At 40.1% G+C, this 56,185-nt stretch carries 71 protein-coding genes and 1 riboswitch (1 of these 72 cut by a window edge); of the genes, 7 read left to right on the top strand and 64 right to left on the bottom strand.

Annotated elements, in window-relative coordinates:
- From DWZ33_RS15625 to DWZ33_RS15365, 55 genes are all read right to left on the bottom strand, one after another.
- Positions 1–448, bottom strand: the start of a protein-coding gene (locus tag DWZ33_RS15625; RefSeq protein ID WP_220452458.1) for a thiolase C-terminal domain-containing protein. The gene continues 1,343 nt to the left of window position 1, outside the view; 448 of the gene's 1,791 nt are visible here — the first part of the coding sequence; it begins with the start codon at positions 446–448; its stop codon lies off the left edge, out of view.
- Between the two features lie 154 nt (positions 449–602).
- On the bottom strand, positions 603–2,147 hold the full coding sequence (locus tag DWZ33_RS15620) for a PucR family transcriptional regulator (RefSeq protein ID WP_118455756.1): 1,545 nt from the start codon (positions 2,145–2,147) through the stop codon (positions 603–605).
- Positions 2,148–2,474: 327 nt separating this feature from the next.
- Positions 2,475–2,639, bottom strand: coding sequence for a hypothetical protein (locus DWZ33_RS18040; RefSeq protein WP_182425766.1), 165 nt, complete (start codon positions 2,637–2,639; stop codon positions 2,475–2,477).
- A 244-nt stretch (positions 2,640–2,883) separates the two neighbouring features.
- The gene (locus DWZ33_RS18175; RefSeq protein WP_244925887.1) at positions 2,884–3,312 is read right to left on the bottom strand and encodes a PDDEXK nuclease domain-containing protein; all 429 of its coding nucleotides are present in this window, start codon (positions 3,310–3,312) and stop codon (positions 2,884–2,886) included.
- Positions 3,270–3,638, bottom strand: a complete 369-nt coding sequence (locus tag DWZ33_RS18170) for a DUF1016 N-terminal domain-containing protein (protein ID WP_220452457.1) — start codon at positions 3,636–3,638, stop codon at positions 3,270–3,272. Before DWZ33_RS18170 ends, DWZ33_RS18175 begins: the two co-directional genes overlap by 43 nt.
- Before the next feature lie 15 nt (positions 3,639–3,653).
- Positions 3,654–3,965: a hypothetical protein gene (locus tag DWZ33_RS15610; RefSeq protein ID WP_118455754.1), complete on the bottom strand. Its 312-nt coding sequence runs from the start codon at positions 3,963–3,965 to the stop codon at positions 3,654–3,656.
- Between the two features lie 282 nt (positions 3,966–4,247).
- Positions 4,248–4,649, bottom strand: coding sequence for a 30S ribosomal protein S9 (rpsI, locus tag DWZ33_RS15605; RefSeq protein WP_022936377.1), 402 nt, complete (start codon positions 4,647–4,649; stop codon positions 4,248–4,250).
- An 11-nt stretch (positions 4,650–4,660) separates the two neighbouring features.
- Positions 4,661–5,098, bottom strand: a complete 438-nt coding sequence (gene rplM / locus DWZ33_RS15600; protein WP_022936376.1) for a 50S ribosomal protein L13 — start codon at positions 5,096–5,098, stop codon at positions 4,661–4,663.
- 116 nt (positions 5,099–5,214) lie between these two features.
- On the bottom strand, positions 5,215–6,000 hold the full coding sequence (locus tag DWZ33_RS15595; RefSeq protein WP_118455752.1) for a histidinol-phosphatase: 786 nt from the start codon (positions 5,998–6,000) through the stop codon (positions 5,215–5,217).
- A gap of 2 nt (positions 6,001–6,002) precedes the next feature.
- Positions 6,003–6,743, bottom strand: coding sequence for a tRNA pseudouridine(38-40) synthase TruA (truA, locus tag DWZ33_RS15590; RefSeq protein WP_118455750.1), 741 nt, complete (start codon positions 6,741–6,743; stop codon positions 6,003–6,005).
- On the bottom strand, positions 6,740–7,537 hold the full coding sequence (locus DWZ33_RS15585) for an energy-coupling factor transporter transmembrane component T family protein (protein ID WP_118455748.1): 798 nt from the start codon (positions 7,535–7,537) through the stop codon (positions 6,740–6,742). The genes truA and DWZ33_RS15585 overlap by 4 nt, the downstream gene beginning before the upstream one ends.
- The gene (locus DWZ33_RS15580; protein ID WP_118455746.1) at positions 7,534–8,388 is read right to left on the bottom strand and encodes an energy-coupling factor transporter ATPase; all 855 of its coding nucleotides are present in this window, start codon (positions 8,386–8,388) and stop codon (positions 7,534–7,536) included. Before DWZ33_RS15580 ends, DWZ33_RS15585 begins: the two co-directional genes overlap by 4 nt.
- A complete protein-coding gene (locus DWZ33_RS15575) occupies positions 8,364–9,191 on the bottom strand; it encodes an energy-coupling factor transporter ATPase (protein ID WP_022936371.1) in 828 nt (275 codons plus the stop codon). Before DWZ33_RS15575 ends, DWZ33_RS15580 begins: the two co-directional genes overlap by 25 nt.
- 192 nt (positions 9,192–9,383) lie before the next feature.
- Positions 9,384–10,865, bottom strand: a complete 1,482-nt coding sequence (locus tag DWZ33_RS15570) for a glycoside hydrolase family 1 protein (RefSeq protein ID WP_022936370.1) — start codon at positions 10,863–10,865, stop codon at positions 9,384–9,386.
- On the bottom strand, positions 10,862–11,353 hold the full coding sequence (locus DWZ33_RS15565) for a PTS sugar transporter subunit IIA (protein ID WP_022936369.1): 492 nt from the start codon (positions 11,351–11,353) through the stop codon (positions 10,862–10,864). Before DWZ33_RS15565 ends, DWZ33_RS15570 begins: the two co-directional genes overlap by 4 nt.
- Before the next feature lie 5 nt (positions 11,354–11,358).
- The gene (locus DWZ33_RS15560) at positions 11,359–12,753 is read right to left on the bottom strand and encodes a PTS transporter subunit EIIC (protein WP_118455744.1); all 1,395 of its coding nucleotides are present in this window, start codon (positions 12,751–12,753) and stop codon (positions 11,359–11,361) included.
- Between the two features lie 17 nt (positions 12,754–12,770).
- Positions 12,771–13,637 carry a PRD domain-containing protein gene (locus DWZ33_RS15555; RefSeq protein ID WP_022936367.1) on the bottom strand — a complete coding sequence of 289 codons (867 nt, stop codon included), beginning with the start codon at positions 13,635–13,637 and terminating at the stop codon, positions 12,771–12,773.
- A gap of 185 nt (positions 13,638–13,822) precedes the next feature.
- On the bottom strand, positions 13,823–15,157 hold the full coding sequence (locus DWZ33_RS15550) for an HdeD family acid-resistance protein (RefSeq protein ID WP_118455742.1): 1,335 nt from the start codon (positions 15,155–15,157) through the stop codon (positions 13,823–13,825).
- Between the two features lie 52 nt (positions 15,158–15,209).
- Positions 15,210–15,887: a ribonuclease E inhibitor RraB gene (locus DWZ33_RS15545; protein ID WP_118455740.1), complete on the bottom strand. Its 678-nt coding sequence runs from the start codon at positions 15,885–15,887 to the stop codon at positions 15,210–15,212.
- Positions 15,888–15,949: 62 nt separating this feature from the next.
- A complete protein-coding gene (locus DWZ33_RS15540) occupies positions 15,950–16,531 on the bottom strand; it encodes an O-methyltransferase (protein WP_118455738.1) in 582 nt (193 codons plus the stop codon).
- A gap of 2 nt (positions 16,532–16,533) precedes the next feature.
- Positions 16,534–17,718: a CapA family protein gene (locus tag DWZ33_RS15535; protein ID WP_118455736.1), complete on the bottom strand. Its 1,185-nt coding sequence runs from the start codon at positions 17,716–17,718 to the stop codon at positions 16,534–16,536.
- A complete protein-coding gene (locus DWZ33_RS15530; RefSeq protein WP_182425764.1) occupies positions 17,715–18,746 on the bottom strand; it encodes a M15 family metallopeptidase in 1,032 nt (343 codons plus the stop codon). The genes DWZ33_RS15535 and DWZ33_RS15530 overlap by 4 nt, the downstream gene beginning before the upstream one ends.
- A gap of 163 nt (positions 18,747–18,909) precedes the next feature.
- Positions 18,910–19,740, bottom strand: a complete 831-nt coding sequence (locus DWZ33_RS15525) for a hypothetical protein (protein WP_118455733.1) — start codon at positions 19,738–19,740, stop codon at positions 18,910–18,912.
- A 147-nt stretch (positions 19,741–19,887) separates the two neighbouring features.
- Entirely contained in the window at positions 19,888–20,250 is a 363-nt protein-coding gene (gene rplQ / locus DWZ33_RS15520) for a 50S ribosomal protein L17 (RefSeq protein WP_022936360.1), read from the bottom strand.
- A gap of 21 nt (positions 20,251–20,271) precedes the next feature.
- Positions 20,272–21,231: a DNA-directed RNA polymerase subunit alpha gene (locus tag DWZ33_RS15515; RefSeq protein ID WP_022936359.1), complete on the bottom strand. Its 960-nt coding sequence runs from the start codon at positions 21,229–21,231 to the stop codon at positions 20,272–20,274.
- A 27-nt stretch (positions 21,232–21,258) separates the two neighbouring features.
- A complete protein-coding gene (gene rpsK / locus DWZ33_RS15510) occupies positions 21,259–21,660 on the bottom strand; it encodes a 30S ribosomal protein S11 (RefSeq protein ID WP_022936358.1) in 402 nt (133 codons plus the stop codon).
- A gap of 19 nt (positions 21,661–21,679) precedes the next feature.
- On the bottom strand, positions 21,680–22,045 hold the full coding sequence (rpsM, locus tag DWZ33_RS15505; RefSeq protein ID WP_022936357.1) for a 30S ribosomal protein S13: 366 nt from the start codon (positions 22,043–22,045) through the stop codon (positions 21,680–21,682).
- A 19-nt stretch (positions 22,046–22,064) separates the two neighbouring features.
- Entirely contained in the window at positions 22,065–22,178 is a 114-nt protein-coding gene (gene rpmJ, locus DWZ33_RS15500; RefSeq protein ID WP_022936356.1) for a 50S ribosomal protein L36, read from the bottom strand.
- Between the two features lie 22 nt (positions 22,179–22,200).
- Positions 22,201–22,419 carry a translation initiation factor IF-1 gene (gene infA, locus DWZ33_RS15495; protein ID WP_004798231.1) on the bottom strand — a complete coding sequence of 73 codons (219 nt, stop codon included), beginning with the start codon at positions 22,417–22,419 and terminating at the stop codon, positions 22,201–22,203.
- Positions 22,412–23,185, bottom strand: a complete 774-nt coding sequence (gene map / locus DWZ33_RS15490) for a type I methionyl aminopeptidase (RefSeq protein WP_022936355.1) — start codon at positions 23,183–23,185, stop codon at positions 22,412–22,414. The genes infA and map overlap by 8 nt, the downstream gene beginning before the upstream one ends.
- Positions 23,186–23,830, bottom strand: a complete 645-nt coding sequence (locus DWZ33_RS15485) for an adenylate kinase (RefSeq protein ID WP_022936354.1) — start codon at positions 23,828–23,830, stop codon at positions 23,186–23,188.
- Positions 23,831–23,843: 13 nt separating this feature from the next.
- Positions 23,844–25,136 (bottom strand): preprotein translocase subunit SecY, encoded by a 1,293-nt coding sequence (secY, locus tag DWZ33_RS15480; RefSeq protein ID WP_117536556.1) that lies wholly within the window; start codon positions 25,134–25,136, stop codon positions 23,844–23,846.
- A 1-nt stretch (position 25,137) separates the two neighbouring features.
- Entirely contained in the window at positions 25,138–25,578 is a 441-nt protein-coding gene (gene rplO, locus DWZ33_RS15475; protein ID WP_022936352.1) for a 50S ribosomal protein L15, read from the bottom strand.
- 14 nt (positions 25,579–25,592) lie between these two features.
- Positions 25,593–26,105: a 30S ribosomal protein S5 gene (rpsE, locus tag DWZ33_RS15470; protein ID WP_022936351.1), complete on the bottom strand. Its 513-nt coding sequence runs from the start codon at positions 26,103–26,105 to the stop codon at positions 25,593–25,595.
- 16 nt (positions 26,106–26,121) lie between these two features.
- Positions 26,122–26,478 carry a 50S ribosomal protein L18 gene (rplR, locus tag DWZ33_RS15465; RefSeq protein ID WP_022936350.1) on the bottom strand — a complete coding sequence of 119 codons (357 nt, stop codon included), beginning with the start codon at positions 26,476–26,478 and terminating at the stop codon, positions 26,122–26,124.
- Positions 26,479–26,499: 21 nt separating this feature from the next.
- Positions 26,500–27,045 carry a 50S ribosomal protein L6 gene (gene rplF, locus DWZ33_RS15460; protein WP_022936349.1) on the bottom strand — a complete coding sequence of 182 codons (546 nt, stop codon included), beginning with the start codon at positions 27,043–27,045 and terminating at the stop codon, positions 26,500–26,502.
- A 15-nt stretch (positions 27,046–27,060) separates the two neighbouring features.
- Complete coding sequence (rpsH, locus tag DWZ33_RS15455; protein ID WP_022936348.1) at positions 27,061–27,456, bottom strand: 30S ribosomal protein S8; 396 nt, start codon at positions 27,454–27,456, stop codon at positions 27,061–27,063.
- 20 nt (positions 27,457–27,476) lie between these two features.
- Complete coding sequence (locus DWZ33_RS15450) at positions 27,477–27,662, bottom strand: type Z 30S ribosomal protein S14 (protein ID WP_034456294.1); 186 nt, start codon at positions 27,660–27,662, stop codon at positions 27,477–27,479.
- A gap of 15 nt (positions 27,663–27,677) precedes the next feature.
- Positions 27,678–28,217 (bottom strand): 50S ribosomal protein L5, encoded by a 540-nt coding sequence (rplE, locus tag DWZ33_RS15445; protein ID WP_029472609.1) that lies wholly within the window; start codon positions 28,215–28,217, stop codon positions 27,678–27,680.
- A gap of 14 nt (positions 28,218–28,231) precedes the next feature.
- Positions 28,232–28,540 carry a 50S ribosomal protein L24 gene (gene rplX, locus DWZ33_RS15440; protein WP_022936346.1) on the bottom strand — a complete coding sequence of 103 codons (309 nt, stop codon included), beginning with the start codon at positions 28,538–28,540 and terminating at the stop codon, positions 28,232–28,234.
- 11 nt (positions 28,541–28,551) lie between these two features.
- A complete protein-coding gene (gene rplN / locus DWZ33_RS15435; protein WP_022936345.1) occupies positions 28,552–28,920 on the bottom strand; it encodes a 50S ribosomal protein L14 in 369 nt (122 codons plus the stop codon).
- Positions 28,921–28,939: 19 nt separating this feature from the next.
- Positions 28,940–29,203, bottom strand: coding sequence for a 30S ribosomal protein S17 (gene rpsQ / locus DWZ33_RS15430; RefSeq protein WP_022936344.1), 264 nt, complete (start codon positions 29,201–29,203; stop codon positions 28,940–28,942).
- A gap of 14 nt (positions 29,204–29,217) precedes the next feature.
- On the bottom strand, positions 29,218–29,418 hold the full coding sequence (gene rpmC, locus DWZ33_RS15425) for a 50S ribosomal protein L29 (protein WP_022936343.1): 201 nt from the start codon (positions 29,416–29,418) through the stop codon (positions 29,218–29,220).
- Positions 29,419–29,421: 3 nt separating this feature from the next.
- On the bottom strand, positions 29,422–29,838 hold the full coding sequence (gene rplP / locus DWZ33_RS15420; RefSeq protein ID WP_022936342.1) for a 50S ribosomal protein L16: 417 nt from the start codon (positions 29,836–29,838) through the stop codon (positions 29,422–29,424).
- Positions 29,839–29,841: 3 nt separating this feature from the next.
- The gene (rpsC, locus tag DWZ33_RS15415) at positions 29,842–30,642 is read right to left on the bottom strand and encodes a 30S ribosomal protein S3 (RefSeq protein ID WP_022936341.1); all 801 of its coding nucleotides are present in this window, start codon (positions 30,640–30,642) and stop codon (positions 29,842–29,844) included.
- An 11-nt stretch (positions 30,643–30,653) separates the two neighbouring features.
- Positions 30,654–30,989, bottom strand: coding sequence for a 50S ribosomal protein L22 (gene rplV / locus DWZ33_RS15410; protein WP_118455878.1), 336 nt, complete (start codon positions 30,987–30,989; stop codon positions 30,654–30,656).
- 13 nt (positions 30,990–31,002) lie between these two features.
- The gene (gene rpsS, locus DWZ33_RS15405; RefSeq protein ID WP_022936339.1) at positions 31,003–31,281 is read right to left on the bottom strand and encodes a 30S ribosomal protein S19; all 279 of its coding nucleotides are present in this window, start codon (positions 31,279–31,281) and stop codon (positions 31,003–31,005) included.
- A gap of 21 nt (positions 31,282–31,302) precedes the next feature.
- Positions 31,303–32,136: a 50S ribosomal protein L2 gene (rplB, locus tag DWZ33_RS15400; protein WP_022936338.1), complete on the bottom strand. Its 834-nt coding sequence runs from the start codon at positions 32,134–32,136 to the stop codon at positions 31,303–31,305.
- A 59-nt stretch (positions 32,137–32,195) separates the two neighbouring features.
- Entirely contained in the window at positions 32,196–32,483 is a 288-nt protein-coding gene (gene rplW / locus DWZ33_RS15395; protein ID WP_029472606.1) for a 50S ribosomal protein L23, read from the bottom strand.
- On the bottom strand, positions 32,483–33,112 hold the full coding sequence (gene rplD / locus DWZ33_RS15390) for a 50S ribosomal protein L4 (protein ID WP_022936336.1): 630 nt from the start codon (positions 33,110–33,112) through the stop codon (positions 32,483–32,485). Before rplD ends, rplW begins: the two co-directional genes overlap by 1 nt.
- Positions 33,113–33,115: 3 nt before the next feature.
- Positions 33,116–33,799, bottom strand: coding sequence for a 50S ribosomal protein L3 (rplC, locus tag DWZ33_RS15385; RefSeq protein ID WP_022936335.1), 684 nt, complete (start codon positions 33,797–33,799; stop codon positions 33,116–33,118).
- Positions 33,800–33,816: 17 nt separating this feature from the next.
- Positions 33,817–34,128 (bottom strand): 30S ribosomal protein S10, encoded by a 312-nt coding sequence (gene rpsJ / locus DWZ33_RS15380; protein WP_002607415.1) that lies wholly within the window; start codon positions 34,126–34,128, stop codon positions 33,817–33,819.
- Positions 34,129–34,500: 372 nt separating this feature from the next.
- Complete coding sequence (locus DWZ33_RS15375; protein ID WP_022936333.1) at positions 34,501–35,088, bottom strand: energy-coupled thiamine transporter ThiT; 588 nt, start codon at positions 35,086–35,088, stop codon at positions 34,501–34,503.
- Positions 35,089–35,118: 30 nt separating this feature from the next.
- Positions 35,119–35,206: riboswitch (TPP riboswitch) on the bottom strand.
- Between the two features lie 191 nt (positions 35,207–35,397).
- Positions 35,398–36,342: a calcium/sodium antiporter gene (locus tag DWZ33_RS15370; protein ID WP_022936332.1), complete on the bottom strand. Its 945-nt coding sequence runs from the start codon at positions 36,340–36,342 to the stop codon at positions 35,398–35,400.
- 390 nt (positions 36,343–36,732) lie between these two features.
- Positions 36,733–38,790 (bottom strand): flavocytochrome c, encoded by a 2,058-nt coding sequence (locus DWZ33_RS15365; protein WP_118455731.1) that lies wholly within the window; start codon positions 38,788–38,790, stop codon positions 36,733–36,735.
- 118 nt (positions 38,791–38,908) lie between these two features.
- Here DWZ33_RS15365 and DWZ33_RS15360 point away from each other — a divergent pair, with 118 nt between their 5' ends.
- Genes DWZ33_RS15360 through DWZ33_RS15350 form a run of 3 tightly spaced genes read left to right on the top strand, consistent with a single transcriptional unit; the run spans position 38,909 to position 43,090 of the window.
- Positions 38,909–40,630, top strand: a complete 1,722-nt coding sequence (locus DWZ33_RS15360; RefSeq protein WP_118455729.1) for a sensor histidine kinase — start codon at positions 38,909–38,911, stop codon at positions 40,628–40,630.
- Positions 40,608–41,342, top strand: coding sequence for a response regulator transcription factor (locus tag DWZ33_RS15355; RefSeq protein WP_022936329.1), 735 nt, complete (start codon positions 40,608–40,610; stop codon positions 41,340–41,342). Before DWZ33_RS15360 ends, DWZ33_RS15355 begins: the two co-directional genes overlap by 23 nt.
- Positions 41,339–43,090, top strand: coding sequence for a flavocytochrome c (locus DWZ33_RS15350; RefSeq protein ID WP_118455727.1), 1,752 nt, complete (start codon positions 41,339–41,341; stop codon positions 43,088–43,090). The genes DWZ33_RS15355 and DWZ33_RS15350 overlap by 4 nt, the downstream gene beginning before the upstream one ends.
- Positions 43,091–43,180: 90 nt before the next feature.
- On the opposite strand, the gene DWZ33_RS15345 is transcribed toward DWZ33_RS15350, so the two are convergent.
- Together DWZ33_RS15345 and DWZ33_RS15340 are read right to left on the bottom strand one after the other, a co-directional pair.
- Positions 43,181–43,849, bottom strand: coding sequence for a hypothetical protein (locus DWZ33_RS15345; protein ID WP_110370571.1), 669 nt, complete (start codon positions 43,847–43,849; stop codon positions 43,181–43,183).
- Positions 43,850–43,985: 136 nt separating this feature from the next.
- Positions 43,986–44,972: a WYL domain-containing protein gene (locus tag DWZ33_RS15340; protein ID WP_118455725.1), complete on the bottom strand. Its 987-nt coding sequence runs from the start codon at positions 44,970–44,972 to the stop codon at positions 43,986–43,988.
- Positions 44,973–45,065: 93 nt separating this feature from the next.
- On the opposite strand from DWZ33_RS15340, the gene DWZ33_RS15335 reads away from it, so the two are divergent.
- Complete coding sequence (locus tag DWZ33_RS15335) at positions 45,066–45,428, top strand: HIRAN domain-containing protein (protein ID WP_181416051.1); 363 nt, start codon at positions 45,066–45,068, stop codon at positions 45,426–45,428.
- Positions 45,429–45,590: 162 nt separating this feature from the next.
- On the top strand, positions 45,591–46,445 hold the full coding sequence (locus DWZ33_RS15330; RefSeq protein WP_118455723.1) for a hypothetical protein: 855 nt from the start codon (positions 45,591–45,593) through the stop codon (positions 46,443–46,445).
- Positions 46,446–46,537: 92 nt separating this feature from the next.
- On the opposite strand, the gene tuf is transcribed toward DWZ33_RS15330, so the two are convergent.
- The 5 genes from tuf to DWZ33_RS15305 form a co-directional block, all read right to left on the bottom strand.
- Positions 46,538–47,722 carry an elongation factor Tu gene (tuf, locus tag DWZ33_RS15325; RefSeq protein WP_022936323.1) on the bottom strand — a complete coding sequence of 395 codons (1,185 nt, stop codon included), beginning with the start codon at positions 47,720–47,722 and terminating at the stop codon, positions 46,538–46,540.
- A gap of 73 nt (positions 47,723–47,795) precedes the next feature.
- Complete coding sequence (gene fusA / locus DWZ33_RS15320; RefSeq protein ID WP_022936322.1) at positions 47,796–49,886, bottom strand: elongation factor G; 2,091 nt, start codon at positions 49,884–49,886, stop codon at positions 47,796–47,798.
- A 15-nt stretch (positions 49,887–49,901) separates the two neighbouring features.
- On the bottom strand, positions 49,902–50,372 hold the full coding sequence (rpsG, locus tag DWZ33_RS15315) for a 30S ribosomal protein S7 (protein WP_022936321.1): 471 nt from the start codon (positions 50,370–50,372) through the stop codon (positions 49,902–49,904).
- Positions 50,373–50,399: 27 nt separating this feature from the next.
- Positions 50,400–50,822: a 30S ribosomal protein S12 gene (gene rpsL / locus DWZ33_RS15310; protein ID WP_022936320.1), complete on the bottom strand. Its 423-nt coding sequence runs from the start codon at positions 50,820–50,822 to the stop codon at positions 50,400–50,402.
- 256 nt (positions 50,823–51,078) lie between these two features.
- Entirely contained in the window at positions 51,079–53,043 is a 1,965-nt protein-coding gene (locus DWZ33_RS15305) for an FAD-binding protein (RefSeq protein WP_220452456.1), read from the bottom strand.
- A 134-nt stretch (positions 53,044–53,177) separates the two neighbouring features.
- Between DWZ33_RS15305 and DWZ33_RS15300 the strand changes: the two genes are divergently transcribed.
- Positions 53,178–54,071, top strand: coding sequence for a helix-turn-helix domain-containing protein (locus DWZ33_RS15300; RefSeq protein ID WP_118455719.1), 894 nt, complete (start codon positions 53,178–53,180; stop codon positions 54,069–54,071).
- Positions 54,072–54,085: 14 nt separating this feature from the next.
- Here DWZ33_RS15300 and DWZ33_RS15295 read toward each other — a convergent pair whose 3' ends face one another.
- Together DWZ33_RS15295 and DWZ33_RS15290 are read right to left on the bottom strand one after the other, a co-directional pair.
- Positions 54,086–54,526, bottom strand: a complete 441-nt coding sequence (locus DWZ33_RS15295) for a pyridoxamine 5'-phosphate oxidase family protein (RefSeq protein ID WP_022936317.1) — start codon at positions 54,524–54,526, stop codon at positions 54,086–54,088.
- A 32-nt stretch (positions 54,527–54,558) separates the two neighbouring features.
- Positions 54,559–55,143 (bottom strand): TetR/AcrR family transcriptional regulator, encoded by a 585-nt coding sequence (locus DWZ33_RS15290; RefSeq protein WP_118455717.1) that lies wholly within the window; start codon positions 55,141–55,143, stop codon positions 54,559–54,561.
- Positions 55,144–55,288: 145 nt separating this feature from the next.
- Between DWZ33_RS15290 and DWZ33_RS15285 the strand changes: the two genes are divergently transcribed.
- The gene (locus DWZ33_RS15285) at positions 55,289–56,074 is read left to right on the top strand and encodes a nuclear transport factor 2 family protein (protein ID WP_118455715.1); all 786 of its coding nucleotides are present in this window, start codon (positions 55,289–55,291) and stop codon (positions 56,072–56,074) included.
- The last annotated feature ends 111 nt before the right edge of the window (positions 56,075–56,185 follow it).

The following is a 56,185-nucleotide window of genomic DNA, read 5'->3' as shown; positions in this document are numbered from 1 at the left end:
CATGCACATAGGCAGGCATTCCCTTTACCGCGATACCATCCGCAAATTCAACACAGCCGGATAATACACAATTATACTTGCCGCTGGCAACTGCATTAACCGCTTGTTCCAAAGCTAAATATCCTGTGCAGCATGCTTCTGAATGGTGAATTGAGCCCTTGCCCTTCATACCAAACCAATTAGCTACCTGCATATTCGGTGTAATATAATCAGAGCCGTTCAGCGGACTGGCCTGGCCATGGAAATAAAAATCAACTTCTTTTGGACTTACACCTGCATCCTCCATCGCTTTTAATGCCGCGTAGCCGAATAATTCACCTTCGGTCAAACCATTTGTCTCTGGATTATCCATTGTGTACATAAAAGGTGTACAGCCTACGCCAATAATTGATACACTGCGGCTATACGGATTAATCGTTGTGCTGTTTGCTACTTTTCCAGGTTTCATGTTTTTTTCCTCGCTTTCAACCAAAAAATTCGCTTGTAAATAGTGGAACTATTTCTAATTTAATTCTATTTATTTTCCAGCATCGCTGCAATGTGACAGGATAGAAACATAAACCAATATAGGCAAACAAAAAGTGTGCGCCAGCACACCTTGTTTATTTACCAAGCATTTCTAAAGTTAATTCGATTTTCATGATCTCTGTACCATTGCGATAATCACAGTTCATGATTGAATCAATGCGATCCAGCCGTTTATATAAAGTATTCTTATGAATACAAAGAGCATCGCAGATCAATGCAATTTCCTTTGGATATTTCAAATATTCTTTTAACGTCTCCACAAGCTCCGTTCCATGTCTTTCATCATAGGCGATTAAATCTAACACTGGCTTATATAGAAATAAACTGATATCTTCCTGCTTTAAATATGAAATCATCGACTTAGTTTGATATTCTTCAAATGTATATAGATTTTTTTGATTATCTGTCTGCAGAACAGCATCCAATACCATTCTTACCTCTTTCATATGTTTGTGAATATCAGCAAAATCCGTGAATGGTCCAGTCATTGCGCCAATCAGATTTTGACTTTCTAAACTCATATTCCAGCCTTCCATTTCATCAAAGGTAAGAAGCTCATCTTTATGTCTGCTGATTAAGAAAAACACCCGATCCTCTTTAAATACATAAAAGCTATTGCGGAAGGTATTGCGAATCGATTCAGCAATTTTATCCTTATGCAGACTTTTAATCTCTTCTATATTGGAATCAACTTCAAGCAGATATAAATTATATCTTAAGTCATAGCCATAGATATTCAGCCGCATTCGCACATCCTCAACATCAACCTTTGCATCCGATAAGATTAAAGAGAATATGTAGTTGTAGTAGGTACCCTTATTGAATAAATAAAAGTTTCTTTTAGCAAGCTCAATGCTGATCATTTGTGAGAAGAGCGGCAGAAATTCTAAATAGTAATCTTTTCGATCATATTCCGGCTGATTGGAATAGATAATTAAATAAGCAACCTTGATCTTATTTACTATAACAGGCATATAGTACGCAATCTCTTCTTCTTTTACCTTGAAATGGAAGGGCGCGTTGGCATGAAGCATGGCTTCTAATAAACCATTCTTTTTAAAATATTCGAGCATGCTTTTGTTGTAGCCTTCACCATAATGAGCATCATCAGAAAAGATTGATTTACCGGAGATCGGTTTATAGGTTTCAGAACGGGCAATGAAACGAAAGGTTGTATCCAGCAATGCAATCGGTTCTTTAAAAAAATCAGAGATCATTTCAATCATCAATTGGATACCGCCATCTGAGGCAACAACGTCCAATAGCTTCTGCATGATGTAGCCAATCTTGAATTGATTATGAAATTCAGCCTCAAGATTAAGAAATCCTTTGGAAAGTTCTTTCTGTTCATTCAGCAATATAGCATTCCCCTTCATTGAGGGCTGCTCAGAATCAGGTTGTCCTTCAGTGTCATTGATCACAATGACAGCTATGTTTTCAGCAAAGGATACATAAGGGACATCACTTAATCGAATCACATACAATACAGTATCATCATCGGCTCTCAGTCCTCTGTAAAGTGTTCGCAAATACCAATATTCTTGATAAAGATTGCTTGTGTTAAGCAAATGATAATCAGCTTCTTCAAAACACTGCAAGACCTTTTTCCATGAAATCATAACTTTCTCCTTGCACTTAGCTTTATATCCTTCATTATAAACTAAATAAAATCAAATAGTTCAATGATTTGATGTATAAACTGATGAATTAATTGCTGGCAGAATCACTGTACAAAATGATAACCTTAAATAATTTCCATTTACATTACTTAAACAAGTTTGATGAATCATAGATATAAAATTATTTCTGTATCTGATCGTAATCATACTCAAATGTATCTTCAGCTATGTGGCATCAAATCGATATTTAATAAATTTATCATTGGCTTAAATAAAAACTATCTCTTGGCTTGTACCATCTCATCACTCATGTATACTTATCAACACTCACACGCATAACAAAAAACATGAGTTTAGAAAGTATATGCTTTCTATCGCTGTGAGAACTTGATTTAACCAAACTGTTTTACCTTTAGAAGAAATTTTAACATCTAATATAAAATCCCCATCCTTAAATTGTACTACTTCATTACTTTCTACTATATCGTTCATAATGTCACCTTCTTCATTTAGAAGTTTATTGATTAAATTATTATATCCAAAAAATTGGTACTTTGATGCTTGAGAATGCAATTTCTTATATTACAAAAAAGAAGCATTTAAACTTCTCTCAAAATCCAAATACTTCTTTAATCTTCTCATTAAAATGATTAACGTTTGAGAACTGTGGCATGCAATAAGTATTTTGATTCTTACTTGTTACATTGCCATAACTACTCACAAAGCTTATATTCACTTATTCTGTTTTATCATTAGACGACAATACAGCTTCAACCTGAGCAATTAATTGTTCTTTGTCAGGCATATATGTGACATATTTTGAAGCAAAAATATTATTACTTAAACCTCCTAATGCATACTGCATATCAACATTTCCTTTATCAGTACATAAAATTAAACCTATCGGCGGATTATCGTTTTCATCATTAATTTCTGCTGCATAATAATTCAAATACATATTAAGCTGCCCAACTGCTTCAGGCATCAATTTAATTGTCTTTAATTCAATTAATATATAAGATCTTAAAATCTTATTATAGAAAACCATATCAACATAATAATGAGTATTTCCAAATGTTACCCTTTGCTGAGTTCCCACAAACATAAATCCTTTTCCTAATTCTAAAAGAAACTTTTCAATTTGTCTGACAAGAGCTTCGACCAACTCAATTTGCTAGACAGTGTCTGGCAATTTGGATATTTCAAATAAAGCAACCTCATATTTTGAAGATTTGCTCGAGAAAATCCTTTCCCAAATCTATTTGTAAGAGTCTTTGATAGTGTAATTAATTGTTTTTTTCCATATTCGCCACGCTCGGATTTTAACTCATCCTCAACTATGATACGCCCTATATTCCAATATGCATTAATTAATTCATTATTAATATTTTTAATAACATTATTTCTAGCATTTGTGATAATACTAGTGATTTCATTTACCAATGCCTCATTTTCTAACAAATATTTTCCACAAACAAATCCCCCTTTCAATATTAGCTATCCTTATTATACCCTTATTTCGATCCGTATTGTACATTCTTTCTTCAATCGCTGATTGATTTCAATATTACTTTTAAGCAAGGCTCTGGCTTCATGTATTGCAGATAAAGGAAAGGAATCATTCGTACCATATCTTGCTTTTAACTGTTTTTCTAAAGAGACAGTTTCTTTGAAACCATGAAAACAAGTTAAATAGAGTTTCTTATAAGCCATATAAAGCATTGAGTTATACAGGATCAAATCCTTCTTAATACAATTCGCATCCTCTTCTGATAACTCTTTATAATAGAAGCGATTTGAATACGATGGACACTTCATTGATATTCCCCTCCCCTTGAACAAAAAAGCATCCACTGAGATTCGATTGATACAAAGGAAACTAGGTGATGCTTAGGTTGAATTTAATGATTAAATAATATTGTTTTTTGTTACTCATAATATACCATATTCACACGATGATTTCATCTGATTATATCATTTTTTAGATAGCTTTTCATAATGTGATATTGGCGATTTGATGCTTGAAAATGAAATTTCCTATAATACGAAAAAAAGACCATCCATAACAGATGATCTTGATTGTCCCTTGACGATAAATAATTAACGTTTTGAGAACTGAGGTGCTCTACGAGCTGCTTTAAGTCCGTATTTCTTACGTTCTTTAGCACGTGGATCACGAGTAACAAAGCCAGCAGCTTTTAAAGCTGGACGATAATCAGCACTAGCTTCCATTAAAGCTCTTGTGATACCGTGACGCATAGCGCCAGCCTGTCCAGTGTAACCACCACCCTGAACATTGATTAATACATCAAATTGTCCTAAAGTTTCAGTCAATTCTAACGGTGAACGAACAACCATACGTAAAGTTTCTAATGGAAGGTATTCTTCTAATGTTTTACCATTAACAGAAATGTTACCTTTTCCTGGAGTCATGAAGACACGAGCAACAGAAGTTTTACGACGTCCTGTACCGATGTAAGTTACGTTATTTTTCTTAGCCATATCCTATCCTCCTAGCCTTTAATCTCCAGCACAACTGGTTTTTGTGCTGCATGTGGGTGTTCTGCACCTTTATAGACAAATAAATGTCCGCGTTGTACATCACCTAAACGAGTGTGTGGAAGCATACCATGAATAGCTCTTTCAACCCATTCAATTGTATACTGATCCTTCATAACGCGAGCGCTGCGTGTACGTAAGCCGCCTCTCCATTGAGAGTGGTTATAGTACATTTTGTCTTCCATTTTGTTTCCACTTAAAACGATCTGATCAGCATTGATTACGATAACATAGTCACCGCAGTCAACGTTTGGTGTAAATGACGGTTTGTGTTTACCATGTAACACAGCAGCTACTTCAGTAGCTAAACGTCCTAAATTCTTTCCTGCTCCATCGACTACGTACCACTGACGTGTTACTTCTGCAGGTTTTGTAAATGTTGTTTGGCGCATATTGTTGCTTCCTTTCCTAAGTAGTTTCCGGGGCTACAAAGGCATAAACGTGCCTTTTAATATTATAAATGCTAAACCCCTTAAAGTCAAGATAATTATGTATTTATTTTACACAATTAACGCAGAAATTGAATTGTATCGACTACCTCGAGGCCTAATTTTTTCAAATAAGCCCTGGCATTGTCATAATATTCATTCTTCTCCAGATTCAGATTATCATGAGCATCCATACCAACGATTGCCTTACAGCCGGTATCTGCCGCGATCTCCCAGAAACAATGATGTGGATACTGCTCTCTGCCCAATTGTTCAGAAACCATTTTACCGGCAATATTATATTCTAAAATCATATCCAATTCCTTTGCTTTATTACAGATCACATGAGCCGCGTAATCGCACAGCGCATCCCATTGACGCAGTGAACGCATAAACAGGTCAGGATGCGCGAAATAAGCATACAGCCCGCTTTCCATGCCTTTAATCGCATCATTCAGATAAAGCTCCATCGTCTGATTATCAATAATATGACTGCCGTAATAAAAACGATTTTCATCCGTCTCATAGAAATGATTGCCGAAAATAATATAATCCAGCTCCTGTTCCTTGATAAACTGCTTCATCCACGGCATATACTGCTCGTAATATTCAACCTCAAGTCCCAGCTTAATACTGATCTGATCTTTATACTTTTCCTTCAGGGATAAAATGCTTCGCTTATAATCCTCAAACTGACTCAGCTCCATCCGCATTGTCGGATGGAAATCACTGTTATATTTCCATGGAGCATGATCTGAAAAGCCTAATTCATCATAACCGGCTTTAATTGCACTTAAAACATAATCCTCATCGCTGCCCTTCGCATGCTGACAGCGTGTTGTATGCGTATGATAATTCGCCTTCATCTTCATTCCTCCTCGTAATTAACCTTAACTAAATATAACCCGCACGCCTCTGCCTTATAATGACACGCATGCTTATCCTTAGCTTCCAGCATCTTTAAAATGCTATCTTTATCCTCATGATGCAAACCGGCTTCAATCAGTGTCTGAGCCATCATCCGCACCTGATAGCGCAAAAAGCCATCACCTTCAAAAATCATCCGCACGCCTGATTCATATGCTTCTACCTCAACCCGAGTAATCGTTCTCACACGGCTTTTCTCAGCATGAATTTTATTACTCGTAAAGGAAGTAAAATCATGGGTGCCGACAAAGATTGACGCGCACTCCCGCATCGCTTCAAGATCCAGCTCCCGTCTTTCTTTACCCATATAATTCTGAATAAAGGGGTTGTCCGCATCTCTGGTCACATAATAATCATACCGCTTGCTGACAACATCGAAACGAGCATGGAAATCATCAGGCATAACCTGCGCGTCCTGTATGCGAATCGACTTAGGCAGCAGACGGTTAATCGCCGCGCACCAATGGAAAGGCGTCAGCTTCAATTCAGTTTCAAAATGAAATACTTGTCCTAAAGCATGTACACCGGTATCCGTGCGGCCGCTGCCGACGATGCTGACCTCTCTTTTATGCATCTTCTTTAAAGCCTTTTCAATCGTTTCCTGGATTGAGGGTGAACCAGGCTGTACCTGCCATCCGCAATACATCGATCCATCATAGGCCACAATACACTTTACAATCATAACACCGCCAAGGCAATCATGCCCGCGCAGACAAAGCAAGCAAAGACAATCAGCATCGTATCCTTTCGCTGCATCACAAGCTGCTTATAACGCGTACGCTGATGATCCGGCACATACCCTCTGGCCTCCATCGCATTCGCCAATTCCTCCGCGCGCTGGAAGGAAGAAACAAATAATGGCACAATCAGGGATAAAATCGCCATAATCTTCTCTTTCAGCTTTCCTTCGTCAAGATCCACACCGCGGCTTGCCTGCGCCTTGATGATTCGCTGAGTTTCCTCAATCAACGTCGGTATAAAACGCAGCGCGATTGAAATCATCATCGCAATCTCATGAGCCGGTACATGAAACCTCTTTAAAGGTGACATTAAATCCTCCAACCCCATCGTCAGATCAAGCGGCTTAGTCGTTGCGGTTAACGTGGTGGTAATAGTAATCATCAGCACCAAACGCACTACGATATAGAACGTCTGTGACAGAGCGTCAGAATAAACCGTAAACCCAAATACGGTAATTAGCGGCGTTCCTGTCTTAACGACCAGCATATTAATAATCAGCAGGAAACCAAGCATAAAAAACATCGGCTTCATGGCATTCCAGATAAAGTTTAATTTCATCTTTGCCAGATAGATGCCCAGCAATACAACTGCGCCAATTAATCCATAACCGATAAAACCCGCCGGAATAAAGATGGCAATCATCAATATCAGCATAGCGGCAATTTTTGCCCGCGGATCAAAACGATGCATAACAGAATCAATAGGCAGATAACGTCCTAAGGCAAAATTTTTCATCGTTTCACCTCTTTTGCCACCTGTTTGGCAAGCTCTTCCATATCCAGCAATGAAGGATCAAGCTTAAATCCTTTTGCCAGCAAAGCCTCGCGCAGACGGATTACCGCCGGCGGATTAATTTTCATCTCTTTTAAATCATCAACATTACTGAAGAATGTCTTCACATCACAATCACGCTTGATTTTACCATGTGATAGCACAACCACATGCTGACAATAGGACAATACGTGTTCCATATCATGCGTTACCAGCAAAATTGTCTTATGATAATTTTGCTGAATATCAACAAACAGCTGCATCATATCTCGAGCGCCCTTAGGATCAAGGCCCGCCGTTGGTTCATCAAGCACTAATATCTCTGGGTCCATCGCCAAAATACCGGCAATCGCCACCCGCCGCTTCTCACCGCCGGAGCATTCAAAAGGACTCTTTTCATAATAGCTTTCATCAAGACCGACAACCTTCAGCACCTCTTTGGCGCGCTGTTCAGCCTCTTCTTCACTGGCCCCAAAATTCTTAGGACCAAAGCTGACATCTTTTAAAATTGTTTCCTCAAACAGCTGATATTCAGGAAACTGAAAGACCAAACCTACCTTTTTACGCAGCGCCTTTAACTGCTTTGGCTTCTCATCAGCCTTTATGATTCGATCATTGATCTGAATCTCACCCTTGCTTGGCAGCAATAATGCATTCAAATGCTGAACCAGCGTACTCTTGCCGCTGCCGGTTTCCCCGATAATTGCCGTCATACAATATTCCTGTATCGTTAAATCAATAGCATCTAAGGCTACGGACGCGAAAGTTGTACCCTCATTATAAATATGACTTAGCTTGCGGATTTCAATTGACATAATTCATCCACCAGCCTTTCCATCGTAATTACCTCATCAATATCTACGCCCTCATCCTGTAATGCATGAACAAATTTCAGCGCATAAGGGATATCAAGCTTTAAATCAATCAATTCCTTTTTCCGTTTTAAAATATCTGCCGGTTTGCCATCCATAATCTTGTGACCTTGATCAAATACCAGCACATGATCACTGCCGGCTACCTCTTCAATATCATGCGTTATCGATAAAACCGTTAGGTGATTCTGTTCATGAATCTCATGAATCAGCGCGTTGATTTCTGCCTTACCCTGCGGATCAAGCATACTGGTTGCCTCATCAAAAATAATAATCTCTGGATTCATCGCCAATACACCAGCAATCGCCACCCGCTGTTTCTGACCGCCGGAAAGCCGTGTCGGCTCACTGTTTAAGTAATCCAGCATATTTACTTTAGCTGCAAAATTCTCAATGATGCCCTGCATCTTTGAGCTCTCTACGCAGTGATTCTCCAGGCCGAACGCAATATCATCAGCAACCGTTGCGCCAATGAACTGATTGTCCGGATTTTGAAATACAATACCTATTTTACTGCGGATCGCATATACATTTTCATCATTCAGTTCAAGTCCATCAACCTGAATTGAACCGCTGTCCTTAACCAGCAGATCAATCAGCAGCTTGGCAATCGTCGACTTACCGCTGCCATTATGACCAATGATGGTTGTATAAGATCCCGCTTCAATATCAAAAGAAATGCCGTCTATTGCATTGTGTTCTTTATCATAAGAAAATGTGCAGTCTCTAACTGTAATTTTATTCATTAAAACACCTCGCAGTCTGCACTTTATTATACAACGTTTTTTGTTACTTCACAAATATTTAGTTGTAAAATCATGCGAATAACCGCTGTTTTTAACACTTCCTGCAAATTATTGCCGCAAAGCAAAGCAGCACCTGAATTTTATCCATCCAGAAGAAAAACCGCCTTCATTATTGAAAACGGTTTCGCTGTCTTATTCAGGAATTGTCAGATCCCTGCCATTTGATGCAATCAGCTTCTTATAGTAATAGAAAGACTGTTTACGGTAACGTTTCAATGTTCCTTCACCGGCATCATTGCGGTCTACATAGATAAAGCCATAACGCTTCGACATCTGTCCGGAACCATTTGAGACAATATCGATAGGGCCCCACCATGCATAACCAAATAAATCAACGCCATCTTTAATCGCATTTTGCATCGCTATCACATGATCACGCAGATATTCCATCCGGTATGTATCATTTACGGTACCATTGACTAATGTTTCTTTTATGCCTAAGCCATTCTCAGCAACAAAGATAGGAACCTGATAACGATCATATAAATCAACTAACGCCAGATATAAACCATCAGGATCAATTGACCAGCCGGAAGGGGTCAGCTTTAAATATGGATTAGTCTTACCAGTATTAACAATATTATCATCACCGCGGTACGCTGTATCGCCATGAATTTCCTTATCCGAAGTATTGGTTTCCTTTTGTACTGATTCAACATAATCTTTAGAAGCAATTCTTGAACGATAATAAGTAAAGCTTAAGAAATCCACCGGATATTGTTTAATAATGGCCATATCCTCATCAGTATATTCAATATTAATATCATTCTCTTTGAAATATTCCCATGCATAACCTGGATATTGGCCGCGCACCTGTACGTCAGAGAAGAAATAACCGCGTTGTTTTTCTTTTAAGACGACGATTGAATCCTTAGGATCACAGCTCATCGGATAAATTGTCTTATACTCAATGACTGAGCCTACCTTTGCTTCAGGATCAATTTCATGAATAATCTTTACCGCTAATGAGCTGGCGACAAATTGATGATGACTCGCTTGATAAACGTCATTTAATGTACTTGTTTTAGGATCAATACCGGCAGTCATCCATTCCATCTTATGAATATTATTGCCGATTTCATTAAAGGTCAGCCAATACTTGACAACACCATGCCAGCGTTCAACCATCGTTTTAACAAACTTGGTATAGAAATCAATCATTTTACGGCTCTTCCAGCCCCCGTATTTATCAGCTAAATGCAGCGGCATTTCATAATGAGAGATAGTAACCATCACCTCCATGCCCTTTTCCCGGCATGTCTTAAATACTTGGTCATAGAATTGCAGGCCTAATTCATTGGGTTCTTCCTCTTCACCGGTTGGAAATAATCTTGTCCATGCGACGCTTGTCCGATAGACATTAAAGCCCATTTCACCAAACTCGCTGATGTCCTCCTGCCAGTGATGATAGAAATCAATACCGCCATGAGTTGGATAATATTTTGCATTACGATCCGGATAACCAAAGACACCGTGCGGCTGTACATCAGCCACTGAAGGCAGCTTGCCGTCTTCCATATAAGCGCCCTCATATTGATTGGCAGCCGTAGCGCCGCCCCAAAGGAAGCCCTTTGGAAAATCTTCAGGTATAATTAAATCTTTTGAATATTTCATTTTTGTTCTCCTCCTATTTCAGCAATAATACTTTTACCTCTTTTTACATGTCCCTCTTTGATAATCTTTAATTCCTGCTGACAATTGGGAAACAAGATCATAATGGACATATCATAGCCCTCCTGATTCATCAGATAAGAATCAAAGCGGACAATCTTATCACCACAATGTACCTGCTCGCCTTCTTTGACATAGCATTTGAACCCTTTCCCCTTAAGTTCTACTGTATTGATTCCGATATGGACAAGAACCTCCAACCCCGTCTTGGATGTGATACCAAAGGCATGGAGTGTCGGATAGATCATCGATATTCTGCCGCTGATCGGCGCGGCAACGATTTCACTATCTGGTATGATGGCGGCACCTTCACCCAGCATTTTCTGAGCGAATACCTCATCCTTTACATTTTCCAGCGGAATCAGCTTTCCAGTTGCTGCTGCGGCAATTGCGTTAGCCGGCAATGCTGCTTTATTTAAAAAATCAAACATTCAAGCTAAGCTTTAGATTCATCCTTAAATAATAAGAATGTCACCACAAAGGAAATAATGAATGCAACAGCAACAGCAACCAGAATCGCAGCAATTGTATCTTCAAAGATAACTACCCCTAAAATACTTGAATAACCCATTGAATAGGCCCGTGCGCCCATCAGACCAGCAACCGCGCCGCCAACCAAGCCGCCGACAGCTACACCGATGATCGGTGTTTTAAATCGAATGCCGATACCATATAATGCCGGTTCAGAAACGCCTGAAACTAAAGCGCCGATGCCTGCCGATAAAGCTGTTGATTTTAAATCGCCGTCTTTTGTACGCATCATCACCGCGAAGCAGGAACCGCCTTCCGCAATGTTATGCAGAATCCAGCCCGGACGGAATACATTATCAAATCCCTGAGCGGTAAACAATTCGGTCATCGGCGGTACCATCAGCATATTAACACCCATCAGAACTAAGAATGGGTGAGCTGCGGCTATGATACCAGGTGCCATACCGCCAGTTAATGATTCAATCCAAACAATGATATTAACGATCCAGCCGCCCACGATATTACCGGCAGGGCCTAATACGATCATCGTAATTGGATAACCCACTAAGAAAATACACAGCGGCGCGAAAACGCTTCGCAAGACACCCGGTATTACTCGATAGAAGAACTTCTCTAAATATGCAGCCATGATGGATAAGAAAATCGCCGGCAGCAGAGTGCTTGAATAACCAATCAAAGTAACCGGAATGCCCAGCATCGTCACCGCTTCACCGGCCGCCGTTAAGCTGACAAAGCCAGGATAAAGCAGGGCCGCTGCCAATGTGATAGAGAATGCCGGGTTTGACTTCAATACCTTAGAAGCCCCGTAAGCTACCAGAATCGGCATAAAGTAGAACGGTGTCTGAGCAATAAAATCAAACATCTTATAGGTTGTTGTCGCAGCCAGATCAGGATTGAAATAGCTTGCCAGTGACAATACAACACGCATCATACCAGCACCGTATAAAACAGTGATAAACGGCGTTAATGACGCTGACATAAATTGAATCGCTTTAAGGAAGTAATACTTTACATTCTTTTTTACTGGTTCAGCATTTAAATTCAAATCCTCCGTATGATTTTCATCAACGACATCCCCCGTCTGAATATCATAATGCTTTTCAATCTCATCAAAGACCGGAAATAGATTTTCACCCAGAATTACCTGAAATTGTCCGGAACCATAAACAACTCCCAAAACACCATTCAGTTTCTTTATTTCCTCATCCTTTGCAAGACTTCGGTTCTTCAACACAAAACGTAAACGGGTAACACAATGTGAAACCGTCTGAATATTGGCTGTACCTCCGACTCTTTCAATAATATCGGATGCAAGCTTTAAAGGTTCTATCTTAGCCATATTTTCTCCTTTCCAAGTTATTGGTTATGCTTGGCTTGTTTCAGCAGCCGTTCAACATGAATAATCAGATATAATCGTTCATCATCACTGACACTGCAGTTATAAGTTTCTGATACATATTCGGCAATCTTATCGACACAAAGATTCGCTTCATCATGCCCCGTCTGAATCTGTGAATAAATATCCCCTAATGATTCATCCGATGGTTTTGTTGCTTCAAATAAAACCCTTCTCATGAAAAACTTAAGATGAATTACAAATCGTGAATAAGCCATTGAATCCTCATCAACAACGATACTTAAATCTGTCTCAACGATATTCATGATTTCACTCACAGCTTTCATGATTTTCAATGCTTCTCGGTTGGTCTTATTTTCAGTAGCGGTTATTAAATGGAAAGCAATAGAGGTTGATTCTTCTTTCTTTAAATTAATATTTAAAGTTTCATTAATCATTTTCAGTGCCTTTTTACCTACTTCATATTCATCCTTATAAAATCGCTTGACTTCTTCATTTACTAAAGCAAAGGAATCAAAACCAGATTTATATTGATTGACACTGAAGTTGATATGATCAGCCAGAGCAATTACCAAATTGACATTAAATGTCGCATGCAGTTCATTTTGTGCCATTTCGATAATTGATTGAGTTAATTCAATAATTTCATAAGGAGCTTCATCAAATAATGTCAGCAGTCTTTGCTTGTTTTGATTATCTAATGAAATGAAAGTCTTGCTGATTTCATTTTCGGAAATGATATCATGCTTATCTTTCTTGAACCCTAACCCTTTGCCGATTGCGACAACTTCTTGGCCTTTGAAGTTTTCCGCGATGACAATGTTGTTATTGATTACTCGTTTCACTTTTAATTGGTTTTTCATCATATCTTTCTTAACCACTCCTTTCCATAGGACATAAAAAAAGCAAACCCCATCATGATTGCTTGCTTTACAATCAACTTTGGAGTTTGCCTTAATAACCTTGATTAAGTAACAAAACCGATTTATCTTTGTCCACTTACATCTTACTAAAACGCTTACATTTTGTCAATAACAAAATATGATTTCTTCTACAAATCAGTTTTGTCCTCTCTTTCATGAGTTTTAAACTGCCATGCATCTTTAGGCGTATATACCTTGCGGTAAATCACACAGCCTTTGCCGCTTTTAAATTCATTGTTTAAAAAATCATAATAAGCACCTGGTGAGATAATACCGCTGAAATCAAGGATTGAGAAGCCTATCTTGCTGAGATGCTTGGAAACATAGGAAACACAGTTTGTATAAAAGACAAAAAAGGTTTTAAACTTTCCCTCTTTAATTTTATAGAAGTGTGAATTATGTACATTACGGGTAACACGGCTTAAATAATCATCGCAGATTCCTTTTGGCTCAATTCCCTGCCGTTTTAATTCTTCATCTGAATTAAAGGGTTCAAACTTTGCGAAGGATTCTAACAGTGACTGATTCAGCTGTTCCTTTTGACGGTCATTTAATACTAAGCCAAAGGTCACAAGCACCTTATTCTCATTTTTCAGACAGTTATATAAATACTCATCCTTAGGAGCTAAAATAGCTACACCATCACCGTAGGTACCAAATAGATAACGAACATGAGGATCGTAGCAGCCATAGGAAAGCAGTGTGCCATGATAGCTTAAATCACAGTGTCCCAGCTGTGCTGGACCGCTTTTGGCAACATGGACGATGACTTCAAGATCACTTTTCAGATCCTTTTTAATAACATCAAATTCCTCACGCTGCTGATCTGATTCTGAACGGGATAAAATAACCTTCATCAAATGCGGCGGCAGCAATGCGCCAACCATGGTTGGTATCGCTAACTGAAACCGATTGTCGATATCTTCAATCACCGATTCAGGAATCAAGGCAGTCAGCGCACGGAATACGAAAAACGCTCCATATAAGATAAAATACGCTCCGCAGACGATGATTACTTCCAGTGAATAATCACTTGGGTTAAAAATTAACGCGATTGCGCTCAGCAGATAGAGAATGGTCATAAATACCTGTGAGCGGGCATATGGCAGATGATCGTGCAGCATCAAATAGGAGGTAATGCCTTTGACAACCGTTAAAATAAGCAGCCAGAAGCCAAGCACAACCGGTACCAACGCCATCAGCCGCTCAACATTACCATAACAAATAAGACCAACAATAATAAGGCCAATCACTTGAATCAGCAGCACCGATTTTCGGCTATTCCAACGATTGATACAAAGATAACCAATTGAAGAGAGGGTTAAGATCACAATACCAATACTGAAAAACTGATAAGTCAGCTTCAAAGCCGATGCCCAATTCGTAATAAAAATAACACCCAAATATAATAACACCGCTCCGGTCACAAACATGAAACCGATATTCAGCCGTTTCTTCAGCAATACCTTCACCTCCCCTGATCGAATGAAAAAAAGGCTTTCGCCTTTTTTGATTCTAGTAGCTTACGCGGCTTTTCCAGCCCTTGTATACACCGTGCATTTCTAATGCCAGATTAGCTAGATAATAAATATTTTGAATCAATTGAATGCGATCAATTGGCGCAATGTGCAGTACATAAAGTTCAAGTGCTTCTTCGCCCTTTGTTACGACAAAGCCTTTATTGATAACCGCTGTCTTATAGTTTTCTAAATCATCAAGATTAGTGAAAGCGACCGTATGCTGGACAGGCCGTTCGTTTTCATGAACATCACCGTTTTCTTCCAGATTTGCAATTACTTCCTGATTGATTTCATCGATGCGTTTTTTATCATCAGCACTTAAATATGGATACTGAGGATCTGCTGCTTCACACTTTTCTGTTTCACAGGCACATGCCTCTTCATCACCGCAGCTACATGCCGCTTCATCTTCACACGCGCAGCCTTCTTCACAAGTACAGCTTTCATCACATCCGCAGCTCTCTTCCGCACAGCTGCAGGCTGCTTCTGGTTCAGCTTCACAGCAGCAAGCTTCCTGATCCGCCTCTGCTTCGTGATTTTCTGTACTATTTTCTTCGTCAAGAAGCTCCTGTTCAAGTTTCATGATCTTTTTTTCTTCATCTTTTTTTAATTTATAGGCAACCGCAGCGGCAATACCACCTAAGATTGCAATCGTAGTTAATGCTTTTTTCATCTTGAATCACCACTTTCTTTTATTTATTGTAACACATTTTACTGATTATGGAAGAAGTTCGCTTAAATTCTTTTACGACTTACCGCTACACCATCACCGCATTCATAAAATACCGTTTCATAATCATCACGCGTTTTTAAATAATCAATGTATCCCTGAATTTTGCGTACCAGAGAACGCAGATTGCGTGATTTAATTAATGGCGCGCCGACCAAGCCATGAAATTTCAGATTATCACTGACGATGACACCGCCGGGCTTCAGATTTGCTTCAAAGCGTTCAAAGAAGCGAATATACTGTGCCTTGGCCGCATCAATGAAGATACAATCAAATGAATCACTTAATTCCACATTCATGATATCATCAAAGATACATGTTATCTGCTCCTCTAACCCGCTGCGCTTCACATTTTCAACAGCCAGCTGATACCGTTCTTCATCTCTTTCAATCGTAACAACATGAATGTCTGGATGCAGCCTTGCCAGTTGGATTGCTGAATAACCGATGGCAGTCCCCAATTCTAGTATGCTCCTTATTTCTTCCTTCTCAACAAGCTTCTGAAAAAATTCTATGCCTTCCTGCTGCATGATCGGCACATGATTTTCTGCCGCATATGCTTCCATCTCTTTAATTAACGCTTCCATAATTACTCCTCGATAGGTATGATATTACCAATTACCTCATGAGTCCGTGCACTGAAGGCCTCTTTCGTAACCACTTGTCCCTCATAGCCATTAAGTCCATGCTGACTGGCGAGTTCATCGGTATAATTCTTAAGCTTATATACTTTGAAATTTAATCGTGTATTCATGATATCATTGGCATCTCCCTCGTAATGAGAAACAAGCGGTATCCATTTTACATTCTCTACGGTAATCTTTTCTGTATCCGCTTTTTTTACGAAATCAAAGGAAATCATTCCAGATAAATTATTATACATATCCAGCATTCCGCCAATAAAATTTCCCAGGGAATAAACGACTAAGGTATTATTACCTGAAGCACCCGTTACCCATGTCACCGGCTGAATAACATGCGGATGGGTACCAATAACAACATCGACGCCAAGATCAGCAAAAAGCTGTGCATATTCATATTCAAATTCATTTGGTTCAAATTGGTTCTCATTCCCCCAATGTGCCGATACAATTACTACATCGCTGACTTCCTTGGCGCGTGCTACATCTTCTCGTATCGCTGTCTCATCAAAGTATGGAATCGCATAACCGGCATAAGATTCTATGCCGTTAGTGCCATAAGTATAAGCCAGAAAGGAAAAACGAATGCCATTTTTTTCGATTACCCTAACCTCAGCACGATCTTCCCATGAATCATAGATACCTGCCATCACAATACCAGATTGCTGACGCCAGAATGAAATAGCATTATTGACACCGATTTCCCACTTGTCCAGCGCATGATTGGTCGCGTGATTGATCATATTAAAACCAAAGGCCGGCAGCTGTTCAGCAAGGCACTGCGGAGAATTAAAGGTAGGATACCCTGACAGTCCCAGCTCATCACCGCCTAAAATTGTCTCCTGATTAATGAATGCTAAATCAGATTTCTCAATTTCATCCTTGACATCTTCATACATCGGCAGAAAATCATAAAGGCCATCATTCATTTCACCCGCCAGGCGATCCGCATCACGATAAATTGAATCATGAATCAAATTGTCACCCACACCGCTGAAATGCACAACAACATCCTGATTCTCAGGCGGTGTCTCCTCTTTTACTACCGGGTCAGTAACTTCATCAGGTTCAGTTGGTGCTGACTGACAGCCGCATAATACAAATAAAGCAAGCAATATTTTTAATTTCTTCATTTTGTCACATCCATTCTTGCATAATATTCTTCAAGACACCAATTGTTCTCCATCACAACCTTGGCGATTTCTTCACCGACATAACGCAGATGCCATGATTCATAACCAAAGCCGGTGTATTCAGTCTTATCCTCAGGATAACGAAGGATGAAGCCATAATCTGCCATATGCTCAAGCAGCCATGGATAATCAGCGCCCAGCTCTATTTCATTATAATTCATATCATTCATCGTCACATCGATCGCCAGTCCTGAATTATGTTCACTCTGTCCTGGTCTTGCATAATATAGATCGGCATATTCCTGACCTTGCTCATTCAGATAATAATGATAGAGGTTGTATTGATAGTCATAGGAACGATACGATGCAATCGCATTAATCTTGATACCAGCTTCAGCTGCCGCATCAACTAACTGCTGAAAATGCTCACCGGCTGTCTTTTCCACATATTGCGGATCATTAAATGAACATGAAAAATGAAAACCAATCGTACATGGACTTGGGGTTATCATCAATTCAGCTGGCTCATAGCCCTCCGGCAATTCATTATATTTATTAATCAGCATGCCGAAATCGCTCGTATCCTCAATGACATGGGTATTCGTAAAGAATGGCACATCTAAACCGATATTGATTCTTACTACAACATCTTCCAAGCTGTACTGTGGATTATCAGCCGCATAATTCAAATAGCGGGCAGTATTTTCCGGCCGATAGAAATTCAAATCAAAAAGGGTTTTAATCTGATCCGCATCATAACCAGCGGTAACCAAAGTAGTCAGCGACGGCACCAGCTCAGCCCGCAGCGGTATCTGACAATAAAGCTCTACATCATCCGCATTAAATGCACCGGCATCCATCATCAATCTGACCGACTCCTGATATTCACATTGATCTCTTACTTTATTCAATACTTCCTCATGCTTCCTCAGCTCTGCCATTTGATCTTCAGTAAAACCTTCAATCGCTGGTTCACTCTTACATCCTTCCAGTAGCAGAAGCATACTTAATACAAGAAGTTTTTTCATTTTATCACCTATTAAACAGTATACCACAAAGGCATCTAAATATCGCATGAGAATGCTGGAATGTGATTGTTTAAAGAAAAGCTTGCAGCTCGGCCTAAGAAATAGAAAAGCGTATTCTCCTATGGATTCAGCCATGTAAAATACGCTTTTTTAATATAGCTTGTTAGAAAATCGGTAATAGAAATGAACAGAGCATCGCAATCAAGAAATTAATTGCCGCTATCCAAAGAGCTACATCCTCATCATCACTCTGCATGACATAGAATATATTTAACATTAACCCTATAATAATGGATAATGAATCTAGCTCATAAGCATGTTGTATGAGGAAGATTATACTCATAGCATATGGCACATAGAAGAAAAACTCAACTAATTTATCATTGCCTAAATACTCTGTACCGCGTTCACTCTTTCGTTTCGCTAGGATGATACTAACGATGAATTCTCCACTCAGTAAAAGCCATAATAGCGGGGATATGAATTTTAGTATATGGTTGCGATTATAGGTCACCTTCATGGTATTGAAATCAATCTTTACACAGTTATCCAGTGTCTCTGTTATCGGTTCTGATACATAGAATTTATGATCTTTATCCATGAGTACAAGCTGTACCGTCTCAGGCATCCGGGAATTTGTTGAAAATAAACACCCATTCTTTGTATTCTTACATTCATAAGGACCAAGCTTCCAATTCCCTTCAATGTAAGTATTCATTTGCATTGGTTTCTTTCCTTCATATTCAAAATCTTTAAGGGTCAGCAAATCATTGTGGGTGTCCTCTAATAAATCATCACCTAAATATTGCTGTGGCATCTCATTTAAAACTAGCTCTTTATCAATCAAAACATCTGCGTAGAAGGGACCTCTTGTGTTTTCAATGAGTACATTCAGGGTTTCCCATCCACTTGAAAATATATATATTCTAAATAAGAAAGCACCAATTAAAAGGATAAATATCCTGCTGATAATCGTACTGAATTTCTTCATCATAAAGGCTTAATTCTCCTCCCTTTGTACTTTATCCCATCCACTCCTATATTTACATTATAATTATAAGAATCTCGCTCGTCCAGCACTATCAAAATCAAAACACACAAAAAAAGACAGCCGATTTCTCAGCCATCTTTCACATGTTAATTAGTCAACTAATTTAATAATTGCCATCGGAGCACCATCACCGCGGCGGTTTCTAGTCTTAATTACGCTAGTGTAACCACCTTTACGGTCTTGGTATTTAGGTCCGATTTCATTAAACAGTTTTTGAACTGCAGTCTGTCCAGTTTTTTCATCAACAGCATTGCGAACAAAGCTGGCAGCCTGACGGCGAGCATGAAGATCTCCGCGCTTTGCCAAAGTGATCAGTTCATCAACAACAGAACGTAAGTCTTTTGCCTTCATTTCAGTCGTTTCAACGCTTCCGTACAAAATTACAGATGTAGCTAAGTTACGAAGCATTGCTTTACGGTGATCAGCAGTACGTCCAAATCTACGATTCCACATGTTTATGTCCTCCCTTTACACCTATTCAAATGATTTGAAGCTTAAGCCCAAATCATAAATTTTATCTTTAACTTCCTTAAGTGATTTCTTACCTAAGTTTCTTACTCTCATCATTTCATCTTCTGTTTTTTGTGTCAGTTCTTCAACAGTTTGAATACCTGCACGTTTTAAACAGTTGTATGAACGAACAGAAAGATCAAGATCTTCAATCATCATCACAAGACCCTTATTGACAACTTCTCCCTGAGCTTCTTTCATGATTGATTCCATATCATTAACAGCATCATGAACGTTTGTTAACAGTTCAAGATGGTCAATCAGAATTTTTGATCCTAATGCAACTGATTCCTGAGGAGTAATTGATCCGTTAGTCCAAATTTCAAAAATGATCTTATCATATTTTGCATTTTGACCAACACGAGTTGGTTCAACCTGATAGGAAACTCTTTCGATTGGTGTGTAAATAGAGTCAGTATAGATAGTACCCAACGGCTGGTTTGGTGTCTGATACATTTGCTTATTAGTATCAGCACTTACATAACCGCGTCCAATACGTGCCTGAAGTTCCATTTCGAGTACACCGTCTTCTTCTAATGTACAGATGTATAAATCCTTATTCAGAACCTTTACACCCTCCGGACAGATAATATCGCCGCCCGTTACAGGACCAGGTCCCTTTTTAGAGATACGCAGTGTATACACTTCATCGGTGTCGATCTCCATAATCAGTGTTTTAATATTTAAAATAATTGCTGTAACATCTTCCATGATTCCCGGAATTGATGTGAATTCATGGTAGATGCCGTCAACTTTAATTGAGAATACAGCAGCTCCCGGTAATGAGGAGAGCAAAACACGTCTTAATGCGTTACCGATTGTTTGGCCGAACCCTCTTTCAAGCGGTTCAATCACAAATTTTCCGTAACTTTCTGACTCAACATACTCTTTTACTTCAAAATGTGCACGTTCGAATTTTTGCATAGCTTACCTCCTCAGTTTAGGTTTAAATTAACCACGTGGTCGTTTTGGTGGACGACATCCATTGTGTGGAATTGGAGTTACATCATTGATCAATGTAATTTCTAATCCTGCTACTTGTAATGCTCTTACTGCAGCTTCACGGCCAGGGCCTGGACCCTTTACGTTAACAGCAACAGTTTTCATACCATTATCAATTGCAGCTTTACCAGCAGCTTCACCAGCTAACTGAGCAGCAAATGGTGTAGATTTACGAGAACCTTTGAATCCTAATGCACCGGCGCTAGACCATGCAATCGCATTTCCGTTTTCGTCAGTGATTGTAACAATAGTGTTATTGAATGTAGAGTGGATGTGTGCAACACCACGAGCAATATTCTTTCTAACACGACGTTTACGAGCACCAGCGGCAGCTTTTTTTACTTTTGCCATACTATTTCCTCCCTACGTCCTATTTCTTCTTGTTCGCTACTGTACGAACCGGACCTTTGCGTGTACGCGCATTTGTTTTAGTGCGTTGTCCACGAACTGGTAAACCTTTACGATGACGGATACCACGATAGCATCCGATTTCCATTAAACGCTTGATGTTTAATGAAACTTCACGGCGTAAGTCACCTTCGACTTTAATACCGTCTACTTTACTACGAATCGCGTTTTCTTGTTCTTCAGTTAAATCCTTAACACGAACATCTTCGCTGATTCCGCAGTCTGCAAGAATCTTTCTAGCCGTTGTCGGGCCGATTCCATATACATATGTTAATGAAACTACAACACGCTTATCGCGTGGAATATCAACACCTGCAATACGAGCCATATTTGTTTACACCTCCATTTTACCCTTGTCTTTGTTTGTGTTTAGGGTTCTCACAAATTACCATCACGCGACCTTTGCGCTTGATGATGCGGCACTTATCGCATATTGGTTTGACAGATGGTCTTACTTTCATGCGTTTCCCTCCTTGTTCACGACTACTTATGTCGGAATGTTATACGCCCACGTGTTAAATCATAAGGTGAAATCTCAACAGTTACACGATCCCCCGGTAAAATGCGAATGTAGTGCATACGGATTTTACCAGAAACGTGAGCCAGAATTTCGTGCCCGTTCGCTAATTTCACTTTAAACATTGCGTTTGGAAGCGTGTCTTCGACTACGCCATCAATCTCAATTACATCTTGCTTACCCATTATTAATTTGTTCCTCCTTTTCTGAAGTTGTTGTTAGAATTTCATACCCATCTTTCAGAATCACAACTGTATGCTCATAGTGAGCTGCCAGTGAACCGTCCTTAGTCAGAACAGTACCATCAGGAAGCACCTTGGTCTGCGGCCTTCCTGCATGAACCATCGGTTCAACTGCAATTGTCATACCTTCTTTTAATAAAATACCGTGACCTGATGGGCCAAAATTGGGAACAATCGGATCTTCATGAACCTCAGTTCCGATCCCATGGCCTGCATAATCCTGCGGAATTGAATAACCGTGTTGATAAACATATTCTCCAATTGCGTGGCTTATATCAGTCAGATGATTCCCAGCTTTCGCATATTTTAGACCTTCAAACAATGATGCTTTTGTCACATCCATTAATTTCTGTGCTTCATCATCAATGCTGCCGACCGCATATGTCCAAGCCGAATCGCCATGATAACCATGATAACAGGCACCAATATCAACCGAAATAATATCGCCCTCTTTTAGTATTGTATCGTCCGGGATACCATGAACTAAAGTCGAGTTAACCGAAATACAGGTTGCTGCCGGAAAATCGTACAGTCCCTTGAATGAAGGGGCAGCACCATGCTTTAAGATGACCTCTTCACAAACCGCATTGACTTCTTTCGTCGTCACACCCGGTTTAATGAAAGAGGCAGCCGCAGCATGTGCCAAACCGACAATTCTTCCCGCCTCACGCATATATTCGATTTCTCTTGGTGATTTGGTCGTAATCATTTAGTCCTCCAAAGCTTTTTGCGTATCTTTCCATACGTCTTCGATGGCCTGATTAGCATTTACGCTGCGCAGCAGTCCCTGATTGCCATAATACAGCATAACCGGTTCTGTCTGACGGCGGTATTCATCTAATCGTACAGTTAAGCTTTCAACTGTGTCATCTTTGCGCTGAATCAATTCGCTTCCACATACATCACAGATTCCCTCCACTTTCGGCGGGTGTGATTTTACGTGATAGATTGCTCCGCATTTCTTACAAATACGGCGCCCTGTAACTCTGCCGGCAAGTTCTTCAAAAGCGATACTCAGCGAGATTACTCTGCCGATCGCCAGTGATGTTCCCTTCGTCATTTCGTCAAAGGCCTTTGCCTGATCAATGGTGCGCGGATATCCGTCAAGCAGATAACCATTGCCAAGATCAGTTTTCTCAAGGTAGCTCTTTACCATTTGATTAGTTACATCATCCGGTACAAGCAGTCCCTGATCGATATAGCTTTTTGCCAATATCCCTAATTCAGTCTGATTCGCCATTTCATTTCTGAAGATATCTCCAGTTGAAATATGCTGAACATTGTATTTCTTCAGGATTTTTTCAGACATCGTACCCTTACCGGCACCAGGTCCTCCCATAATCAATAAATTCATGTTCCTTCACCTTCTATCGAGCAATAAATCCACGGTATGTTTTCTGTGTAGCCTGACTGGTCAATGACTTCACCGTTTCAAGAGCAACACCGACTACGATGATGATACCCGTTCCGCCTAAGCCAACATTTGTATTTGCAAACGCCGGATTAACTAATGGGATCACATATGGCAGCACAGCGATAAATGCCAATGAAATTGAACCAAGTACAGTTATGCGGTTTAAAACCTTGCTGACATAATTCTTTGTTTCAGCACCAGGTCTTACACCTGGAATATATGTACCTGATTTACCGAGATTCTCGGAAATCTTTTCAGGATCAACCTGAAGATTCGTGTAGAAGAAAGTAAATAAGAGTATCAAGACTACATAGATGGCTAAACCTGTCCATGTCTGGAAGCTCAGCACCTTCTGCATCGCACGCGTGAAATCATTTTGTGTGATAAAGGTAGCAATCGTTACCGGTGCAATCATTACTGAAGAAGCAAAGATTACTGGGATAACGCTGGCTGAGTTGATCTTTAATGGCAGATAAGTCAATTCATTGGTTTTACCCTTGATAACTGTACTTGAAGTATATTGGATAGGAATTCTTCTGGTTGCTTCAGTCATTAAAACAACAAGAACGATAATTACCAAATACACAACAATATACAGCAAGAAACTCAGCATGCCGTTGGCACCTGCCGTTTCAGCCGTTACTAAAGTATCATAGGTCGATTTAAACTGACCAGGCAGATTAGCAACGATACCGGCAAAGATGATCATTGATACACCATTACCAATACCCTTAGCTGAAATCTGGTCACCGATCCAAAGTAGGAACATTGTTCCGGCAGTTAAAACGATAGCAACGAAGATATAAGATGCAAAGCTGTTATTCAGCAGCAGATGATAAGTTTTATCAAATGCATACGTCATTGTGGCTGCCTGGAAGAAACACAGTACGACACCGAGGTATCTTGTGTAACGGTCAATGACCTTACGTCCAGTCTGTCCCTGCTTTGATAATTCAGTCAAAGCCGGAATTACATCCATTGACAGCAATTGGATGATGATAGAACCTGTGATATAAGGTCCTACACCCATTGCAAAGATTGAGAATTGCTGAAAGTGTCCGCCACCCAGCAAGTTCATCATCGCCAACAGTGAATTACTGTCCGTACCAGCCAGCAGCGCCCCTGTATCAACATTAGGAACCGGAATGTTTGCTCCGAAACGGAAGATAAACAACATGGCACATGTAAACAGGATTCTCTTACGAATATCCTTGTTTTTGAACATGTTGACTGCTGTGGCAAACATCTTAGATTACCTCAACTTTTCCGCCTGCTTGTTCAATGGTAGATACAGCTGACCCAGAAAATTTATTAGCCTTTACAGTTAATTTTTTCTCTAATTCGCCTTGTCCCAAGATTTTAATTCCATCCAGTTCTTTTCTTACAAGACCTGTTTCAATCAATAATTCAGGAGTTACAACTGTATCGTTTTCGAAAACGTTTAAGCTCTCAACATTAACGATTGCAAATACTTTACGATTGAAGTTTGTAAATCCACGTTTTGGTAAACGTCTCATGATTGGTGTCTGTCCACCTTCAAAACCTAAACGAACACCACCGCCGCTGCGAGCGTTTTGTCCCTTTTGACCTTTACCAGATGTTTTACCATGTCCAGAACCATGTCCGCGTCCGATTCTCTTTCTTTCGCGTCTAGCTCCTTCTGTATAACTCATTTCATGTAATTTCATGTGTTGTCCTCCCTCTAACGAATTTCCTGAGGCTTTTTATCACGAAGACGAGCAGTTTCTTCGATTGTCTTCAGATTCTGAAGAGCGTTGATCGTTGCACTTACCATGTTAACTGGTGTGCGTGACCCCAAGCACTTAGACAGGATATCGCTGAATCCAGCCAATTCCAGTACATCACGTACAGCGCCGCCAGCGATAACTCCAGTACCTTCTGAAGCCGGGCGGAGCAGGATTTCACCGGCACCGAATTTACCAACGATTTCATGTGGAATAGTTGTTCCGTTTACGATAGCAACATTGAAGACATTCTTCTTAGCATCTTCAATGGCTTTTTTGATAGCATCAGGTACTTCATTAGCTTTACCTGTACCGAAACCTACACGTCCCTTTTTATCACCGATCACGACAAGAGCAGCAAAGCGGAAACGGCGTCCACCTTTAACAACCTTGGTAACACGATTGATCGTAACGACGCGTTCTTCAAATTCTTTTTCGCGTTCGCGGTCTCTTCTTGGTTTGCGTTCCATTTTTCGCATGACCTCCTTAAAATTTCAGTCCGGCTTCACGGGCTGCTTCAGCCACTGCCTTGACACGTCCGTGGTAAATATATCCGCCACGGTCAAATACTACATTTTCAATACCGGCAGCCAATGCGCGCTTTGCAACTTCTGTACCAACAGCCGCTGCAGCAGCAACATTACCGCCATTTTCTAACTTCAATTCAACACTGCTGGCAGCAACTAAAGTTTTGCCTGCAACATCATCAATAATCTGCACATGGATATGTGCGTTTGAACGGAATACGTTTAAGCGAGGGCATTCAGCAGTACCATTGACTTTGGTACGAACACGTGCATGACGACGTAAACGTTCATCGTTTCTTGAAACTTTCTTAAGCATGTTACGATTGCTCCTTTCTCGCTATTTCTTACCTGCTGTCTTACCTTCCTTACGACGAACATATTCACCCTTATAGCGAATACCTTTGCCCTTGTAAGGTTCTGGTTTTCTAGCAGCACGGATATTAGCAGCAAATTCACCAACTTTTTGTTTATCAATACCTGATACAACAATTTCCGTAGGTGAAGCACATTCAACTTTAACATCATCAACTAAATCAAAGATTACTTGATGAGAATAGCCGATGTTTAATTGCAGTTTGTTACCTGAAATAGCAGAACGGAAACCGATACCAACTAATTCAAGACGCTTCTCGAATCCTTCAGATACACCAACAACCATGTTGTGCAGCAATGCACGAGTTGTTCCGTGAAGTTGTTTTGTTGTTTTATTGTCATCCGGACGGATAACTTTGCATTCACCATCTTCAACAGAAATTGTTAAGAACGGTGCAAATTGACGTGATAAAGTTCCCTTAGGACCTTTAACAGTCACTTCATTCCCTTCAGCAACCGTAATCTCTACGCCTGCAGGAATGGTAATCGTTTTATTACCGATACGTGACATAAATGTTCTCCTTTATTACCAAACGTAAGCCAGCACTTCGCCGCCAACGTGTTTAGCTCTAGCTTCTCTGTCAGTCATCAGACCGTGAGATGTTGAGATAATAGCGATACCAAGACCATTCAATACTCTAGGAATAGAATCTACTTTTGCGTAAACACGTAAACCTGGTTTTGAAATTCTCTTTAATCCGCTAATGATTTTTTCGTTGTTAGCACCATATTTCAGGGTAACTGTTAATACTTTTTTAACATCGCCTTCAACTTTATAATCAGTAATGAAACCTTCTGATTTCAAAATCTTAGCAATTTCAATCTTTTCTTTACTTGCTGGAATCTCAACTGATTCGTGACGGGCTTGAAGCGCGTTACGAACTCTAGTCAGCATATCAGCAATCGGATCTGTCATCATCATGACTCAATTCCTCCTATCTCTTACCAACTAGCCTTCTTCACTCCAGGGATCTGACCTTTGTAAGCCAGCTCACGGAAGCAAATACGGCAGAGTTTGTATTTACGTAAAACTGAGTGAGGACGTCCGCAACGTTCGCAACGTGTATATTCACGAGTTGAGAACTTTTGAGGGCGATTTGCTTTGAGTACCATCGCTTTTTTTGCCATATCTTATTGTCCTCCCTATTTCTGGAAAGGCATGCCTAATTCTTCAAGCAGCGCCTTAGCTTCTTCATTTGTTTTTGCAGTTGTTACGATAACAACATCCATCCCGCGAACCTTATTTACTTTATCAAAGTTGATTTCTGGGAAAATGATTTGTTCCTTAACACCTAATGTATAGTTACCACGACCATCAAAAGCCGTTTTGCTGACACCACGGAAATCTCTTACACGAGGCAGTGAAATGTTCATCAGCTTGTCTAAGAAATCATACATGTAGTCTTTGCGCAATGTAACTTTACAGCCGATCGGCATACCTTCACGAAGTTTGAAGTTTGCGATTGACTTTTTAGCTTTAGTGATTACCGGCTTCTGACCAGTGATTTGAGTCAGTTCAGCAACAGCTTCTTCTAAAGTTTTAGGATTAGCGATAGCATCGCCGCATCCCATATTGATAACTACTTTATCAATAGCAGGTACTTCCATTACAGATTTGTACCCGAATTTCTTCATCATGTTTTCTACAACTGTATTGTTGTATTTTTCCTGTAGGCGGTTCATCTCTTAGCTCCCCCCTATTTCACTTCAGCGCCAGTAGCTTTGTACACGCGCACTTTTTTGCCATCAGCAATTTTGAAGCCAACTCTGCTTGCTTTTTTAGCTTTGCTGTCATACAGCATAACATTTGAAACATGAATTGGAGCTTCCATTTCAACAATTCCGCCGTCCGGATTAGCTTGAGTCGGTTTCATGTGTTTCTTAACTAAGTTAACACCTTCAACGATGACTTTGCTCTCTTTAGGAAGAACTTTAGTTACTTCAGCGATTGTGCCTTTGTAAGCACCTGTAATAACTTGAACCTTATCACCTTTTTTGATCTTCACAAGGGCACCTCCTATAATACTTCTGGTGCCAAAGATACAATTTTCATGTAATCCTTGTCACGCAGCTCTCTTGCCACTGGTCCGAAAATACGTGTACCACGTGGTGTCTTATCATCCTTGATAAGTACAACAGCGTTGTCATCAAATTTGATATAAGTACCATTCTCACGGCGGATACCGCGGCGAGTACGTACGATTACACCTTTAACAACATCACCTTTTTTAACAGTGCCGCCAGTAGCAGCCTGTTTTACTGCACATACAACAACATCACCAATGTTGCTGAATTTTCTTTTACTTCCACCTAGTCCACGAATAACTAATACTTCTTTAGCTCCCGTGTTGTCAGCTACTCGTAATCTACTTTCATTTTGAATCATGAACGTTACCTCCTAGCGACTAAAGAACTTCGGCTTTATCGATGACTTTAACTAAGCGGAAACGTTTAGTTGCTGACAATGGACGAGTTTCCATAATTTCAACTCTATCACCGATTCTAGCTTCGTTGTTCTCATCATGAGCCTTGAATTTCTTAGAATATTTAACACGTTTACCATATAAAGGGTGTGTTTTTTTAGTTTCAACAATGATTGTAATTGTCTTATCCATTTTATCGGAAACAACAGTTCCGCGATAAACTTTACGGTTAGATCTTTCTTCCATTCTCTTCGATCCTCCTAATCTTGATTACTAAGCTCGCGCTCAGTCATCACTGTTTTAATACGAGCAATAGATTTCTTAATTTCTCTCATTCTTGCAGGATTTGTTAATTGTCCAGTTGCTTGTTGGAAACGAAGGTTAAAGAGTTCAGCTTTAAGCGTTTCGATATCATTCAGCAATTCAGCATTGCTTTTTTCTCTGATTTCCTTGACTGTCATGTGTTACTCCTCCTCGCCCTTACGTACAAATTTACATTTAACTGGAAGTTTGTGAGAAGCAAGACGGAACGCTTCACGAGCAGTTGCTTCGTCAACGCCGCCGATTTCAAACATAACACGACCAGGTTTAACTACTGCTACCCATCCTTCAGGTGCACCTTTACCAGATCCCATACGTACTTCCAATGGTTTTCTTGTGATTGCCATGTGTGGGAAAATTTTGATCCAAACTTGTCCGCCACGTTTCATATAACGTGTCATCGCAATACGTGCTGCTTCAATCTGACGGTTACTTACGTAGTTACCAGAATCAGCAACAAGACCGAATTCACCGAATGCAACAGCACGGCCAGCTTTTGACTTACCTTCGTAACTCAAACGGTGAGGTCTTCTATATTTAGTTCTATTAGGCATTAACATAGATTATTTTCCTCCTTCAACTGCCGGAGCTGCTGTTTCAGCTTCCTTAACTGGAGCTGCCTTAGCGTTATTGTTGTTAGGACGACGATCCCCGTTATTCGGACGACGGTTGTTGTTGCGGCGACGTCTGTCATTAGCAGGCTGTTTTGGTGCTTCTGGTTCCTGAACCATTTGTCCAGGCAGAACTTCACCGCGGCAGATCCAAACTTTAACACCTAAGCGGCCATAAGTAGTAGATGCTTCTTCATGTGCATAATCGATATCAGCACGTAATGTGTGAAGAGGTACAACCCCTTCAGAATAACCTTCTGAACGAGCGATATCAGCTCCGCCTAAACGGCCGGATACTGAAGTTTTGATACCCTTAGCACCAGAACGCATCGTCTTTTGAATGGCTCTTTTCTGAGCAGTTCTGAATGATGCACGCTGTTCCAGCTGATCGGCAATGCTTCTTGCAACGATACGAGCGTCTAAATCAGGGTTAGCAATTTCAACTACCTTGATGAATACGTTCTTACCATTTGTTAATTTAACCAGTTTTTTCTTGATCACTTCAACAGCTTCGCCATTTGTACCGATGATAACACCTGGACGAGCTGAACGAATGATTACTTCAACGCGGTTCTTTGAACGTTCGATTTCAATTCTTGATACGGAAGCAGCTTTTAACTCTTTGAATAAGAATTCACGAATCTTAACGTCTTCCAGTAATAAATCGGCATAATCTTTGTCTGCATACCATCTTGATTCCCAATCACGAATGACACCGACACGTAATCCGATTGGACTAACTTTTTGTCCCATGAGCTACCTCCTTAATCACGTTCACTAACCACAAATGTGATGTGGCTAGTGCGCCTATGAATTGCGCTTGCGCTGCCTTTTGCACGCGGCATGAATCTTTTCAATACGATACCTTCGTTTGCGTAACAAGCTTTTACATACAGGTTTTCTTCATCCATGCCATTGTTGTTAACAGCATTGGCAATCGCTGAATTTAATACTTTTAATGATGCATCGGCAGCAAAATTTGATGTATATTTCAAAATTGCTTTCGCTTCTTCAACATCCTTACCACGAACCAGATCAAGTACAAGACGAGCTTTTCTAGGTGGGATGCGTAATGTTTTTGCAGTTGCTTTAACTTCCATCATTTACTTCCTCCTATCTCTTAGCTTTCTTATCATCGGCTCCATGGCCTGAGTATTTGCGAGTTGGCACGAATTCACCTAATTTGTGACCAACCATATCTTCTGTAACATAAACTGGAAGATGTTCTTTACCATTGTAAACGGCAAATGTGTGTTCAACGAATTGAGGGAAGATTGTAGAACGACGTGACCAAGTTTTAATTACTTCTTTTTTACCAGACTCATTCAGTTTTTCCACTTTCTTCATTAAGTGTTCATCACAGAAAGGTCCTTTTTTCAAACTACGACTCATTTTTTAATTTCCTCCTTTCGCTTACTTGCCATTGCGACGACGAACGATCAGTTTAGTCGAAGCTTTTTTGCTCTTACGAGTTTTAACACCCATAGCTTTTTTACCCCATGGCGTCATTGGTGACTTACGTCCAACTGGTGTACGGCCTTCACCACCACCGTGAGGGTGATCGTTAGGGTTCATAACTGAACCACGAACCGTAGGTCTGATACCTAACCAGCGTGAGCGACCTGCTTTACCCAGATTAACCAGGCTGTGGTCTTCGTTACCAACTTGTCCGATAGTAGCACGGCAGTTAGCTAAGATTTTACGTACTTCGCCAGAGGCAAGACGTACTGTTACATATTTATCTTCGATACCAAGAATCTGAGCTGAAACACCCGCTGAACGAGCCAGCTGACCGCCCTTGCCAGGTTTCAATTCAACGTTGTGAATGAATGTACCTTCAGGCATGTGACGCATTTCCAAGCAGTTACCAACCTTGATATCAGCTGTTTCACCAGAAAGCAGTGTTGTGCCGACCGTTAATCCCTTTGGAGCCAGGATATAACGTTTTTCACCATCCGCATAGTTTAACAATGCGATGTTTGCTGATCTGTTTGGATCGTATTCGATAGTAGCAACCTTAGCAGGGATACCATCTTTGTTTCTCTTGAAATCGATAATACGGTATTGGCGCTTATGGCCTCCACCTTGGTGACGAGTAGTGATACGTCCGTTATTGTTACGGCCACCTTTGCTTCCTAAAGGAGCAAGCAGTGAGCGTTCAGGACTGTTCGTTGTAATTTCGTCAAATGTCAGTGTTGACATATTACGACGACCCGGGGTCGTTGGCTTATATTTCTTAATCGCCATGGATTAATTTCCTCCTTACGCATTTTAAAGGGAAATAGCGTGACTCTTCCCTGTTTCGACTATTCGCCGAATAAGTTGATGTCTTGTCCAGCAGCAATTTTAACGATTGCCTTATGTACAGGACTTGTTGTGCCAGTGTATTTACCAACACGTTTAGCTTTTGGCTTTGTGTTAACCATGTTAACTTTTTCAACATTAACACCGAAGATTTTTTCAACAGCCTGACGAACCTGAGTTCTGTTTACGCCCTTAGCAACTTCGAATGTAACCTTGTTATCTTCTTCCATCAATTTCATTGATTTCTCAGTGATGATTGGACGGATAATAATATCTCTGTAGTTATTCATTATCCTAATACCTCCTCAACGCATTTCACTGCTGCTTCAGTGAACACGATCTTGTTAGCATTTACAATGTCATAAACATTGATACCATCAGATGTCAGCATCATCATTGTAGGGATGTTGCGAACTGACAGATAAGCATTTTCGAAATCTTCTTCACTTGAAACAACAAACAATGTTTTCTTAGCTGCGCCGATTGCATCGATTGTCTTGATGAAATCTTTTGTCTTAGGAGCAGCAAATTTCAATTCATCAACAACGATCATATCATTGCTTGCCACTTTTTCAGATAATACTGATTTAAGAGCAAGACGACGAACTTTTTTGTTTAATTTGTAAGCATAGCTGCGAGGTGTAGGACCGAATACGATACCACCCTTGCGGAACTGCGGAGCTCTTGTAGAACCCTGACGAGCATTACCGGTTCCTTTTTGTCTGTAAGGCTTACGACCGCCGCCGCGAACTTCTCTGCGGTTTTTAACGTCGTGAGTACCTTGTCTCATTGATGCGCGCTGCATAACAATGGCATCAAAGATTACTTGCTGATTTGGCTCAATGCCAAACACTTCAGGATTAAGGTTAATTTCGCGAAGTTCTTTACCTTCCTGATTTAATACAACGATATTAGGCATTTTTTATTCCTCCTCAGTTTTAGTGTAGTCAACTAACACCTTAGCTGTTTTATCACCCTTGCTGCATTTTGCAGATTGGATAATAACCAGACCCTTCTTAGGACCAGGAACGTTACCCTTGATCAGGATGTAATTCTTTTCAGCATCAACCTTGATGATTTCAAGATTTTGGTTAGTTGTACGATCTGTTCCATAATGACCAGGCATTGTGAAACCAGGGTCGATCTTGTTAGTACCAAGACCAGTAGTTGCAGCTGAACCCATACCTCTGTGATGACCAGAACCGTGTGTCTTAGGACCGATTTTCTGATTGTGACGTTTTACCGCACCAGTAAATCCGTGACCCTTGCTAGTTCCGATAACATCAACTACTTCGCCAGCGGCAAATAAGTCAACTTTAACTTCACTGCCTAATTCATAGCTCATCATTTCTTCTGAGCGAATTTCTCTGATGAAACGCTTAGGTGCTGTGTTCACTTTCGCAACATGTCCGAGAGCAGCTTTAGTAGCACGTCTTTCTTTGATGTCTTCTAAACCAAGCTGAACAGCAACATAGCCATCATTTTCAACTGTTTTCTTTTGTAAAACAATATTTGGTGTAGCTTCTACTACAGTTACAGGGATTAATACACCATCTTCAGTGAAGACTTGTGTCATCCCGACTTTACGTCCTAAAATTCCTTTCATGATGTTCACCTCCATCATTACAGTTTAATCTCGATGTCAACACCGCTTGGCAGTTCAAGACGACTCAGTGAATCGATTGTTTCTGCTGTAGGTCCGACAATCTCAATTAAACGTTTGTGAGTTCTAATTTCGAATTGTTCACGAGAATCTTTGTATTTGTGTACCGCACGCAAGATAGTTACTACTTGCTTTTCAGTTGGAAGAGGTACTGGTCCAACGATCTTTTTGGCACCGTGTGCCTGGGCAGCTTGAACGATCTTTTCTGCGCTAGCATCTAAGATTCTGTGTTCGTAAGCTTTTAAGCGAATTCTTACACTGTTTTTTGCCATGAAATAAATCTCCTTTCGTCTATATCTGTGATAGACCCGCTCGGTGCGAATTCCCCCGGCTCACTGGGTCATGACAACGTCTCTCAGTGTGTCGGCAACCTCGCATGTCCACGCGGTAACAGAGGTATTATAGCAAAGAATAACCCTGTATTGCAAGTCTTTTTTTTAAAAAAATCCCATAAAATTCGGCTTTTTTTCAATTACCCCATTTTTTTGCTGTACAGCCCAAAATGATAGCGGTTACATTTAAAAATCAATTATCGAAGGGTATTTTTCATCTAGATTATACCCATTTTTCTAATTTTTATTGAATTCTTTTATATATTTAGTAATTCGCAAAAAAAGAACTCCCGAAGAAGTTCTTATGCTAAGTTATTCTTTTACACCGCTCATTGTAATACTGCTGAGCTTATTGAGACGTTTAACCAAAATCGGCACTAAGATAATTGCAGCAATAAAGGTTACCAGGTTGTACCAGAAATTGTAAGGCGCTGAATAGGCCCAGGCAGCCCATGAGCCTGCCGCGCTTCCTTCCGGAAACCAGAAATAAACCCCGGATATTACTTGCGAAATATATTTTAAAAACATGCCGAAGCAGACACCGGTATAAAGATTTGAGAGTTTTGTATTTCCGATGTGAATAGCCGGCACGATGGATGCCAGACCGATTGCCACAAAAGGCACCACATAATCAAGCAGCACCTGCGGCACTGAAACCATATAATTGTTCAGACCAAACAGAACACCGATAACCCATGAGAGCGCTGATATTGCCGCTCCCCACCGCCAGCCCAGATGATACGATGCGATAAACAGTGCGATAACCAAAAGTTCTAAAGAACCGCCATTAGGCATCTGAATGATCGGCATCGCTGTATTAAACGCATTCAGTGCCACGGCAAGCGCTATATACATAGCAGCATAAACCATTGTTAAAACATTACTTCTAGTTTTGTCCATAAAAAAACACCTCCATGAGGCGTAAGAACATCAAAAAAGAAATTGACTCCCTACGCTAGTACTAACTAGATCAGGTCAAAGGGACTCTCTCAGCTTTTCAGCACCCCTGTCTTGACTGTATTATTATATATTACTTATATTAATGAATGCAACCTTTTCCATCATAATAATTTGCTTATGAACCAAAACCATGAAAATATTGATCTATATTAATAAAGTTAGCGAGATACTATGAAGCTGCACCGTCACCATTTTAAATCAATAAAAGCTGTAACATAAACCGTCACAGCTCTTATACCAAGCAATTATCTACCGCATTATCAGATATGCCGTATATGCAGCATACATTAACAACATCACAATTCCTGAATTTTTATTAATTGTACCTTTTCTTGAAAAGATAAAGGCAATAATACTGCCGGCAATCAGTACGCCAAGATCAATGAATGTATTATTGGTAATCGTCAGCGGTGCCACAGTTGCGGACATTCCCAAGATAAAGAATATATTGAATACATTAGAACCGATGACATTTCCCATCGCAATATCACTTTCCCCTTTGCGTGTCGCTACAAATGAGGTTACCAGTTCCGGCAGTGATGTACCGATTGCCACAATCGTCAAGGCAATCAAATCCTTCCCTAATCCAAGCATTAACGCCAGGTCACTGGCACCGCTCACAACGAGCTGACCGCCGGCAACAACACCAATCAGTCCACTGCCAAGGTAAAGAAAGCTCTTGGGCCATGATAAAACATCGGTGCCGGTTTCAGCTGCCTGCTTATCACTCAGCGCAGCCATGCTTGTCGCATATATAAAAACAATAAAGAAACATAAAAGCAAAAGTCCCTCAACCCGTGAGACAACATTCACACTGCCTTCATTAAAAAATACATCTAAGCCGCAGATTACCAACACCCCAGCCCCTAGTATCGACAATGGAAAATCACGGTTTAAGATTGACTTATGCACCGACAATGGGCGGATCATTGCGCATAAGCCTACGATAAATAATAAATTAAAAATATTAGAGCCAATCACATTGCCTACCGCGATCTCATTCTGACCCGTCAAACTAGCTGTAATACTAACCGCTGCCTCAGGCGCGCTGGTACCAAAGGCTACAATGGTAAGACCGATAATCAGGCTTGGAATCCCCAGCCTTTTCGCAATCGCACTGCTGCCATCAACGAAGAAATCAGCGCCTTTCACTAATAAAACAAAACCAAGAACTAAATACAAAACCGAAATCATAGTGTTCCTCCTGTTATAACGGCATAGAAAAAGACTTCTACACCCTTCGGTAAAAGTCTTGCTTCAATGTGTAACACCGGTTGGTTCTGCCAACGTGATGACGATGATTACCCTATCCTTATCAGATACAAGCTACTCCCTTTTGTTGTATTATAGCCTATACAAAATATAATTACCAGTTTTTTATGCAATCATGGCAGAGATATTATCAATATTAGTTTATCTGCATAATGAGACGGCTATTAACTCCCGCGATCCTGATTAAATTCTAAGCTATGTTCCATTTTCCTTTAAACTTTTCACAGCTTCCTCATAACAAAAAAAGAGTCCTGCCTTATCATTGACAGAACTCATAATATTTTTAATACGATGGCATTTAGCTAATCTTAATTATTTTTGAGCTAATGCGCTTTGAGCTGCGACACGGCCGAATACAACAGTGTCACAAACAGCTACTGAACCTAAACGGTTACCGCCATGGATACCGCCGGTAACTTCACCAGCCGCATACAGACCTTCAATTGGATTGCCGTCTTTGTCAAGAACACGGGCATCCGCATCAATTTTTACACCGCCCATTGTATGGTGAACAGAGACAACAGAAGAGAACATGAAGTAAGGTCCTTCACCAATCTTATTGAAGTTATCAGTACGTCCGAAATCTTCATCCGTGCCCGCATCAACCATTTCATTGTAATGAGCGATTGTAGCCTTAACCTCTTCCACAGGCACACCAAAATGCTCGCAGACTTCTTCTAATGTACCAATTGCCAATACACCGTCTTTCAGACACTTATCGATTTCAGCCTGATAATCTTCATACAGCCTTTGTTCAGCAACTACAGCCGCATCAATAATTTCATAAACCATCTTATCTGTCTGTTCCAGAGTTGCTAATGAAATAACATCACGAGTACCCTTTTCATTTACGAAACGTTTGCCTTCTTTGTTAACTAACAGTGCTGTTGAATTTAAACGAGCATAATCGATATAGTAGTAATTGCCAGTCGCTGGATTGTTTACCGGATACAGCTGAATCGCATCCATATCTACAACATCAGCACCGATTGCCTGAGCCATAATGGTACCATCACCTGTAATAGCCGGTGAATTCGTATTAGGTACATTGGCATCAAGACTTGGCCACATAGTATTAACTGCTTCACGCATTTCTACATTGGCAGAGAAACCACCGGTTGTCATAATAACACCCTTATCAGCCTTAAATGTATAAGTTGCACCATCTTTATAAGTAGCGACAACACCGGTTACACGGCCATTTTCATCTTGGATCAATTCATTAGCAGTTGTTGTGAAATAAATTTCCGCACCTAATGAACGAGCTTTTTCTTCTAAAGTATCAACATAAACAGGTCCGTCACCAACCGGCCATAATGTACGAGCTACTTTGTGACCGCCATACCATGACATCTTGTCACGATATACAACCCCTACATCATCCTTCAACCATTCTGCACTTTCCAGCGCGTTATCAACAATAACCTGAATCAATTCCTTATTGCCGCGTTCATAACCGCCTTCATAAATATCATTAAAATACTGTTCCTTACTGTCTTCGATACCTTCACCAGCCTGCAGCCAGTTATTCGGAGCTGCATATTCACCGCCTGACAGACGCGTGTTGCCGCCGGTAATATCCATCTTTTCAATTAATGCTACGGAAGCTGCACCATTTTCTAATGCTTCGATAGCTGCAGTAAGACCAGCACCGCCAGCACCGATAATAACGATTTCCGCGCTGATTTCCTTATCCTCACTCTTCACCACTTCCACCGCTTTAGAATATACAGATAAATCAGCACCCGCCTGTGTCAGCGCATCACTTACACCAGAGAGAATTGCTCTTGATGTAATACTGGCACCCGTTAATACATCAACGTTCACTGACTGAGCATCAATGATTCGCTGCGGCATTGCATCAATTGCTTTAGAACCGATACCTACAGTTTCAACATTATTGCCAACATTCACTGCCGTAATTTTACCATCCTTAATAACCACGCTTACCTGCATAGGGCCGTGGAAACCATTTACCTCAACGGCATATTCACCATCGGCTGCCACATTAGCAGAAGCATCTTTACCCATTGCTTGATTTAAAGCCTCCTGCACGGCAGATAACAATGCCTTGCTTGATACCGTACAGCCGGCTACCGTATCAACTTCAGCACTTTGTTTTTCTACGATAATTGCTGGCAGCTGTTCAATAGCATTCGTACCGATACCCTGTGTTTCCCCATGTTCCAGTACCTCAACCTTTTCAATTTTATCAGCACTGACAGTCACTGCAACCTTCATATCACCGCCAAAACCTTGGGTTACAACCTCATAAGTTCCTGCTGTATAAAGCTGTGAGCCTTGATCTGTTTTAGCACAGCCGCTGACAATCAGCAAACCGGCTAATAATAAACTTGCGATTTTCTTCATTTACTCCTACCTCCTGATAACCCAATTATAGTGAAATCCGTCACAATTGAATATGGATAAATGGCTCAACTCAATGGATTATTGAACATAATGCTTAAAATGATGATAAAATAGAGTTATGAAAAACCTTGGCATCAAAACTAAAATACAGCTTTATTTTTTAATCAGTGTCCTGATTGTATTCAGTTCACTGTTTTTCTACATCGAAGCAATTTACCGGCCCAAAGATATTGCCAACAATACATTTACGGTTTCCCAGATCGTTGACAGTAAGGCACAGGAGGTCAGCATGTGGATTAAGCGAATCTCTGCTGAATATCGCACAATATCTACTATTCCTGCCTTTTCTTCAATGGATGTACGCGGCATTGAACCGCAGATCGAACGCTTTACTAATTCTTATACCAATAATGGTGAAGTGATGGAAACCTTTTCTTATATCGGAAAGAATGGTTTCTGTTGGATTAACAGTGATGCGATTGAAAATCTGATGGATAATCAGGACTATCAAAAAGCTTATCGGGATGATTCTGAATTCATCATCTCTAAGCCTAAGCTGAATGACAACAACCGTGAGGTACTGCTTTTCTATTATCCGATTAAATCCATTACGAATCAAAAAGAGGCGCTGATTGTTGCCGCAATTCCTTCTGTACGCTTAAATGAAATTGTTAATACGATGCAGGTTTATAATGGCAAAAGCTTCATCATGAGCCGTGATTATGATTTAATAACTACCAACGCGCAATATTTCTATTCACATACGATTGATGAAGAAACCCTGCATGCCATCGATATCATGGCGATAACAAGCAGTAATCAATTTCCTGTCACCGATATTAATGGCAAAGCAGCAACGTTATTTGTCTCACCAATTGAAAATTATCCGGAATGGATCTTTGCCACAGTTGTATCTAATGAAGAATTGATGCAGTCAAGTAATCAGCTGATGACCGGTCTGTGGATTTTACTGCTCTTCCTTTTAGCGGTTATTTTTATCCTTGGGAAAATGCTGGTAACGTCGGTGCTGACACCCATCAAAAATCTTCAGAATGCTATGAAGCTTGTGGAAAACGGAAAGCTGGAAAGTTATGTAGATGAAGGCAATGCCCGTGATGAAATTCATGACTTATCGATGAGCTTTAATAAAATGATTTCTAAAATGAGTGAGCTGATTGATCAGATTGTTGAAGAGCGCAATCAGAAACAAAGAGCGGAAATGGAAATTATGCAGGCACAGATTAAACCGCATTTCCTCTACAACACCTTGGATAATCTGAAATGGCTTGCCAAGCAGCATGGCGCTGAGGATGTCGCTAAAACAATTACCGCTCTTTCAACTTATTTCCGTACCTTCTTGGCAAGCGGTCAGCAGGTTATTTCACTGAAACAGGAGTTTAAGCATACGAAGGCTTATCTTGATATGCAGAAGATCCGCTTTAAGAATCTGGATTATGAGATTTATTGTCCAAAGGAACTCGAAACAATTCAGGTTGTGAAAATATTGCTTCAGCCATTGGTTGAAAACAGTATCCATGCTTGTACTCAGCCAAATACGCATATGGGTAAAATTATTGTCAGAGCCTTGATTGAAAATGAATGTTTAATGCTGAGTGTTGAAGATAATGGCTGCGGCATGGATGAGCAGGAAGTGAAGGAGCTGCTTGATTATCTGCATTCCTCGGATACCTCAAAGCATTTTGGGCTGCATAATGTTTATACCCGGTTAAAAATGATGAATCAGGAAAATGATATTTTGATTGACAGCATTAAGGGTGAAGGATGCAAGATTACTTTATTGATAAAGGAGTTTGACTATGATAAGAACGATGATCGTTGATGATGAAGAAAATATCCGTTATGGATTAAAACGGCAGGTCGAATCTTTAAATCTGGATATTCAGGTAATTGCCCTTGTGGATAATGGTGAAGTCGCTTTAGAAGCTGTGCAGAAGTATCATCCGGAATTGCTGTTTATGGATATTAATATGCCAGGCATGAATGGTCTTGAAGTGATTAAAAAAATCCGTGAGCTTCAGCATATGTGTTCAATCATTATCATATCCGGTTATGATGATTTTCAATTTGCGAAGGAGGCGATCAGACAAAAGGTTGATTTCTATCTTTTAAAGCCTGTCGATGATGATGAATTAGCTGAAGTCTGCGCGCAGGCAATTGATAATTATCAGAAACGTCTCTTGGAACACAATTTGCTGAAACAATATCAGCCTAATGATTCCGCGGATCTTCTAGCCTATATTCAAAATCATTTAGATGATCCGACCCTTGATTATGACAGCTTACAGAATAGTTTTGGTCTGTCACGTTCAAGTATCAGTAAATTGATTAAGCAGGCAACAAATCAGTCGCTGAATGAGTATATTACAAATCAGCGGATTGATCTTGCCGATGCCTATTTGAAAAATCAGAAGAACGCAGCGATTAAACAGATTGCGCTGATGTGCGGTTTTACTGATCCGCTTTATTTCTCAAGAGTGTATAAAAAAATACGCGGCCGTACACCCAACAGCACAAGGGAGGAAAATCTATGAAGAAAATTCTCTTGGCACTGCTGCTGATGCTTAGTGCTTGCGCGCCGCAAAGTATCAATAATACGGATACCTTTCAGGGTGAAGGGTTTGGCAAACAAGGTAAGATTATTGTTGATGTGGTTATTAAGGATGATAAAATCGAACATATTGAATTGGTAAAGCATAGTGAAGTGCCGGGCTTCTCCGGCAAAATGATTCAGCTGGCGGATGAGATTATATCTAAAAACAGCATTGATGTCGATACGATTGCCGGTGCTACACTGACTAGTCAAGGGTTCATAGATGCTGTCAAGGACGCGCTGACGCAGGCTGGTATCACGCAGGAGGATCTGATGAATGCCAACATGCAGGAGCAGCAGCAGAAAATCATTGAACAGCATTCTGATTTGGTAATCGTCGGCAGCGGCGGGGCCGGCTTTGTGGCGGCAATTCAAGCGAAGCAGCTGGGCTTTGAGAAAGTAACGATTATTGAAAAGATGGCTTTCAATGGCGGCAATACCCGCATGTCCGGCGGCGAATATGCCTGTTACAACAACTGGGTTCAGGAAAGTGAAGGGATCATTGACAGCAAGGAAGCATTTATTGAGGATATTTTAATATCCGGTCAGGGCCGAAGCAATGAAACATTGGTGCGTACACTGGCTGATCATGTATTAGAAAATGCTTATTGGTTGCGTGATGAAATTGGTGTGCAATACAAGGATGAACAATCATGGTACGGCGGTCATCGGGTTGCCAGAACCTTGTGGCCGGTTGGTGATGGCCCTGCTTATGTAAATACTTTGGCACAAAAAGCCGAGGAATTAGGTGTTGAAGTAATCTACAATACCAAAGCGGTTGAGATCATTATGGAGAATGGCCAAGCGATTGGCATAAAAGCTGTCAGTGACGGCAACAGTCTGCATTTCTATGGTGACAGCGGCATTATACTGGCAACCGGCGGTTTCTCTGCCAACGTGGAAATGCGTCAGCAGTACAATACCCAATGGCCAACCTTAGATGCCTCGATTCCTACGACAAATTCACCGGCAATCGTCGGTGACGGCATTCTTATGGCACAGGCGGCGGGTGCTAATCTGATTGATATGGACGCGATTCAGCTGTATCCGATCAATAATCCAGCCACCGGCAATTATTACTTCGTTGATTATGCGCGTTTAATTGGCAATGCCTTGCTGGTAAATAAAGATGGTGAGCGTTTTGTTGATGAAAAGGAAACCCGTGAAATTATCTCTCGGGCAGCCATTGAACAAAAAGACGCTATGATTTATGAAATCATTGATGATCAAGTGGCTAAGTCAATGAATCTGGAAGAAGATTACGCTTCTGAAATTGCCCGCTGTCTTGATCAGGGAGTTTTGATTAAGGGCAGTTTAAAGGAATGCGCTGAATTCTTCGATATCCCGTATGAAACTTTGGCAGCTACGATTGAGCACTATAATGAAATGGCTGCACAAGGTGTTGATACAGACTTTAACCGCACCGACTTGATACCGATTGGTGACGGCCCGTATTTGATGTTTGCATGCATTGTCTCGGTTCATCATACCATGGGCGGTGTACAGATTGATGAGAATGCTCATGTAATTGATACTAAGGGCAACATAATTCCTAACCTGTACGCAGCGGGTGAAGTAACCGGCGGCATTCATGGTGCCAATCGGCTTGGCTCATTATCGATACCGGATACAGTCTGTTTCGGAAGGATTGCAGCTGCCACGGCATATAATGAGCATTTAAAGAAATAATATTTCAGATATACCGAACTTATAACGGCGATAAGCCGTTTTTCTTTTAGCAAATAAAAAGCTGTCCCGTAATGAGACAGCAATAGCATCTTATTTATTTATAAAATCACTGATTGATTCAGTTCTGATGTCAATGTACTTCGTTTCATCCTGTGCCGATACCAAACGGATATACATCGGCTTTTTATCAGGGGTTCCACCTACCAGTAAATAGTAGTTTTCATCAATATTATAGAGCAGAATATATAAACCTGAACCTATTTCTTTGCTCTTATATTGTTCAAAATCACTCCAAGTCAGTTCTTCTCCTTTACCTGCCAGCTCTATAACCTTATCGAGGGTTAATTCCGCAGGCTCTTGTAATGGCGGTATTGATGGATTTGTGACTGTATACCATTTATCTGCATAGAAAATATAGCTGGTTTTTTCATCGATAATGGCATATGAGATATTGCGGTAATCACCTTTTGTAAGATAGAATTCATAAGATTCAACATCGGTATTCGTATCATAAGGCGTCTTACCCTTTTCAAATTCATGCGGTAAGAATTTTAAACCTGAAGCCCACTCTCTCAGTGCGTCAATTTCATCTCCGCTTACTGTCCATTGAACCATCTCATCGTTAGTAACATGAATAATACCTACTTTATTAACATCCGCGCCGATAATAGCGTCACGTCCTTTTTCAATATTGCTGCAGCCAGCTAGAAGAAGGATCGCAGATAATAAAACACTGATCAATCGGTTATTTTTTTTCATTTAAAGCAACTCCCTTCTTGATTAACAAGGCTTTCAAAGCCGCTGCCTATTCATATTATAGTATATCTTAAAGTTACATGCAAGCTTACAAACTTTGCGGTGTTGATCGGATGAATGCATTTAATAGAGTTAGAGATTATTGCTTTTGGTATTTATCAATGCCTTGATGAAGACATTCAATTAATTCATCACGCAATTCCTGTGGTTCTAAAATTTCACAGTTATTCAGATACTGTAAGGCAAAATACAACATGCCCTTTTTTGATGAACATACTCTAGTAATCAATAAATCTTTCTGTTCTCGATCCGGCTGAATAATGATTTCCTTGCCGAACATATCGATAATATCATCAAGAATCATTGAATGAAAACGCAATGTTATCATTACCGGTTTATCCGCATACATATACATCCGCTGTTTGACATGCTTATGCAAGTCAAAGCCATATTCCAGTGGCCGAGCTTTCTCGTCAGTGAGTTCGATATTCAATATTTTATCGATTCGATAAGCATTAATATCCTGATAGTTTTTAGTCCGGCATAATAAATAAAGATTATTATTGCTTTGAACGAGATAATAAGGATGAATTTTATATCGCTGCTCTTTATTAAATATCAGCTGTTTATGGATATCATAATGAGCATAATTAAAAGTTACGGTACATTTTTTCTCTATCGCTTCAAGCAAAATATCAATGGTATGAAAAAATTGTTTATTCTCTGATTTCCAAGCCTTATTTTTCTGTGCCATTGTCTCATTAAAGGTTTTCTCAACATATTTGCTTTGCGTTGATAATAGCTTGCTGATTAACTTATCACTTAAAGAGGCAGATAAAAAGTGCGATGAATAAATACTTTGGCAAAGCAGCTGAACCTCACTTTTCTCAAATAATCGGCTGATTAAATAATAGCCCTTGCGATTATCCTGATACATGCTGATGTCTGCAATGCCTTCATCATTAATAATATTTAAATAAGTATTCAAGGTTTTACGATCCATTTTGATATCATAATTAGCCAACAGCAGATCTTGAATTTGCTGATTGCTTAATACATGATCTTCATCAGAATATTTTTGTAATATGGCTAGAATTTTTAAGGCAAATATGCGGCTTTCATTCATATTTTATATCCCCTCTTTTATCTTAACACAAATGATGGCTGGGCGAAATATGGTACAGCAATTGTTTTATAATATGGATAACAAGAGGTGATAATGATGAGAGCATTAACAATAGCAGGCTGTAATTATTATTTTGGCCCGGAAGCATTTTGTGTAGGCCAGCGGCTGAGATTAATGAAAGATACTGATAATGCGTTTGATGATGAAGCAATTTGTGTCATGAATGATACCGGAGTTGTGTTAGGACATGTGGCTAACAGCATTCATACCGTTGCCCGAGGAACATACAGTGCTGGCAGAATTTACGATTTGATAGCAGAAAAGCAGTATGTTAAAGTCCTTTATGTGATTGATAAATATATTATTGCTGGTTTGGAGGAAGGTGGTGATCAACTTGAAGCATCGGCTGAAATATTTACAGAAATGGTTAATTACGAAATGTTATCAAATCATTGAATGGTGTGATCAGGAGACGGTTGATCAGGAAATTCGGCCTGGGGATGTTTATTGGTGTAAAATGCCATTAAGCGAACAGAAACTTATGAATGTGGAACCTGGGCATCGTATCAGGCCTTATGTTATCAGTGCTGTTGAAGCAGATCAAGTGAGGGGTTATGCTTGTTCATCCAAACCGCATTTGGCTGCAGTGTTTATCAGCAGGCTGAAATTGATCATAAGAAATATAGGCTTAGAAAGTCCTCTTATGTTAATCTAAGCCGCGAAGTCATTATTCCATTCGACTGCATTAAAGATTATTACTATACATTGGAGAAAGATGATTTCGATCGAATCAAGAAAAATAATAGCAAAGAAAAGTCTATTGAAATTGGCATTGGCTCGGTGATCATGGCAAATGATAAAATGTATTACATCTACAAGTACAAGACACCATACTTTTATGTCTACCCACTGTTAACAAAAGCTGAGCTTATTAATTGGAGCATTCTGCAGACAATCGCGTGTAATAAACAAGTCTATTATATTGACTATGCTTCAAAGGAGCGTCTGCATCGTGATAGTGAAATTAAGAAATGCATGCAGCTATCTAAAAAAGATATTCATATAATTGAAACAGGACAAAATGGTACTATACAGAAATCAAAATATGAGTCCGTATCTGTTATGCCGCATGTGCATGTAACGTTTCTTTATCCTCAGGGGCAGGTATTTTACGAGCCGTTTCAAGATCGGTGGTTTGTTTATCTTTATAGTCAAAAGAATAGAGATTATGGCTGCTTCCTTGATGATTATGAAGATGGTCAATATCGGATACACAAAGTAAATTTAGACTATATGAAACTAGATGGTATTATGGCAGCGGACGAGCTAGCCGAGATTATTAAGCAGGTGTGCGTCAGTGACAGTAATTGTTATCCGCTTGAATTAGTTCGTAATAATATTAATAATACTTTAATTTCTGCGAAATTATCAAAATCCTTCAGTGATACGAATATGATGAATTTCTATAATTAATGTACAAATAAGGCAGCTGTGTGCTGCCTTTTCGTTTATATTCATAAAGAAAAAAGAGATCCGAAGATCTCTTAATTGTTATTGGGTTTCAATTACTCAATGATTTCAGTAACGTTACCAGCACCTACTGTACGGCCACCTTCACGGATAGTGAATTTAGTACCTTGTTCTACAGCGATAGGAGCGATCAGTTGAACTTCCATTTCAACGTTGTCACCAGGCATAACCATTTCAGTTCCTTCTGGAAGAGTGATTACACCAGTAACGTCAGTTGTACGGAAATAGAACTGAGGACGGTAGTTAGAAACGAAAGGAGTGTGACGTCCGCCTTCTTCTTTAGTTAATACGTATACTTGAGCTTTGAAGTGAGTGTGTGGGTGAACTGTTCCAGGTTTAGCAAGAACTTGTCCACGCTGAATTTCGTCACGGTTAACACCACGCAGCAATGCACCGATGTTGTCACCAGCTTCTGCGAAGTCTAACAGTTTACGGAACATTTCGATACCAGTAACAACTGTTTTCTTGCTGTCATGGATACCAACGATTTCAACTTCTTCACCAAGTTTTAATACACCACGTTCAACACGTCCAGTAGCAACTGTACCACGACCAGTGATAGTGAATACGTCTTCTACTGCCATCAAGAATGGTTTGTCTACTTCACGAGCAGGTTCAGGGATGTAGCTGTCAACAGCATCCATCAATTCATCAATCTTACCAACCCAAGCAGCATCGCCTTCAAGAGCTTTTAATGCAGAACCGCGGATAACTGGAGTGTTGTCTCCGTCAAATCCGTATTCTGATAATAATTCACGAACTTCCATTTCAACTAAGTCGATTAATTCTTCATCATCAACCATGTCGCATTTATTTAAGAATACAACGATCTTTTCAACACCAACCTGACGAGCAAGCAGAATGTGTTCACGAGTCTGAGGCATAGGACCATCTGTAGCAGCTACTACCAGAATAGCACCATCCATCTGAGCAGCACCAGTGATCATGTTCTTAACGTAGTCAGCATGTCCCGGGCAGTCAACGTGTGCGTAGTGACGAGTAGCAGTCTGATATTCTACGTGTGCAGTATTGATTGTGATACCACGTTCTTTTTCTTCAGGTGCTCCATCGATTGCATCGTAAGCCTTGAATTCTGCCTGACCTTTTTGCGCAAGTACGCTAGTGATAGCAGCAGTTAAAGTTGTTTTACCGTGGTCAACGTGACCGATAGTTCCAATGTTAACATGTGTTTTGGATCTATCAAATTTTTCTTTTGCCATTGCAAATTCCTCCTGTGATTTTATCAAGTTTATTTTAATTCAATTTGTTTATAAAAGCAACATTTAAAGTGAATTAAGCGTTGTTTTTAACGATTTTTTCTGCGATAGACTTAGGTACTTCTGAGTAGTGGTCAAATTTCATTGAGTAATTACCACGACCCTGAGTGAATGAACGCAAGTCTGTTACATAACCGAACATCTCTGACAGTGGAACATAAGCCTTAACCATTACGGCATTGCCTCTTTCTTCCTGATCATTGATCTGTCCGCGGCGTGATGAAATATCACCCATTACAGAACCCATGTATTCAGTTGGAGCTGTAACTTCAACTAACATGATTGGTTCCAGAATTACCGGCTTACATTTCTTAGCAGCTTCTCTTAATGCCATTGAAGCAGCGATCTTATAAGCCATTTCACTTGAATCGACATCATGGTAAGAACCATCAAACAGCGTAGCCTTGATATCGATTACCTGATAACCAGCAACTAAACCGTTCGCTAATGCAGCTTCAGTTCCTTCACCGATACATTTAATGTATTCTCTAGGGACTGATCCGCCGACAGTAGCATCAACGAATTCAAAGCCTTTACCTTCTTCAAGCGGTTCGAATTTGATCCAAACGTGACCATACTGACCACGTCCACCTGATTGCTTAATGTACTTACCTTCACAGTCAGCAGCCTGACGGATTGTTTCACGGTAAGCAATCTGCGGAGCACCAGTATTAGCTTCTACCTTAAATTCTCTGCGCATACGGTCAACGATGATATCCAGGTGAAGTTCACCAACACCGGCGATAATCGTTTGTCCTGTTTCAGGATCTGTATATGTTTTGAAAGTAGGATCTTCTTCAGCAAGCTTCTGAAGTGCTAATGTCATCTTGTCCTGATCGCCCTTTGACTTAGGTTCAACAGAAATCTGAATAACCGGTTCAGGGAATACCATTGATTCAAGAATGATATGAGAATCTTCAGCACACAGAGTATCACCCGTTGTCGTATCTTTTAAACCTACGGCAGCAGCAATATCACCTGCATAAACTTCATCAATTTCCTTACGGGCATTAGCATGCATCTGAACGATACGTGCAAAACGCTCACGTTTGCCTTTTGTAGCATTTAATACATATGTACCTGATTTAGTAGTACCAGAATAAACACGGAAATAAGTCAGCTTACCGATGAATGGGTCAGTCATAACCTTAAATGCCAATGCAGAGAATGGTTCACTGTCACTAGCATGACGAGCTACATCTTCACCATCTTCAGTCTTACCGATGATTGCCGGAATATCCAGCGGTGAAGGCAGATATTCAATAACGCCGTCCAGCATTAATTGAACACCCTTGTTCTTATAAGCAGATCCGCAGAATACCGGGAAGAATTCACCAGTACATACAGCCTTACGAATCGTAGCCTTAATTTGTTCGATTGTTGGTTCTTCACCTTCAAGAACCATCATCATTAAGTCATCATCAAAATCAGCAATTGCTTCAATTAATTCTTGACGCTTAACTTCCATTTTTTCTTTTAAATTCTCAGGGATATCGATTTCAACAATATTTACACCGAAATCACCTTCGAAATCATAAGCTTTTCTTTCGATGATATCAATGATACCATTGAAATCACTCTCAGCACCGATTGGTAATTGAACAGCAGCACTCTTAGCACCTAAACGGTTGATAATTGTAGCGCAGCTCATATCAAAATCAGCACCGGTAGCATCCATCTTATTAACGAATACGATACGTGGTACACCATAAGCTGAAGCTTGACGCCAAACTGTTTCAGTCTGAGGTTCAACACCAGCCTTAGCATCTAATACTGTAACCGCACCGTCAAGTACACGCAGTGAACGTTCAACTTCAACAGTGAAGTCAACGTGCCCCGGAGTATCGATGATGTTTACACGAGTATCAGGGTACTGAGATTTAGTACCAGCCCAGTGTGCTGTAGTAGCGGCAGAAGTAATTGTGATACCTCTTTCTTGTTCCTGAGCCATCCAGTCCATTGTTGAAGCTCCATCATGAGTTTCACCAATTTTATGGTTAACACCTGTGTAATACAGGATACGTTCAGTTGTAGTCGTCTTACCAGCATCGATGTGAGCCATGATACCAATGTTACGAGTATTTTCTAATGAATATTCACGTGGCATAGTTCAAGTCCCCTCTTACCAACGGTAGTGAGCAAATGCTTTATTTGCTTCAGCCATTTTATGAGTATCGTCTTTCTTCTTAACAGAAGCGCCAGTACCATTTGCAGCATCGATAATCTCAGCAGCAAGTCTTTGCTCCATTGTCTTTTCATTTCTTAAGCGAGCATAGTTAACGATCCAGCGTAAACCTAATGTTAACTTTCTTTCCTGAGAAACTTCAACTGGAACCTGATAGTTAGCACCTCCGACACGGCGTACTTTAAGTTCTAATAACGGCATAACATTTTCCAATGCTTGTTCGAAAACTTCCATTGGTTTACGTTCTGTCTTTACTTCAATAATATCAAATGCGTTATACAGAATAGTCTGAGCTACCCCTCTTTTACCATCAATCATGATTTTGTTGATTAAACGAGTAACCAACTTAGAGTTGTAAATCGGATCTACTAACACATCACGTTTTGCTATATGTCCTTTTCTAGGCATTATTACTTCCTCCTTTCACGATTAATGCTATTTCTTAGCAGCTTTAGGTTTCTTAGTTCCATATTTAGAACGAGACTGATTACGAGCATTAACACCAGCACAGTCTAATGTTCCGCGTACGATATGGTAACGAACACCTGGTAAATCCTTAACACGTCCTCCACGGATCAATACAACGCTATGTTCCTGTAGGTTGTGACCGATTCCTGGGATGTAAGCTGTAACTTCCATTCCGTTTGACAAACGAACACGAGCATATTTACGAAGTGCTGAGTTTGGTTTCTTTGGTGTCATTGTACCAACACGAGTACATACTCCACGTTTTTGTGGTGAACTCAGATCGGTAGGACGACGCTTCAAAGAGTTGTAACCTCTATTTAAAGCAGGAGATTTAGAAACCCATACTTTATTTGTACGACCTTTACGTACTAACTGATTAATTGTAGGCATGATTGTCCTCCTTTCGTGCTAACACACATTTCCGGGTGTGTCATATTACGGCATAAATTAATGTTCCATCTTTCAGGAACATATTCACGCTAGCTTTGTAATTGTAAAACAACCAGAAACGTTTGTCAATCTATTTTATAAAAAAATTAATGCAATTTCATAAAAATCTCAATAAACGCAGTTTTTTCGTTCATAATGATGCTTCAGCTTAATAAAAGACCTGTCCGCAAAAGACAGGTCCTATATTGATTAAAGCTTATTTAGCTGCTTGATTCAAACAATCAGTAACTGCGTCAAGAATACGATTTGATGTCAAAGTAGCACCAGCTATCGTATCAACATTTACTGAATTCTGTTCAGCAATTGCTGTTGGCAGACTTTCAAGAGCTGGCTTAGCAACGGCTTCCGTTTCATGCTGTTCAACGATTTCAACCTTACTGATCTTACCATCTGCAATGGTTGTCTTTACATTCATTTTACCTTCCTGGCCATCAACAGATGCTTCATATTCACCATCCGTCAAGGCTTTACTCATATCGAAACGATCAGTTTTCACAGCTTCATCTCTGACAAATAGTTTTTCATCAAGAAGATTTGATGCCGGTTTAGCTGTATAACCCTCAGCCAATTCACCACTCATTAATTCACGGGCTGCCAGACGGCCGAATACGATAGGTCCCATAACGCCGGTACCGCCAGATACAAAACGTCCCCAGATACCGCCGGTAACTTCACCAGCCGCATATAAGCCAGGAATGACTGTTCCATCTTCAGCAAGCACCTGCATCTTATCATTTACAGTTACACCGCCTAAAGTCATAACAACTAATGCCTTTAAAGGTACGGCATAATATTTATCGCCTTCAATTTTATTAACAGCAACATTATAAGCTGTCACTGTACCGTCATAGCTGCGGCCAAAGCTGTCCGTACCGCCGGCTTCCACAGCCGCATTGTACTCTTCAACTGTTTTAGCTAATTGTTCCGCCGGCATATTCAGCTTGCCTGCCAATTCTTCAATTGAATCAGCAGTTACAACCTTGCTGTGGCCTTTGCCATTTTCAGGTTCATATAAATAAGTCCACATCATATCAGCACCAGCTGCTTTCAGATCTTCAATAATCTTATCAGTGAAAATATCATATTGAATTGCTTCTGGCTGCTCTTCCAACGCAACCTCACGCTCTTCAACTTCAGCAAGTGTTTCATCTACGAAACGTTCGCCATTCTTATTCACACAGATACCGCCGGCCTTCCATGTATAGGTTGGCGCGATTGAACCAATACCAGGCGCAACTTCAAGTCCCATCGGGAAAGTAGGAATATAAGTCATTGTTTCTTCATCAACCTTAGCGCCTACTTCCTGCATCATTCGAATACCATAACCATCAGCCGCAAATGAACCGCCAGCCAGATAACTAGCACCATTTTCAGCAAATTCTCCCATCAGCTTGGCATTGCCTGAATAACCGCCGGTTGCAACGATAATCCCTTTTTCTGCCGTATATTTTATAGTCTGACTTGTTTCATTATTGACCGCCAATACTGATAAAATTTGACCTTTATCATTAGGCATCAGTGTTTTCGCTTCAGTCATGAAATCAATGGTTACATTTTCAAGACCCGCTACCACTGTATCCAGAATTTCATGCGCCGCTGATTTATATTTTTCTTTATTATCAGGGCTGGCTTTGTAAGTTCTAGGTACACTGTAAAGCGCATGTTCAGGGGCAAATACTGAACGATGACCTTCTTTATCCGTACTGAACTGGTTATCACTTAAACCATGATCCCAAAGCCATTGAATCATATCTACATCTTCATCAACAAACTTTCTGATTAATTCTTCATTCCCTTTATGAGCACCATTTTTCAAAATATCCTGAACAAATGATTCCTTAGTATCCTCAATTCCGTCAAGTTTTTGGATAATTGTCTCAGCGCCGGACATCGATCCGCTTGTATAATTCAAAGAACCGCCGGTATTATTTGTTTTCTCTACAATAATAACACTCTTAGCGCCGCTTTCAACCGCTTGAATTGCCGCTGAAAGACCAGCACCGCCGGCTCCTATGATAATAACGTCAGCGCTCTTTTCCACATCCGCACTAACCACTGGCTGATTATCATCAGTTTTCGGCGTTTCGTTTTGCGGCTTAGAGCATGCGGCTAATGAGATTGTCATCAGCAATGCACAGCAAATACTTACTATTTTTTTCATCCTTTTCATCCTCCTATTTTTATTTTAGCACTTGATAAGTTATTAACTAGTCAAAAATCTTCGATAAACTTAATGTTTTCATAACTTTTTATACTTAATATTTAATTTTAATAAAATTATGTTAAAATGATAACATGAAAAACATCGCAACCTATGACCTCTTAAAACCTGATCCGCTCTCAGAGATTCTGCTGTCTCTGGATTTTCGTGTGCTTGGTTATGTGGATTGGACTGAACAGGAGAACCGAATTATTAATAATGAAATTCTGCCGCATTTTAAACTTGTCGCTGTTGAAAGAGGCAGCATTGAACTGATGATTAAGGATCAGCGGTTATTAATTGAAAAGGGAGATTTGGCAATTATACCGCCATATACCTTATTCACCGCTGCTTGTCTTACCGAAGAAAAAGCCCATCTTTATATTTTTCACTTTGATTTAAAAACAGATCTCATGCGCAACAGCTTTGCGAAGCTGTTCAGCTGCCATCAGCTGACGGTATATTCAAAATTATTTACGGAACAAGATCTGTTTTGGTTCTCAACCTTTTCTCATCAAAATGCTGATAAACCCGGCTATTATTTCAACTTGGAAGTATTGCTGAAAAAAGCACTGGCTGCTATTTTGATGAATGCGAACGCCTATTATGCCGCCAATGCTGACCGAGCCGCCAATAATACAAGTGAAGAGCGCATCTTTGTGGAATGCCTGGATTACATCACTGAGCATGTACATGATAATATCAAAGTTAAAGATTTATGCACCCATTTAAATGTATCACAAAGCTATCTTTACCAATGCTTTCATCAGATTAAAGGCTGTTCCACCAAGGAATTTATTCTGATGTTTCGCATGAAGCAGATCTGCAATGATTTAAGAAATACGACCATGAGCCTCGCGGAGATCTCTGAATTATATAATTTTTCATCACCGATTGCCTTTTCAGCCAGTTTTAAGAATCAGTATGGCAAATCACCGGCTGCTTACCGCAAGCAATATAAAACCGAATTAAAAACCAAAAAGAAATAAAACCGCAGTGGGAATTAAGCTTCCGGCTGCGGTTCTTCTATATCAAAATCTTCAGATTTAAAATTACTGTAATAACGGCCTTTTTCGGCAGTAAACTTCAATATGCAGTAATCCGGATCTGCAACCCCTTCCGGATAATACATTGTATCTCCTTCACGCCAGCACATTTCTTTTGCTTCTTTAGTTTCCAGAACTTCCATTGTCCCCTTCAGACATACGCCGCGGAAAAAGCGCTTATCTACAAAATAAATACTTGCCTTTGGATTATTGCGGTAACAACTGATTTTTTGAGAAGATGTATTGGTCGTAAACCAGAAATACTTAATTCCTTCTCTTTCTCTTGGCGGCAGCATCGCGCGGCTGACCGGATAACCTTCCGCATCAATATAAGAAATACTCGTCATACTTGCCCTTTCAATCAGATTGCCGATTGTCTGGCTTGGATTTCGCATCATAATCATCCCTCCTGATGTCATTATATCAGTTATTAAAGATACTGGCCATCAAAATCTAACTGCTTAGAATCCGCCGCTTTTGCCTGCATTATCATCTGTTCCAGCAGCACGCCAACCTGCTCAGCAATCTCTTTAATATCGGCTTTAAATTCATCCAAAACATAGGATTCTAAAACACCCAGCACCGCGGTAGCCATAAATTTGCACAGTACCTCATTATGATCAGCTGCGTCTGATAGCTTATCATTTAACTGTACCATGATAAAAGCCTGCAGACGGTAACGGAATGCAATGGTACTTTCAGTAGCAAATAAGGCTTTAAAGAAGGCTTTGTGCTCTTCGAAATAACAGAACCAAAGCACTGTTCCATCCACAAAACCCTTATCCTTTTTTCTTTCACACAACTCAGCCAATTCAACCATCCGTTCATCAACCATTTTATTTAAAAGATCAAATTTATCTAAATAATGCAGATAAAATGTTTTACGGCTGATATCAGCTTGTTCAGTCAGCGCCTTAATGGTAATAGCATCAAAGCCTTCGCTCATCAGCATTTCTATAAATGCTTTCTGAATCGCTTTCTCAGATTTTATACTTCTTCGATCAGGCTTATTCATAAAATCTCCTTTATACACGTTTTCACGGATGTGAGTATTAATACATGGTTTTCAGATTCTGGTCATTGATAATCAATGATCCATGGTTTATATTTATTATACATATGCGTAATAGTATACGCAAGTATCTTAAAGGAGGAAATATATGCCCAGAACTGCGGATGAATTAATGAATCATCATATTGAATCTATGATTAATATGAAAAAAGATTCAAATTTAGAAGAAGCCTTGTCTGATTATTCAGAAGAATTGATAGCCATTACCCGATTGGATGGGAGAACACGAACCATGGGTCATGATACGCTGACTAGCGTCATGCGTAATTCGCTGACCTTTGCGGTTAAATTAGGCATGGATATTGAACATGCAGTTGAAAAGCTGAATTTTCTATATCGGCAGAGTACCGATAATTATATTACTTTGGTAGCCTCACTGCCGCCATTTTCCAGTTTTGCCTCATTTACTTATATGGTTGAAAACGGTCAAGCTGTCTATGTGAGCGGCTATGCGAAAACACCGGTAAGTATGCCTTCATTAGGTATCAAAGCCCACCCATTTCCAACAAATACAGTGGCATTGGCATTAACTGAAAAGCATTTCAATAATCTAAAGGCGCATGATGTTGATGCCTTAATCAATGATTATGCGGATGATGCAGTCATCCTTACCAATCTATGCAATCGGCCTTTAGAAGGAAAAGAAGATATCCGCTATTATTGCGAAGGATTGATTCATAAAGCTAAAGCGGAAATTGATGCGTTTACTGATCCTGCCGCTAAAATTACAGTTAAAGAAGCCGTTGAAGAATTGAGCTGCATCGCATTTCAGCATCGCGGCAAAAAGCAAGCCGGGGTATTAACCCAGCGTATCCGCGATGGCAAAATTATTTTTGAATCACTCACTTTTCAAACTATTACAGATGTTATATAACCAAAAAAGCAAGGCAGATAAAGCCTTGTTTTTTTCATATTAAGACTTGCTAAAACAAAAAAAAGACCCAATGAAGGGTCGATCACCTGGCAGCTAGTTATCTTCACGGGA

This window comes from Dielma fastidiosa (genome assembly GCF_003475485.1).
Taxonomy (GTDB): Bacteria; Bacillota_I; Bacilli_A; order Erysipelotrichales; family Erysipelotrichaceae; genus Dielma; species Dielma fastidiosa.
The sequence above is the reverse complement of the archived record's forward strand: the minus strand, read 5'-3'. Positions and strand labels throughout refer to the sequence as shown.

Excerpts from the sequence above, each read along its gene's own strand:
- DWZ33_RS15620 (WP_118455756.1), bottom strand. The coding sequence starts at position 2,147 with ATGATTTCATGGAAAAAGGTCTTGCAGTGTTTTGAAGAAGCTGATTAT.
- DWZ33_RS18040 (WP_182425766.1), bottom strand. The coding sequence starts at position 2,639 with ATGAACGATATAGTAGAAAGTAATGAAGTAGTACAATTTAAGGATGGG.
- DWZ33_RS15610 (WP_118455754.1), bottom strand. The coding sequence starts at position 3,965 with ATGAAGTGTCCATCGTATTCAAATCGCTTCTATTATAAAGAGTTATCA.
- rpsI (WP_022936377.1), bottom strand. The coding sequence starts at position 4,649 with ATGGCTAAGAAAAATAACGTAACTTACATCGGTACAGGACGTCGTAAA.
- rplM (WP_022936376.1), bottom strand. The coding sequence starts at position 5,098 with ATGCGCCAAACAACATTTACAAAACCTGCAGAAGTAACACGTCAGTGG.
- DWZ33_RS15595 (WP_118455752.1), bottom strand. The coding sequence starts at position 6,000 with ATGAAGGCGAATTATCATACGCATACAACACGCTGTCAGCATGCGAAG.
- truA (WP_118455750.1), bottom strand. The coding sequence starts at position 6,743 with ATGATTGTAAAGTGTATTGTGGCCTATGATGGATCGATGTATTGCGGA.
- DWZ33_RS15585 (WP_118455748.1), bottom strand. The coding sequence starts at position 7,537 with ATGAAAAATTTTGCCTTAGGACGTTATCTGCCTATTGATTCTGTTATG.
- DWZ33_RS15580 (WP_118455746.1), bottom strand. The coding sequence starts at position 8,388 with ATGTCAATTGAAATCCGCAAGCTAAGTCATATTTATAATGAGGGTACA.
- DWZ33_RS15575 (WP_022936371.1), bottom strand. The coding sequence starts at position 9,191 with ATGAATAAAATTACAGTTAGAGACTGCACATTTTCTTATGATAAAGAA.
- DWZ33_RS15570 (WP_022936370.1), bottom strand. The coding sequence starts at position 10,865 with ATGAAATATTCAAAAGATTTAATTATACCTGAAGATTTTCCAAAGGGC.
- DWZ33_RS15565 (WP_022936369.1), bottom strand. The coding sequence starts at position 11,353 with ATGTTTGATTTTTTAAATAAAGCAGCATTGCCGGCTAACGCAATTGCC.
- DWZ33_RS15560 (WP_118455744.1), bottom strand. The coding sequence starts at position 12,753 with ATGGCTAAGATAGAACCTTTAAAGCTTGCATCCGATATTATTGAAAGA.
- DWZ33_RS15555 (WP_022936367.1), bottom strand. The coding sequence starts at position 13,637 with ATGATGAAAAACCAATTAAAAGTGAAACGAGTAATCAATAACAACATT.
- DWZ33_RS15545 (WP_118455740.1), bottom strand. The coding sequence starts at position 15,887 with ATGAAAAAAGCATTAACTACGATTGCAATCTTAGGTGGTATTGCCGCT.
- DWZ33_RS15540 (WP_118455738.1), bottom strand. The coding sequence starts at position 16,531 with ATGGAAGCGTTAATTAAAGAGATGGAAGCATATGCGGCAGAAAATCAT.
- DWZ33_RS15535 (WP_118455736.1), bottom strand. The coding sequence starts at position 17,718 with ATGAAGAAATTAAAAATATTGCTTGCTTTATTTGTATTATGCGGCTGT.
- DWZ33_RS15530 (WP_182425764.1), bottom strand. The coding sequence starts at position 18,746 with ATGAAAAAACTTCTTGTATTAAGTATGCTTCTGCTACTGGAAGGATGT.
- DWZ33_RS15525 (WP_118455733.1), bottom strand. The coding sequence starts at position 19,740 with ATGATGAAGAAATTCAGTACGATTATCAGCAGGATATTTATCCTTTTA.
- rplQ (WP_022936360.1), bottom strand. The coding sequence starts at position 20,250 with ATGTGGAATCGTAGATTTGGACGTACTGCTGATCACCGTAAAGCAATG.
- DWZ33_RS15515 (WP_022936359.1), bottom strand. The coding sequence starts at position 21,231 with ATGCAAAAATTCGAACGTGCACATTTTGAAGTAAAAGAGTATGTTGAG.
- rpsK (WP_022936358.1), bottom strand. The coding sequence starts at position 21,660 with ATGGCAAAAGTAAAAAAAGCTGCCGCTGGTGCTCGTAAACGTCGTGTT.
- rpsM (WP_022936357.1), bottom strand. The coding sequence starts at position 22,045 with ATGGCTCGTATTGCAGGTGTTGATATTCCACGCGATAAGCGTGTTGTA.
- rpmJ (WP_022936356.1), bottom strand. The coding sequence starts at position 22,178 with ATGAAAGTAAGACCATCTGTCAAACCAATATGCGATAAGTGCCGCATC.
- infA (WP_004798231.1), bottom strand. The coding sequence starts at position 22,419 with ATGGGTAAGCAAGATGTAATTGAGATTGATGGCGTAGTCGAAGACACG.
- map (WP_022936355.1), bottom strand. The coding sequence starts at position 23,185 with ATGATTACGACCAAATCACCAAGAGAAATCGAATATATGCGTGAGGCG.
- DWZ33_RS15485 (WP_022936354.1), bottom strand. The coding sequence starts at position 23,830 with ATGAATTTATTGATTATGGGAGGACCTGGTGCCGGTAAGGGTACGATG.
- secY (WP_117536556.1), bottom strand. The coding sequence starts at position 25,136 with ATGTTTGCCACAGCAGTCAACATGTTCAAAAACAAGGATATTCGTAAG.
- rplO (WP_022936352.1), bottom strand. The coding sequence starts at position 25,578 with ATGAAATTACATGAAATGAGTTATACAGAAGGAGCTAGACGCGAAAGA.
- rpsE (WP_022936351.1), bottom strand. The coding sequence starts at position 26,105 with ATGGAACGCAAACCAAGAAGAGACCGCGAACGCGAAAAAGAATTTGAA.
- rplR (WP_022936350.1), bottom strand. The coding sequence starts at position 26,478 with ATGCTTAAGAAAGTTTCAAGAAACGATGAACGTTTACGTCGTCATGCA.
- rplF (WP_022936349.1), bottom strand. The coding sequence starts at position 27,045 with ATGTCACGTATCGGTAATAAAACGATTACCATTCCTGCAGGCGTAGAG.
- rpsH (WP_022936348.1), bottom strand. The coding sequence starts at position 27,456 with ATGATGATGACAGATCCGATTGCTGATATGCTGACTAGAGTTCGTAAC.
- DWZ33_RS15450 (WP_034456294.1), bottom strand. The coding sequence starts at position 27,662 with ATGGCAAAAAAAGCGATGGTACTCAAAGCAAATCGCCCTCAAAAGTTC.
- rplE (WP_029472609.1), bottom strand. The coding sequence starts at position 28,217 with ATGAACCGCCTACAGGAAAAATACAACAATACAGTTGTAGAAAACATG.
- rplN (WP_022936345.1), bottom strand. The coding sequence starts at position 28,920 with ATGATTCAAAATGAAAGTAGATTACGAGTAGCTGACAACACGGGAGCT.
- rpsQ (WP_022936344.1), bottom strand. The coding sequence starts at position 29,203 with ATGGAAGAAAGATCTAACCGTAAAGTTTATCGCGGAACTGTTGTTTCC.
- rpmC (WP_022936343.1), bottom strand. The coding sequence starts at position 29,418 with ATGACAGTCAAGGAAATCAGAGAAAAAAGCAATGCTGAATTGCTGAAT.
- rplP (WP_022936342.1), bottom strand. The coding sequence starts at position 29,838 with ATGTTAATGCCTAATAGAACTAAATATAGAAGACCTCACCGTTTGAGT.
- rpsC (WP_022936341.1), bottom strand. The coding sequence starts at position 30,642 with ATGGGACAAAAAGTTAGTCCAATCGGATTACGTGTCGGTGTCATTCGT.
- rplV (WP_118455878.1), bottom strand. The coding sequence starts at position 30,989 with ATGGAAGTTAAAGCAACTGCAAAAACATTACGCATCCCACCTAGAAAA.
- rpsS (WP_022936339.1), bottom strand. The coding sequence starts at position 31,281 with ATGAGTCGTAGTTTGAAAAAAGGACCTTTCTGTGATGAACACTTAATG.
- rplB (WP_022936338.1), bottom strand. The coding sequence starts at position 32,136 with ATGGCGATTAAGAAATATAAGCCAACGACCCCGGGTCGTCGTAATATG.
- rplW (WP_029472606.1), bottom strand. The coding sequence starts at position 32,483 with ATGAATAACTACAGAGATATTATTATCCGTCCAATCATCACTGAGAAA.
- rplD (WP_022936336.1), bottom strand. The coding sequence starts at position 33,112 with ATGCCTAATATCGTTGTATTAAATCAGGAAGGTAAAGAACTTCGCGAA.
- rplC (WP_022936335.1), bottom strand. The coding sequence starts at position 33,799 with ATGAAAGGAATTTTAGGACGTAAAGTCGGGATGACACAAGTCTTCACT.
- rpsJ (WP_002607415.1), bottom strand. The coding sequence starts at position 34,128 with ATGGCAAAAAACAGTGTAAGAATTCGCTTAAAAGCTTACGAACACAGA.
- DWZ33_RS15375 (WP_022936333.1), bottom strand. The coding sequence starts at position 35,088 with ATGGACAAAACTAGAAGTAATGTTTTAACAATGGTTTATGCTGCTATG.
- DWZ33_RS15370 (WP_022936332.1), bottom strand. The coding sequence starts at position 36,342 with ATGATTTCGGTTTTGTATTTAGTTCTTGGTTTTGTTTTATTAGTGAAA.
- DWZ33_RS15365 (WP_118455731.1), bottom strand. The coding sequence starts at position 38,790 with ATGAAGAAAATCGCAAGTTTATTATTAGCCGGTTTGCTGATTGTCAGC.
- DWZ33_RS15360 (WP_118455729.1), top strand. The coding sequence starts at position 38,909 with ATGAAAAACCTTGGCATCAAAACTAAAATACAGCTTTATTTTTTAATC.
- DWZ33_RS15355 (WP_022936329.1), top strand. The coding sequence starts at position 40,608 with ATGATAAGAACGATGATCGTTGATGATGAAGAAAATATCCGTTATGGA.
- DWZ33_RS15350 (WP_118455727.1), top strand. The coding sequence starts at position 41,339 with ATGAAGAAAATTCTCTTGGCACTGCTGCTGATGCTTAGTGCTTGCGCG.
- DWZ33_RS15345 (WP_110370571.1), bottom strand. The coding sequence starts at position 43,849 with ATGAAAAAAAATAACCGATTGATCAGTGTTTTATTATCTGCGATCCTT.
- DWZ33_RS15340 (WP_118455725.1), bottom strand. The coding sequence starts at position 44,972 with ATGAATGAAAGCCGCATATTTGCCTTAAAAATTCTAGCCATATTACAA.
- DWZ33_RS15335 (WP_181416051.1), top strand. The coding sequence starts at position 45,066 with ATGATGAGAGCATTAACAATAGCAGGCTGTAATTATTATTTTGGCCCG.
- tuf (WP_022936323.1), bottom strand. The coding sequence starts at position 47,722 with ATGGCAAAAGAAAAATTTGATAGATCCAAAACACATGTTAACATTGGA.
- fusA (WP_022936322.1), bottom strand. The coding sequence starts at position 49,886 with ATGCCACGTGAATATTCATTAGAAAATACTCGTAACATTGGTATCATG.
- rpsG (WP_022936321.1), bottom strand. The coding sequence starts at position 50,372 with ATGCCTAGAAAAGGACATATAGCAAAACGTGATGTGTTAGTAGATCCG.
- rpsL (WP_022936320.1), bottom strand. The coding sequence starts at position 50,822 with ATGCCTACAATTAATCAGTTAGTACGTAAAGGTCGTACAAATAAAGTA.
- DWZ33_RS15305 (WP_220452456.1), bottom strand. The coding sequence starts at position 53,043 with ATGAAAAAAATAGTAAGTATTTGCTGTGCATTGCTGATGACAATCTCA.
- DWZ33_RS15300 (WP_118455719.1), top strand. The coding sequence starts at position 53,178 with ATGAAAAACATCGCAACCTATGACCTCTTAAAACCTGATCCGCTCTCA.
- DWZ33_RS15295 (WP_022936317.1), bottom strand. The coding sequence starts at position 54,526 with ATGATGCGAAATCCAAGCCAGACAATCGGCAATCTGATTGAAAGGGCA.
- DWZ33_RS15290 (WP_118455717.1), bottom strand. The coding sequence starts at position 55,143 with ATGAATAAGCCTGATCGAAGAAGTATAAAATCTGAGAAAGCGATTCAG.
- DWZ33_RS15285 (WP_118455715.1), top strand. The coding sequence starts at position 55,289 with ATGCCCAGAACTGCGGATGAATTAATGAATCATCATATTGAATCTATG.